The organism is Staphylococcus parequorum (assembly GCF_039237145.1).
GTDB classification, from domain to species: Bacteria; Bacillota; Bacilli; order Staphylococcales; family Staphylococcaceae; genus Staphylococcus; species Staphylococcus equorum_A.
Window position 1 is genome coordinate 1,844,727 of sequence record NZ_CP150682.1, and the last position, 57,671, is coordinate 1,902,397.

Here is a 57,671-nt window from a genome sequence, read left to right on the forward strand (position 1 = left end):
AAGCTTTATCACCATAATTATCAATGAAATTATAGAAATATTCATCTGTTTTAGATACAAAGCCAGCACGTTTTTCAGTTTCTCGATAAAGATCTAAGAAAAGACCGAATTCATCCCTATTTAACAATCTAACTTTAATACCAAAATTAATTGCTTTATTGATATTACGTTTTCTTTGGCTATCAAATTGTTTTTTTAAAGATGCTGGTGTTTGGCCATCTAAGTTCAATACACCCATCCATCTTACTTGGCTAGATGTATCATATTCAGTCGTAAAGCCGTGATGTGTATACCCATGAGATTTAAATAAGTTGACTAATGCGTCATTCTTATCTGGTTCTGGCAATGGATTGATATCTTTATCATATATTTTATAAATCCAGTACGGGTCCATTTTGACATATAAACAATTATGGTGTTGAAGATAATGATCTAATTCACGTAAATAGAAATCTACTAAACCTAAATCATTGTAATCCATAACTGGACCACGATTAGAATAATAAACATAGCTCCCCATTGTAGGAATTTTAGAGAAAAGACTAGCAGCAATAACCTGATTGTCGTCATCTTTTAAGCCTAATAGTACAACTTGAAATCCATCTTCTTCTCTTGTCGCAATATTTTCTTTTACTTGAAAGTAATGACTCTCTAATGCTGGGTTTTGTACAAAATTGTCATACTCTTTGACGGTTAACTCTGTAAATTTCATTCTAGCTTAGTTCCCTTCTATAATTTATATCTACTTCTTAATATCTTTTATTTTTTTTAATGTCGTATAAATTTTGTACATTGGTTTATTAATAGGTTTTACAAAATCCCCAACGTATTCAACTACTTCGGCATTAAATCCTTTTTTAAATTTCACTACGCCTGCATCTTCCGCATCTTCTGTGAAATTACCACTGATACCGTAGAAGTTATATCTATCTATATTATGGTCAATAGCGTAATTAATCATCTTCCACTGAATCGCATAACTACCAGCAAAGTGTCTAAATTCATTTGAAGTGCCACCTGCATAGTAAACTACTTCAAAGGGGTTAATAATAAAGTATGCTGCAGAAATTGGTAATTCATTACCGTGTTCAGCCTGTAACGATTGCGCTTCTTCAATTTTTTGTTGATTTGCAATAAGCTGTTGTTCTAAATTATCTCGCTTATTATACGCTTTTTTATTTTCTGGTCGTTTTTCTATATCTTTAATCGCCTTGTTAATATCTTTACTTAAGACATCACGCTCTGCTTTTAATTCTTCGATATATTCATCAAAGTCCATATAAGCTAACGGGACCAAGATACGATTCTTATAATATCTCAATCTATTATAATAAAAGCTATCTTCCCTATCATCAAATTCTTTTGATTCAGATGTATCTTCCATAAACGAACGGAAGATTGGTAACTCATCTTCTTCTAAGAATCTTACTTTAACACCATTCTTTTGAACTTTTTTTGTATTACGTTTACGTAGGCTATCCATGCCGTTAAGTACATCTTTAGCTGTTTTACCTGCTAAATCTAATACTGAGTGATATCTAATTTGAAGAATTGGATCAAAACCAGTTAAAAATCCTTGGTGTTTGTATCCTAATTGTTTCATTTTGTCGAAAAACCAGTCATGACCAGCATTTCCTAACACTTCTCCATCATGATTACGATATTGATAAGCTAAATAAGGGTCAACTCTTAAATGTAAACCTTTATGTTTTTTAACATATTTAGTTAATTCATTAAAGAAGTAATGAACAAGTTCTTTATTTTCAAAATCTATAACAGGTCCTCTGTTTGTATAAAAATATTTATAAAACTTCATTACTGGTACTGCAGTCAGTAAACATGCTGCAATGACTTCATTTTCATTGTTTTTAATACCAACTAAGTGTGTTTCTGTACTTTCTGCAATTTTCAATTCGTAGTTTCCTACCATTTGTGTAAAATGACTATTTGGCATATTATCTGTAAATGTACTGAACTCTTTAGCAGTTAAATTCGTAAATTTCATTTTGTATACTCCTATTTGTTTATAGTTCTTTTTTTATTTGAGTTTAAACTTCAATCTTGATTATTATACAATAACCATTTATAAAACTAAATCAATAGCATATATAAATTCATTATACATGAACTTTATGTATGTCTTATTATATCATTACTTATATTTTAACAAAGAATAAGCAATTAAACACATTTGCCATTGTTATAACAATAAAAACTGGAAAACTTATTAAGTTTTCCAGTTTTCTTTATAGTTGGGAGTAGAACATTTATATCTGTTCCACGCCTTATGATACTATGTTCTAATTTAAAGCGTCTCGTAATGTTTCACCTATTGCTACGCTTGATTGTGGGTTTTGACCAGTAATAAATTGATTATCTGTTTCCACATGTTCAGTGAAGTTGTCCTGAGTTACAAATTTGACGCCTTGATTTTCTAATTCTGTCTGAGTTAAGAAAGGTACTTTTTCCTCAAAGCCCATTGCACGTTCTTCTTCATCTGTAAATGCAGTTAACGTCACGCCCTTCACTAGGAAGTTGCCTTTCTTATCTTTAGCACCGACAAAAGCACTTGGACCGTGACATACAGATGCAATGATTTTATCATCTGCTTTAAAGTCAGCAAGTACAGAAGCTAACTTCTGATTATGTGCAAAATCAAATACTGTGCCATGACCGCCTGGTAAATATACAGCGTCGTATTGACTCACGTCTATATCTTCTATACTTGACGCTGATTTCGTTTGCTCAACAAATGCTTTATATTTATTAAGTTCACCATTCTGTGTAGAATTGGGATCTAATGGGACTTCCCCACCATTTATTGTAGCGATATCTACATTAATATTTGCTTCCGTTAATATATCATAAGGTTCACTTGCTTCTTCTAACCATAATCCTGTTGGTGTACCATCTTCAAATTGATTAACACTTGTTATAATAAACAAGACTTTTTTACTCAAATTATGTCACCTCTTTTTAAAAATAAGAGAATAGCTATATTTAATTCATTGAAATTGCATGCTATGCACCTCAAAAATATATTCTCTCTTAATAGCGTACCCATAATTCTAACCTCTTACACACACAATGCTTTATTCACTTTTTCTATCGAGTGCATTTCTAATTGAATTAAAATAACTCACTGTGTCTGCTTTTGGATCTTTCTCTAATCGTTTAACAATTTCACTACCTATAACGACACCATCTGAAGCTTCTATGATATCTGACACATGTTCTGGTGTACGAATACCAAAACCTGCAACGACAGGCACATTAGAAATTGATTTTATATGCTTAATTCTATCTTTAAGTTCAGGATGGAACTTACCATTTTCCCCTGTTGTCGCATTCATTGTTACTGTATAAATAAATCCTTCCGCATCTTGAGCGATTTGATTACTACGTTCTTCAGACGTCGTCATAGCGATGAGTGAAATAATATTCACTTTTCTGTCAGGATGGCGTTCTTTTAATTGTTGCACTAGTTCATGTGGCAAATCAGGAATGATTAAACCGTAGACACCTGCTTTTTCACAAGCTTTAAAAAATGCATCTTCTCCGTAAAAATTAATAATATTATAATAAGTCATTAATACATATTTACTTGATATTGAATCACGATGTTCAGTTAGTTGATCTAAAATATACTGAATATTGACGCCCTCTTTTATGGCTTTGCTACCAGCGTCCATAATGACTGGTCCATCAGCCACTGGGTCTGAAAATGGTACACCTACTTCAACAATATCAGCACCTGCATCACTGACGGTCTTAAGATTTTCAATAAAAGATTTATTACCCATAATATATGGAATGAATAGTTTACGCATTAGAATCACCGTCTTCTTTCATATAATTTCTAATTGTTTCCATATCTTTATCGCCACGTCCTGAAACTGTAACAACAAGAATTTCATCTTTGCCCATCGTTGGTGCTAACGTTTCTACATAGCTTAATGCGTGTGCACTTTCAATAGCTGGAATAATACCTTCAGCTTTTGTAAATCTAACTAAAGCATCCATCGCTTGTTTATCACTTGCAGTGGCGAACTTCACTCTACCTATATCGTGATAATACGAATGTTCTGGTCCAACACCAGGATAATCTAAACCTGCAGATATAGAATGTGCTTGTTGAATTTGACCATTTTCATCTTGAATAAGATACATTTTAGTACCGTGCAATACGCCTTCTTTACCTTTGTTAATAGCTAGTGCATGTCTATCCGTATCATAACCTTCACCTGCAGCTTCTACGCCATATAATTTCACGTCATCTTGAACGAATGGGTAGAATGTACCAATGGCATTAGACCCACCACCAACACAAGCTACAACTGCATCTGGTAAACGCCCTTCTTTTTCTTGAATTTGCGCTTTAATTTCTGTACCGATGATTTTTTGTAAATCTCTTACAATAGTTGGAAATGGATCTGGTCCTAAAGCTGAACCTAATAAATAATGCGTATCATCTACATGACTTACCCAGTATTGTAATGCTTTATTAACCGCGTCTGATAACGTTCCTTGGCCTTCAGTTACAGATTCAACTTTCGCACCTAACAATTCCATTCTAAATACGTTTAAAGATTGTCTTTTAATGTCTTCTTCACCCATAAATACTACGAGTTCCATATCAAATAATGCAGCAACCGTCGCACTCGCAACACCATGTTGACCCGCGCCTGTTTCAGCAACAAGTTTATTTTTACCCATTCTTTTGGCTAATAGTGCTTGGCCTAATGCATTGTTTATTTTATGCGCACCAGTGTGATTTAAATCTTCACGTTTTAAATAAATTTTGGCGCCACCAAGGGCTTCTGTATATGAATCAGCATATGTCAATGGTGTTTCACGACCAACATAGTCTTTAAGGTAACCATCTAATTCTTCTTGAAATTTAGGGTCTGCTTTGGCTTCTTGATAAGCTTGTTTCAATTCTTGAATTGCTGGCATTAACGTTTCTGGTACGTATTGACCACCATAAGCACCGAAGAAACCAAATTCATCTGCTTCTGTTTGTATGTTTTTATTCATAATTCATTTGCTCCTTTTACGAGTTTAATAATTGCTGCCATTTTTTCCGTATCTTTTTCATTATTTGTTTCTATACCACTAGCGATATCATAGCCTTGATGTGCTAAATCTAAAGATGCTACAGCTCGTATATTGTCGTAGTTCATACCGCCTGCGATTAAATAGTTAACATCGTTGATTGTTTTTAACATTTCCCAATCATATACTTTACCTGTACCACCATAAGACTTCGATGGTGTATCAATAATAAACATATCTACATTATCTTTATAATAATCAATAGCTGTCGTTAATGTTTGTTGGTCTGTTGCGGGTAAGGCTTTGATAACTTTAATGTTCGGATTACTTTTCTTAATAAAATGTACAGTTTCTAACGGTTCATTTCCATGGAGTTGAATTGTTGAAATCTGCGTTTGCGTTATCAAATTGGTAATCGTGTCATAACCTGGATTAACAACGATGACTACTTTTTCTTTATCATCAGGTATAACTTCAGTCAATTGTTTAATGGTTGGAATATCTACATATCTTTTACTCTTTGGAAAATGAATAAACCCCATCGCATCAATATTTAAGTCTTTTGCTTTGTTTACATCGGCTAATGTGCGAAAGCCACAAAACTTTAACTTCATCGTTGCACCTTGTCTAATTTTAGACCTGGTAAGAATTGACTTAAGTCATCACATTTCATTAATGATTCACCAATTAATAAACCATCTATACCCGAATCAACGATATTTTGAACATCTTGCTCATCTTTGATACCACTTTCTGAAATATAGTAATAATCCGGTTTTTTATCTTCTAAAATCTCATTTGTATGCAAGACATTTGTAATGAAACGCTTCAAGTCTCTATTATTCACACCAATAATTTTTGGGTCTAGTTTATAGGCACGTGCTAATTCTTCTTTATCATGAACTTCTACGAGCACTTCTAAATTTTGCGATGTAGCGTATTTATATAATTCTCTTAATTCTGGATCGGTCAAAACGTTAACGATAAGTAATATTATCGAAGCGCCTGCTTTTTTAGCAACATCAATTTGAATCGGATCTACTACAAAATCTTTACACAATACTGGTAATGATGTTTCTGTTGTTAATGCTTGTAAACGTTCGTAGCTACCACCAAAATAGTGCTCATCCGTTAATATAGAAACTGCATTCGCACCATGAGCTTCGTAATCTTTCACTTGTTGCGCTAAGTCTCTTGCTGGTAATCCATCAAGCGTTGGACTTTTAGATTTAATTTCAGCAATCACTCCAAGTTGATTTGAATCATCTAAATGTGATTGGAATGTTTTTTTATGTGAAATATCCACTGCTTCTAGTGTTGATAATTTATCTTCATAATAGCCCTGCTCTAGTAAACCTCTTTTATATGTTACAATCTCATCCAATATAGTCATACGTTTTGCCTCCCATTTTATTATATTGCGTTAAAGCTTTGCCACTTTCTATTAATGCTTGTGCTGCTTTCACACCAGCTTCTATTGTTTCAGCTTTTTCTGCTACATAGAGTGCGATGCCTGCGTTCAAGATAACAACATCTCTCTTAGCACTACGATCTGTTCCATTTAATATATGTTTCGTGATTTCTAAGTTGTCTTGTGGTGTACCTCCAACAAGTGCTTCGTTTGGCGCATAATCTAAGCCTACATCTGTTGCATTCAGCGTATAGTGTTTAATTTCTTCATTTGCTGTTACTTCATAAATAATATTGTCGCCAGATAATGTAGCTTCATCCATACCATTTGCACCGTATACAACGATTGCTTTTTTACGTCCTAAATCTGCTAAGGTTTGTGCAATTTTTTCTAATTTTGATGTTTCGTAAACACCCATGACTTGATAATCCAATTTAAAAGGGTTAATGATTGGACCAGTAATATTAAATATTGTTGGATTGCTGATACCTTTTCTGATAGGTTGAATATTTTTCATTATCGGATATGTTTCAGTAGCATTTAAAAAGACCAATCCATTATCGTCTAATTGTTTTGGTGTATCTTCAACAGTGCTTGATTTGATAGCCATTGCATTTAACAAATCCGTGCTTCCAGATGATGAAGTGACACTCTTATTACCATGCTTAATTACGGGTACACTTGCACTAGCGATAACAAAAGATACGGTTGTAGAGATATTAAAACTATTTGATTTATCTCCACCCGTGCCACAAACACACATAGCATTAGGATAGTACGGTTGTTCACGATACATAGAATGAATTAAACTATTTGATATATAAGTTAACTCCTCTTGCGTAGTTTCTTTTTCAGAAAACGTTTCGAGTAACTCAATTTTTACGCTGTCTTCTAAATTTTTAGAAATAAGTAATTCTATAAATTCATTCATTTGTGCTTGATTAAGTGGTTTATATTGTTTTAACTGTGTTTGTAGCTCCATCTTCTGTTACCTCCTTCATTATGTTTAAAAAGTTATTAATGATTTGTTTACCATGTGCCGTAGCAAATGACTCGGGATGATATTGAATCCCATAATGTAACAATTGTGTGTGTTCAAATGACTGTATGCAATCTTCTGTTTGTGCCGTTATTGTTAATGTTTCAGGTAATGTTTGAGGATTACTCATCAATGAATGGTATCGCATAATTTCTGAATATTCTGGAATATCAGTGTATAACAAAGTTTCTTTTGTGATACGCATTTGGTCTTTTTTACCATGTTTTATATAATCACATTGGATGACATCGCCGCCATGATAACAAGTCAATGCTTGCGACCCTAAGCAAACGCCTAAAATCGGTTTATTTTTATAATGATCAATGATTTGCATCAAATCATCTGTATCTAATGGATGACCTGGACCAGGTGAAATAATAACACCGTCAATATCCATATTATATATAGATGGGTCATCCGGATATTTAACTATCACTGCTTCTTTCTGTGCAATCATATCTACTAAGTTATAAGTAAATGAATCATAATTATCAACTATAAGTATCATGGTGACACCTCCAATAAGCTTTTAGCTTTTAATTTTGTCTCTTCAAGTTCTTTTTCTGGAATTGAATCATACACAACACCACAACCTGCTTCTACGTTAATGTGCGTGTCATCAATCATCATTGTACGAATCGCTAATGCGAAATCTAAGTCGTGGTTACAATTGATATAACCAATACCGCCACTGTATACGCCACGTTTTTGTGGTTGCACTTCATAGATACGTTGAATCGCTCTTAGCTTAGGTGCGCCTGATACAGTACCTGTAGGTAATAAACTCGCAATCACTGTCATTGGTGAATAATTGTCTTTAAGCTTTCCAGTAACTTCACTGACAATATGCATCACATGTTCGTAACGTTCAATTGTCATTAATTTACCAATTACCGAAGTCCCTGTTTCACTTACACGATGGATATCATTTCTACCCAAATCAACAAGCATACTGTGTTCGCTTAATTCTTTTTCATCGTTTTTTAAACTGGCTTCGTTTACTTGGTCTTCTTCTTCAGTAGCGCCTCTTTTTATCGTTCCAGCAATTGGATTAGTCACTACGGTTTGCCCTTTTACTTTTACAAAACTTTCCGGTGAACTCCCTACGACAATCGGCTGATCCATATTCAAGTAATACATATATGGACTTGGATTTTGACGTTTTAAATTTTGGTAAAGTTGATAAGACATAGCTTGTAATTGTTGACCAAAGTGATGTTCGTAACTATAAACGATAGATGGTACAACTTGAAACATATCACCTTGTTGAATGAGTGACTTCATTTTACTAATTGTATTAATAAATTGTTCTGGTGCAATATTTGATTTAATCTCTTTTTCTGTAGCTGTATGTTCAAGCTCAGATGGATAAATCGTAATTTGTTTTAATTCTTCTACACGTTTAGCTACGCGCGCTTTTAATTGTTCATCATTTTCTTTTGAAAACAAGTTCGTTGCAATAACGTATAAATGCTCTTTGTAATGATCAAATATATATGCATCTTCAACCATATGAAACTTAGCATCATGTTGCGGATGATCTTCAAGATTGATTTGTTTTAGTACTGGGAATTCATGTCTTACTAAATCAAAACTACATGATCCTACAAAACCAGAAATAAAAGGTAATAACGCTAATGCTTCGTCTTCAATTTCTGCTTTATATTGATCAATTAAATCTTTCATTTTTTTATAAGGTTGCTCATGTTCTACTCTGTTTTCTTCTGGTGTACATACTGTCATTGTTTCATTATCCAACGTGATTGAACCGTAAGTATCGAAAATCACTATAGAATAACGCCCTTTTAGTTTCGATTGTTCTGAACTCTCTAATACGATTTTATTTTCTTTCAATCTTGCTAACGCTTCTGGTGTTACCTCTGCATTTAATCTTTGATATTGCACTTTCATTTTATTTTCCTCCTCATAAAAAAAATCAGCATCCTTAAACATTGTTAAGGACGCTGACGCGCGGTACCACCTAAATTAGTAGATATACTTGCTTTAATCTACTCTCTCATTGATTTATTCATTTGTTATCCAACAAAACCCAATTTCAGTATATGTAGGTGTTAGTTTCCATCAACCACTAACTTTCTGCTTGCTACCTTTACATCACTTACTTCATTTTGCTTTCTTATTTTTTGGTATATAAAAAACACCACACTAACGCATATCTGTAAGGACGCGTTACCGTGGTGCCACCTTAGTTAACAAATTATTTGTTCACTTTAAATATTATAATTTTTAATTACATCTAAAAGCCCAATTCACATTATATGCAGTGCTAATTTCCATCACCCATTAGCTTTCTTCTTACTACATGTCATATATGCTACGTCATCTTTCAAATGGCAACCTAAGTTGCGAAAAGTAATTACCTAGTATGCTACAAGGATATTTTCAATTTGTCAACATTTGAATTTATATTAATTACTATTTTACTTTAAACGATGATTATTGTTGAAATCATTTTGGTTATACTTGTTGAAGTTGGTTTTGAATACATAGCCGCCAATGACTAGCATTAAAACAGGGACGATAATAATGACATATATCGTCAGACTACCAAAAAAGTTAGTGAAAAATGCTAAAGCAAAAATGATGAATAATATTAAAAACAAAAGGTTTAAGCCTAGTGTTTTTTTCATTAGATATCCCCCTTACTTAGAAAATAAAGATAATATTCACGCTTATTTTTATCATAACTTATCATCTTTGTACATGTAATCTGCTAAATTTCCATTACTATTTTGTGATATTTTATATGAAAATCAATGGTTTATTATCTATGAATCCGATGCTTAATCAACAAAAATAGAATAGAATATAATTATAGTGTCGTCTATCTCTCAGGCGTCAATATGACGTAGAGAGCAGGTGCATATTAATGATCGAGGCTCTTGTTCATACCACTGTCACAGTAATTAGTGGTTGCATCGTTACCTTATTTGCGTATTGGTTACGTAATCGTAATGACAAGTAAAAGGCGACATTAACCACACCAAAAAACCCCCTCGCTATTAGTGGTAGCGAGGGGGTTTTTTGGTTCATTCAATGCACGAAACTCTTGTTAAATATATTATAACATCGTATATAGTAAAATTGCAAAATTAAATTGAAGTTGCTAAACAAGCGAAATTATTTATTTTAGTAGTTATGCACATATCATCTAATTTTCAATGCATTATAATATATTGACATAAATTTTACGTTTTAAATATAATATAATTATAGTGTTCGATACATCACTTTATAATTTCGAAGTATTAGATACATATACAAAAACTAGAAAGTAATAGTTACGAAGTCACTAACGAAGCACCTAAATCTTTGTCCTTAGAATAAGTATAGAAGACAGAGAAGTCATAAATTATTAAATGTACTAAGAAAGAATATCAAGGACGCTTTGAAGAAGCCTAGCTTTCTAATATTAAATCTAAATTCTCTTTTAATCTTAATAATGATGATATTTACAGGTAGACGTACGATAGCGTTATAGTTTTACACCATAATTAGGTTTCATTGTTCAATAAAACATTGATATTTGATTAATATTTAGTACGTCCTAGTGGTATAAGAAAAGCTTATGTAATAAAAAAGTCGTCAATATAATGAAAAATAACGATTAATAATGCTGAATTATTATAAAAAATGTTTAGTAATAAAAAGAAAAATGCTACATACATAAAGGAGTTGTATAATTTCTAATGAGCTCATTTTATATAATCTCACTTTTACGGGGAATTATTATAGGATTTTATGCTCCTATTTGGATACTATTCCTATTTAACTGTGGTTATAATTTGTTTTTTATTGGGATTATAGGAACAATTTTTGAAATCATGAAATTTCTTTTTGAAATACCTTCAGGTGCAATTGCAGATAAATTTGGTGTGAGATTCAATTTAATTATTTCATGCACTTGTCTTTCATTAACTTGGTTATTTTTTCCGTTTTCGTCAAATATATTAATTCTAATAATTATACTATTGACTTGGACTCTATCTGAAACTATGTTTTCTGGAACTTTCGAATCATGGCTCAGCTATTCTGTGGGAGAAATTAACTTTTCTAAATATATGTTTAATAGCACAAAAATTTTTATCTTGTCTATAATAGTGATATCTCCATTATCAGGCTTTTTCTATAAAATTAATAATTACTTACCTTTTATCTTAGCTGGAACTATCTCTATAATATTGGTACTTTATTTAATTATCTGTATTAAAAATGACAAACTTCCTACTAAAAAGCATAAACAACAGCAATACCCTATACTATCAATTATAAAAGATGCAACAATCGTTATGATTAACAATAGAAGAGCCTTTAATATCATTATAGCCAGTTTTTTCTTTGCCTTTGTGATAGATACAATTGATAGATATTGGCAACCGTATTTTCAATATATAGGGATAAATGAAATGCTTTTTGGTTTAATAACTACTTTTGGTGGAATAATTTTATTATTAGTTTTACAGTTATTTTCAAAATTTGATTCTCATTTTAATAAATCACCTGAAACTTACAATGCTTTAATCATATTTGTAACTATGATATTTATAGCATTACTCATATTAGGAAGAAAGTTAGTTTCTATAATAAGTATTTCATTAGTTACTATCGTTGATGATCTTATGAATACCTTAATCAGCAATATCTTGAATCAAGAAATGGCAAACAAAACAACAAGTATGGCTACGATATTTTCATTGAATGGTGCCTCTGGTGCAATTGGAGAAATTTTATCAGGTATTATATTTGGTTATATAATAGCCAAAACAGGATATAATATTACTTTTATCATTTGTGTTTTAGTTCTCCTCATACCATTCACTCTATATTTGATAAATCTAGTTGCAAACATTAAACGAAGACCTAATATAAACCCATAGTCTATTTTTAGCGTAATTGAATGCACCATCTCTTATTTATAGCATTACAAAATTAAATAGATAATCTAGGTTTCAATATATTTATGATTGAATCGGTGCTAAACAATAAGCATGTAACAATGCTTGTGTCGCTTTTAATGAATCAATATGCGTACGTTCTAATGCATGTGATGATTCGATACCTGCACCGAATAAGCCATGTTTTATATCTGCGCCTGCTTTTAATGCTGCTGAAGCATCAGAACTATAATATGGATAAATATCAACTTTGTATGAGATTTTATTTGTTTTACATAAATTGACAAGTTGTTCACGTAATGCCTTATGATATGGACCTGAGGCGTCTTTAGCACAGATAGAAACTGTATACTCATCTGAAGCTTGACCATCCCCTAAAGCACCCATATCGAATGCAATAAACTCAACAATATTTGATGAAATTGAAGCATTGGCACCATAGCCTATTTCTTCATTATTAGAAATGTAAAATTGGATCGTATGCGGTAATTTGAGATTTTCTTTTTTAACTGTTTTTAAAAACTCTATAATCATGGCAACACTTGCTTTGTCATCTAAATGACGTGATTTTATAAAACCCGAAGATGTGATTTGTGTTCTAGGATCAAAACTTATAAAATCTCCTACCTCGATACCTAATTGTTCTGTATCTGCTTTTGTATTCACCTTTTCATCTAATCTTACTTCCATATGGTCTATGTTTCTAGGCTCATTATCATTATTACGATATACATGTACGCTTGTTTCATGTAGACATATTGTGCCTGTGTAAGTTTGTCCTGCAGATGTTTCAATTTCGCAATATTCCCCTTCTATTGCGTTATAACTAAAGCCACCAATTAAATCTAATGCTAAACGGCCATCTTCTTTAATTTCTTTTACCATTGCACCTAATGTATCCACATGGGCTGTAATACATTTATGGTCTTGATCATTCTCACCTTCTACAGTAATAATCAACGCACCTTTGTTAGTAATATGAGTCGTATAACCTAACTTTCCAACTTCATCTTTAACGTATTTAACTGCCATTTCTGCATGCCCTGAAGGACTATTAATATTCGTTAATGCTTGAATTGTCGTAAAAATGGATTCTGTCATACTATCCCCTCCTTATATGTATATCTTTAGTTTAACTGTTATTTTCTAAAATTGGTAAGATTCCGAATAGAAATTCCTATTTGATAACAGTGATGCTAAACGCAAAAACCCTTATATTTTTATTACAGTTTAATAACCTCTACTGAAGTCTACTTGATTTGATAATGTTTTATCTCTCTCTAAATACTCTAATGTATTACAGAAGCATGAAATAGCATCATCTAAATCTGTTAAAGCTGAAATATGTGGTGTTATCGTAACATCTTCCCTGTGCCATAACTCTGATGATTTTGGTAATGGTTCTGACTCAAAGACATCTAATACTGCATGTCTCACTTTTCCAGTATCTAGTGCCTTTATAAGTTGATTTGTATCAACACCCTGTCCTCTACCAACATTTATAAAATAAGTATTATTTAAATAACTAAAGATTTGTTCATTAAATAGTTTTTCAGTTTGTTGTGTTAACGGTAAGGTACTAATAATATAATCCGATTGTTCAATCAATGGTTTGGATGTTTCTAACGTATTTACTTGTTTAAAGTACCTTTTGTTTTCGCCACTACTTGAAACACCGTATACAGTTGTGCCAAATGACGATAAAACTTTTGCTATTACTTTTCCAGTTTCACCAGTGCCGAATATCGTTATCGTTTGATCTTTCAAGGCAGCGGGTGTTTCGCATGACCAGAGCTTATCTTTTTGTTGTGATTGAAATAATTTATGATGTTGCAAGTCTTTTAATATATAACTCAAACAATATTCACTCATTTTTTCTCCAAAGTCACTCACAGTTCGAGTTAATACCGTATTTGATTTCTTCCAACCATCTATTGCTAAAAAATTATTTACGCCTGCATTAAATGCATGGACCCAATTTACCTTAGAAGGATGAAATGCTTTACTAGGAGCAAAACCTACATAAGCATCCGCCCATTCCATATCACCTTCTGAAATCATATCAATCGATTGAAAACGCAAATGATACTTTTCTAAATACAACAAATATTGCTGAAAAGCAGATTCATATTGACCAGCAATCAAAATATTTTGTATATTCAATTTCACCACTCCTGTATAATTTAAATGATTTTTATTTCGGTTTTATTCTTTCATATATAAATCTTTATTGAATTATCTCATACCATTTCATCATACAAAGTATATCTCAATTCATAAAATTATAACTTGCTTAGTAAGTTAAATCTTCATTTTCAGAGTTTAGGCATATTGCGAAATAACATTTGCTGCTTTACAATGTTACTATTCTGAAAATTTTGATAGAGGTGATTCGCACAATGAAACAAATACTTTTCGTTGGCTTAGGTCTTATTGGCGGAAGTCTAGCGAGTAATTTAAGATATTATCATGATGATATAGAAATCACAGCTTATGATGCAGATACCTCTCAATTAGATAAGGCTTTATCTATAGGTATTATTGATTTTCAATCGACAGATTATAAATCGAGCGTTGAAAGTGCAGATATCATCATTTACGCAACACCGGTACAACAAACGATAAAATACTTACAAGAGTTACCAAACTATCATATGAAAAAGAATGTGATTATTACAGATACTGGCAGTACAAAGTCAACCATCCAACAATATGAACAACTTCTTTTATCTCACGATATCCATCTGGTTGGTGGTCACCCTATGGTTGGTAGTCATAAGTCAGGTGTATTAAATGCTAAAAAACATTTATTTGAAAATGCATTTTATATACTCGTTCATGATGAATCAGCTAATGACGCGGCTTTTGAAGAAATTCAAAGTTTGCTCAAAACTACAGATGCGAAGTTTATTTCTATAACTCCAAAAGAACATGATTTCGTGACGGGTGTTGTAAGTCATGTCCCCCACATCATTGCTTCGAGCTTGGTACACTTAAACGCCAAACATGCTGATGAATCTACGCTTATAAAAACACTTGCAGCTGGTGGCTTTAGAGATATCACAAGAATTGCGAGTGGTAGCCCTGTTATGTGGCGAGACATTACGATTGAAAATAAAAACACAATCTTAACTATTTTAAATGACTGGAAAACTCAAATGGAAGACGTTATTGCTCTCATTGAGCGTGATAGCTCTGATGACTTATATGATTTTTATAACGATGCTAAAATATATCGTGATGAACTACCCGTTAAATCACAAGGCGCGCTATCTATTGAGTATGATCTATATGTGGATATTCCGGATAAACCGGGTATGATAAGCAAAGTTACAAATATCTTGAGTTTACATAATATTTCTATAAGCAACCTAAGAATTTTAGAAGTACGCGAAGATATTTATGGTGCATTACGTATTAGTTTTAAAAACCCAGAAGATCGCAAGAAAGGTGCTGAAGCACTAAGCGATTTCGATACTTATATAGCCTAATTTTATTAACAAGCCAAACACTAATAAAGACGTTTGGCTTGTTTTTATATTTAACATTATTAATTCCTAACTCATGTTAAATAATGACAGTGATTTGAGCCGACTCTTGCGTAAAAGCACGAGCCGAAGATTACAGGCTGTGACTGAGAAAAGCGTGTACAAATCAATCGTCTACGTCGACTAATTTTATCAACAGTTTTAAACACTTCATTATCTAATATGCTAAGCACTTTTTTACATCTTATGACCTGCCATGAGTCCTAAGCGGCCGTGTTTTGTACCCGCATCAGTATAAGATGCAGCTTTAGATACGATGCCTCGACCAAATTTTTGATGTAAGGCATCAATGGTTTTTGCTAATTTTTCATTTCTTTTTCTTTCATATTCATCTATAAACAAGTTTAACTGTCTGTCTTTTTCATCTATAAATTTCGTTAATGAAACACTTACAGTTCTAAATAACATAGTATGATCACATAATTTATCTGCGAAATGTTCAACGATTTTATAAATTTGCTCTTCCAAATTCGTCGGATCCTGTAAGGTGTATTGTTTATTAATGCTACCTTCATCACTATAACCAAATGAAAAATGAATCGTTTTTGCTAATTGGTTTCTTGCCCTAACACGACTAGCAACATCTTCAATCAACTCACGCATGACAACCTTAGCTTCTTCATAATGATAATCGCGCATCAGTATTTGACTCTTACAAATCGATGGATTCATTACTTCATATTTATCTCTTACTCTACTTTGATCTATGCCATTCGCATGTAAATGCAAATCTACCCCCACTATACCTAAATCTCTCTTTAAATATTGATACGGATAATTGGCTAAATCACCTATAGTAAAAATACCTCGTTTATTCAATTTTGCTTCTGTTTTCCTACTAATTCCCCAAAATTCACTTAACGGCTGAATAGGCCAAAGTTTATTCGGCACATCTTGGTAACGCCACTCTGCAATTAAACTAGAAGAATGTTTCGCTTCTACGTCCATTGCAATTTTACTTAAAAGCATATTTGAGCCAACACCAATAGAACAGTTAATTCCTGTTTCTTCTTCAATCTCACATTGCAGCTTTTCACAAAATGAATGAATCGTAGTGCTAAAACGGTGATAGCTATCCGTAACATCCATAAAAAACTCATCGATACTATATTGATGTAGATCTTCCGGCGCTACATAACGTAAAGCAATTTTTGATATTGCTACAGACACTTCCAAATATTTTCTCATACTCGGATTAATAATATATATGTCGCTTCTATGTGGTATTTCGAATAGTCTCGACCCGGTTTTAATACCTAGCGCTTTTAAAGGCCCTGTGGCAGCTAAAACAACTGATCCTTGTCTCTTCGTATCGGCAACAACGGCTAATTTCTCCTTCAATGGGTCTAATCCTTTTTGAATACAAGACACACTTGCAAAAAAGCTCTTTTGGTCTATACACAATACATCTCTTTCTTCCACCAGATTATAATCATACATATCAAATACCTCCCTCAATTAATTCTATTATATACGAACATGTGTTCTCATTCAATACTTATAAGAACAAACGTTCTATTTTGATTGTTTTTAGAATTTTGAGAATTTTCATGATATAATAAGCTCAAATTGTTATAGGAGGAAATACATATGCCAATCGTTAATGTGAAATTATTAGAAGGTCGTTCAGATGATCAACTTAAAGATTTAGTCTCTGAGGTAACACAAGCTGTAGAAAAAACTACAGGTGCTAATAAAGAAGCAATACAAGTTGTTATTGAAGAAATGAAAGCATCACACTATGGTGTTGCCGGCGTTAGAAAATCCGACCAATAATACCATGCTATATTTATACGTATAGAGAACGTAAACAGACCAAACGTTAATACATAGCGTTTGGTCTGTTTTGTGGTTAACACCAACTTTTTAGTAATGTTCGTTTTCTATGCGCTTTGTTACAACCAAGGCAGTAACTTGTGCTGACTCCTGCGGGAAAAGCATGCACAAGAAACTATCAATAAAGATTTTACTCATAAAACAAAAGGTAGACAATCATAAAAATGATTGTCTACCTTTTTTGAGATTGGCAGTGGCTAACTGTATTAAAAATGCGTTTATATCAAGCTCTTGTATTCCATTTATAGTCAGCTTTGCCGAGCCAGGTTCATGCGACGAAATCTTGTTAAAAAATAGATTTCTGTCCCACTCTTTCATATTATTCGTTTAAAAACTTCTGAACTTCTTCTTTATTTTTCGCTTTATCGATTTCTAACGCACTACCATCACCAAACGTTTGAATATCTTGGTAACTTCCTTCGACAGGTAACGTTAGAGAATCAACATTTTTATCGCCTCGAATACCAAAGTTTAAGCCTGCTTGCATAATTGCAGAGTCTGGCATGTTCGTATTCAAGTAACCTCTTAAAATACCAGCGACACGTGGCAATTTAGGAAGTGTATCGATACTTGCAAGTTCACCTTTAAGTGCTTGCATCACTTGTTGTTGTCTACGGACACGACCAAAGTCACCTTCAGCATCATGTCTAAATCTAGCATAACCTAAAAGCTCTTTACCATTTAATCGATGGTGACCTTCTTTCAGTGATACACCTATATTTTTCGACATATCTTTTTCAACATCTATAGGTACACCGTTAGGTTCTAGTTCATCAATCATTTTTTCAAAACCAGTAAAGTCTAAAATAGCGTAATACTCAGGATCTACACCTAAGTTTTTCTTCAGCGTTTTTCTCATTAATTCTGGACCGCCTATAGAATATGCAGAGTTAATTTTATGCTGTCCATTTCCAGGAATATCAGCATAGATATCACGCATGACAGACATCATTTTCAGCTTTTTATGCACAAAATCATATTGAGCAATCATAATAGAGTCTGTTCTAGAAATACCACCTTGCTCCTTATCTGCACCTAACACCATGACTGTAATCTTACCGTCATTTTTTTGAGCACCATTAAATTTATGCTCTTTCAGTGTCTTACCATGGTCTTTAGCATAATCAATACCTGAATTATAACCATGAATCGCATAACCAATCACTATCGCCAATAGGATAATGATAATTAAAATAATGAAAGGAAGCTTTCTAATCCGCTTCTTTTTCACCCTTCGTAAAGGGGCCTGTGTTGTTTCTTCGTTCTCATCTGATGTACTTCTTTTTTTGTCCTTATTCATTAGTATCAACCTTATATCTTCAAAATTGCACTTCTATGTACTATAATTAACATATATTAAAGTTATATAAAAAGAGTATAAAAATCAAGTAATATCTTAATATATGGTACTAAGGTCTAATACAGAAAGGATGTTAAGCATGAATATAAACAAAGCATACTTCGCCGGAGGTTGCTTTTGGTGTATGGTCAAGCCTTTTGACACGTATGAAGGTATTGAACAAGTAACCTCTGGTTATATGGGAGGTACAGTTGATAATCCATCATATGAACAAGTCAAGACTGGCAACACTGGGCATTATGAAACCGTCGAAATCGAATATGATGTCGCACTGTTTTCATATAATAAGTTATTAGAAATTTTCTTTTCTGTAATAGATCCAACTGATGACGGCGGACAATTTCAAGATAGAGGTTCGCAGTATAAGACAGCTATTTTTTATTCTAATGACAATCAAAAGGAAGTAGCTGAAACGTATATCGAAAAATTAAAACACACGATTGATAGAGACAAGGCAATTGCAACTCAAATCTTGCCCGCTTCTAAGTTTTATAAAGCTGAAGCAGAACACCAAGAATTTTATAAAAAAAATCCAGAACGTTATGCTGAAGAACAAAATGAACGTCAAAATTATAAGCAATAACAAATCAATCATAAAAGCCGGAGCATATCTTCTATGCATCCGGCCTTTTGATATTATATGATCGAACTCACTTATTAGTCTCCCTATAGCACTATAAGCTATTTTTTACTACTACTCTTGTTTTTTCATTTCTAATGGTATCTTATTCTTCTTCTCTACTTCCTTACCTTTGTGTAAATCTATTACTGTTTTCAAACTTTCTTCACCCATCAAATCAGGTTGTTGCGCGACCGTGGCATATAACTTACCTTTGTCTACTGATTTAATTGCATCTTCATTACCATCAAAACCAATAACTTTAATATCTTTGCTGCCTACCGCTTCTATTGCGCCTAATGCCATTTCATCATTTTGTGCAAAGATTGCTTTAATATCTGGATGTGCTTGAATAATATTTTGAGTTACATCCAATCCTTCTGTTCTATTAAATTTCGCACTTTGTTTGGATACCACGTCAAGTGAGTCATCTGCTACGTTATGGAACCCTTTACCACGTTCTCTTGTAGCACTTGCCCCAGGTATACCTTCTAACTCTGCAACTTTAGTACCTTCCCCAAATTTATCAACGATGAGGTTTGCAGCCATTTCCCCACCTTTAACGTTATCTGAAGCAATAAATGAAGCGACTTCCCCTTTAGCAACTTCCCTATCTAAGGTTACTACTGGTATGTTCTGATCATTAGCTATTTGTATACTACCAGAAATTGCATCTGAGTCTGTAGGATTCACAATAAGATAATCTACATTTTGTTGTATTAAATCATCAATATCGTTTGCTTGTTTTGCTGCATCATCTTGCGCATCTGCAAACTTCACTTTAACACCTTGTTTTTTTGCCTCATCTTCAATACCATCTTTAATTTTCACAAAGAATGGATTGTTTAACGTTGAGATACTTACACCAATGACAATATCAGATTTTTTCTTATCTGACTTACCGTCATCATTATTTTCCAAAGGAGACTCAAGTGAACATCCTGTTAAAAATAATAAAATCGCAATTGCACTGATTAATATTTTTTTCATCTTGCTAACCTCCCACACTATTTATTCTTTCTATCAATTAATACAGCTATGATAATCACTACACCTTTAACAACCTGTTGATAGAATGATGAAACGCCTAATAAGTTCAAACCATTGTTTAACACACCAATAATAAGTACACCAATTAATGTACCGAGTATGCGTCCCTTACCACCCGTAAGTGATGTACCACCCAGTACAACGGCTGCAATCGCATCTAGCTCATATGACATACCTGCTGTTGGTTGTGCAGAGTTTAAGCGTGATGTTAATATTGCACCTGCCATTGCCGACATTAAGCCAGCTAAACTATAAATCATGATTTTTAATTTATTTACTTTAATACCAGAAATAAATGCTGCCTTCTCATTACCGCCCATAGCATAAGTTTGTCTACCAAATACTGTTTTATGTAGCAAAATATATAAAATGATAAACGTAACAAACATTGTAACTGCCGGAACAGGTATGCCTAAAAAGTAACCACGACCAAATAATTGGAATGCATAGCTCCCATTTAAGTTTGTAATCGGGTTACCATCCGTAATCACTAGTGTTAAGCCCCTAAAGACGGTCATAGTAGCCAATGTTGCGATAAATGGTGCCATCTTACCTAAAGTAATTAACAAACCGTTAATGGCCCCTAGAACTGCACCAAAGATACAACCGAGTAATAACGCAATCATTGAATCTACACCTGATACCATTAAAATTGCTACCATCGCACTTGATAACGCCAATGTAGAACCGACGGACAAATCAATACCGCCCGTTAAAATAACAAATGTCATACCAAATGCAATGAGTCCATTAATCGATACTTGTCTCAGTAAATTAAATAAGTTGGATGGTTCTAAAAATGCGCTGTTTAATGCACTAATGATAATAACTAATAAGATTAACCCAATAAACGGAATTATTTTTTCTAAATATGAAAATGATAGTTTAGAATGTGTCATGTACTTCCCCTCCAGTAGCTAATGTCATAATACGTTCTTCTGTTAATGATGCTTTCTCTAGCACGCCTGCAATATTTCCTTCATGCACAACGGCCACTCTGTCACTCATGCCTATAATTTCAGGTAATTCTGATGAAATCATAATGATAGACATGCCTCGTTCGGTCAATTCATTCATCAATTGATAAATCTCTCTTTTCGCACCTACATCAATACCACGTGTAGGCTCGTCTAAGATTAGGACATGTGGCGCAGTTGCTATCCATTTTGCAATAACAACTTTTTGTTGATTACCACCTGATAAATCAACACATGCATCATTTTTCTTACCTTTAATATTCAAACGTTGAATCATTTGTTCTGCATATTGCTCCATAGAAGCTCGTGTTAAAAAGCCGGATTTCGAAAAACTTTTCAACGCTGGTAACGAGATATTCTCTAATATTGAATCTTGCAAGACCAAGCCTTCTTCTTTTCTATTCTCTGTGATAAATGCTAAGCCTTGTTTGATAGAGTGATTAGGATTATTTATCTGTAGTTGTTTATCATTGAGAGTTACTTGCATATGCCCCTTATCTAAACCAAACAATACACGCATAATTTCAGAACGTCCTGCACCCATCAATCCACTAAAACCTAAAATTTCACCTTTATGTAGATTAAAGTGAATATCATTCAATTTATGTTCAGTAGAACTGAGGTTTTTTACAGAAAGAACAACTTCCTCATCTTGCGTGTAATGTCTGTCTGGGTATTGATTATCTAGGTCTCTACCAATCATTGCCTTAACAATTTTCTCATTTGTTGTATCTGCTGTTGCAGAAGTTAAGATGGAACGTCCGTCTCGCATTACCGTAATACGATCTGAAATACTGAAAATTTCTTCCATTCTATGAGAGATATAGACAAATGACACACCTTCACTTTTCAGTTTTCGAATTTGTTCAAATAAAATATCAATTTCGTTATTTGTTAATGCTGCAGTAGGCTCATCCATAATAATGACTTTTGAATCTTGCATTAAAGCTTTACTAATTTCTAACATCTGTTGCATACCTACAGATAAAGCACCCGCTTCTTTATTTAAGTCGATATTAATATTTAACTTTTTGAAAATAGCATTTGCCTGTTTTTTCATCGCTTTATTATCCACAATACCTAAGCACTTTGTTTCCTCTTTACCAAGAAATAAATTTTCTAACACTGTTAAATTAGGCCATATATTTAACTCTTGTTGTATGAACGACACACCATTAAGTTCCGCGTCTTTGGTATTTTTAAATTGAATCGCTTCACCGTTTTCTTCAACAGACCCACTATCCGACTTATATACACCGGTGAGTATTTTCATCAATGTACTTTTCCCAGCACCATTTTCTCCCATTAAGGCATGTATCTCACCATCACCGATTTCAAAATCCACGCCTCTTAATACGTCATTTTGCCCAAACGATTTATATATTTGTTCCATCTTTATCATTTTATTCACCCCTTAAAATAAAACACCGCTTGTTAGTACAACATTAGCAAACGGTTTAGCTTCACCTGTGCGAATGATGGCTTTAACTGTTTTACTTTGTACTTTGAATTGCTCATGTGACGTTGTTTGAATTTCAATATTTTCAGCTGATAATGTCTGATATAATGCCGTGTTTTGCGTTATCATTTCTTCAGCTAATGTCATTTGCTCGATTTCCATATGCTTTTTTATAAGGTTAAATACTTCAATAAAAGAAGGCTTTCCAAATTCCAATGCCAGATCAATCTTTTTCACGCCTTCTGGAACTGGAAGTCCACAATCTGCAATGATAATTTGATCAGTATGCCCTAAATCACTTAACAACTTTGAAATTTCGCTATTTAATATACCTGTCTTATACATTCAATCACTCCTAAAATTTTATGTAACCCGTTACATGTTATGCATCAAAATCTCGTACTTTCCCTCCGCTTCACTGTAATTGCTACTTGATCAACGTGGTCCGCGTCTCCCTCCTCATACAAATTGAGGAGTTTCGATACAGCAAGTTCACCTATACGATATGCCGATTGATCTATTGTTGTAATTTGAGGAAATGTCATTTTTGAAAATGGTATGTCATCATAGCCAACAAGTTGTATATCTTTCGGCACTTTAAATCCATGTTGTTGAATCACACCCAATATTTTAATCGCAATCAAATCATTACTACATATAATGCTATCGATATGATTTTGACGTATTTGTTTAATAAATTGTGTTTCGTCATCTATTTGTTCTTCTTCACAACGACAATATGACACATTATGTTGGTTGAGTACTGTTTCTACGCCATTCACACGTAATTGGAATGCAGCTACATTTAAATCAGAATGCACGATTAATACGTGCTGTGCCTGTCCTTCGATGATTAATTGAGATTGGAGTTGACCACCTTCAAAATGATTTGTAGAAATCCCTTCATTGCCATCATTGATACGATCAACAAATACAAATGGAATACCATATGAATGAAGTGTATTTTCAATTACATTTTCATTTAGCGCTGTGGAAATCATACCCGTACAATTATGCGCTACAAATGTAGAAAGATAATTTTTTGCTTTATCAATATCATTATCGCTATTACCTATCAATACTTGGTAACCGTGTGCCAAAGCTACATCTTCTACTCCGCGAGCAATAAGTGTGAAAAACGGATTACTAATATCTGGAAGTAATAGTCCTATCATTTTAGATTTTCGCTTATATAACGTACGTGCCGCTTCATTCGGTTGATAATTCAGTTGGTTAATCGCACTTTCAATTTGTGCTCTTGTTTGTGCTTTTACGTATCCATTATTATTGATTGCTCTAGAGACAGTTGCTACTGAGCATCCTGCCAATTGAGCTACTTCTTTTATTGTTGCCAATGAAATCACCTCAATTTATGTAACCGCTTTCATATTACCACAACTTTTTATAATTTAATAGAACAATCGTATGTTTTAATTATTAGATTAATTTTCTGTAGAGCTATTTGCAGTTTTTAAAAATAAAAAACGGTATTCTTTTAACTTTAGAATACCGCTCTAACATATCAATGCCTTTATCAAATCATATGTAATGTCGTTCAATACTATAACTATTTATCTGGATATATTAAATAACTATAATTGCCACTTTGTACTTTTTAATGATTGTCCGTTACTTGATCTATACTTTCTATCCCCTTAATTTCACCATTTTGACCTACATAAACTTTTACCGAGAATTTATTATTAGGATTATCATCATAAATCATTGTATTTTCTTCGTAGTTTATTGTTCTTGTACCATGTACTTGTCTAAATTGTTGGACATTCACGTCTTCCGGTATGATAAAGAAGCGGCTCACTTTATGATTGGTATAGCGAACCCCAATGTCACCGTATTTAACAACTTTCACACCGGCAATATTCATTGTTTTTTCGCTTTTACCAAATTCAGCTTCTATTTTATCTTTGTGTATTCCCTTCGATACTTTATGATAACCATGTCTTGTATCACGATTCATGAAATCTGTGCTAAATTGCTGTGCTAATACATCTATTTTCGGCGGATGACCGTTACTTTTTTCTTTATTGTGCTCATTACTCTGAGAAACTTGATTTGTCCCTTTATAATTAGAATTAAGGGATTGGTATAAAAACGTGCCTGCAACGATTAATGCAATAACTAATAAGGCTAAGATAATGCCAATTATGATCTTCTTCATTTTAATACGCCCCAATATTTTTAATTTATTTTATATCTTACTACAAATGATGAACTGATTGAATCTATTTTTAATATTAAATAATTATCATACAATTCTATTTTTAGCGATCGTTCCACTCCTAGCAAATAGTAATAATACAATTAAATTTTAAAAAGAAATTATGTAGATAAAATGTCATTTTTTATTTGAATAATCTTACTTCCCACCATTGAAAGCGTTTTCTAATGATGATATATTATGATTATACCTTAACAAAGGGGTAACGAGAAATTCATATATAGTTAGAGTCAAATGATATTTAGAACAGTTCTACCAGTTAGTTTATTTAAAGTAGTTAATAACTTCTCCAGATATTAACTACAGAAACCATTAAACACTTTTAAACTCCTTAAAAAAAGCAACCAACACATAAAATGTGTGTTGGTTGCTTTTATATTTATTCCTTCTTATTTATACTTTCTAATTACACGCATCACTTTTAACATACTAAGCCATAATGAATGATGTTTTCTATAAACTAAAAATCTTGGTTCCCAAAGAGGATTAAATTTCTCTTTGTATCTTCTGAGACCTTGAAATCTATATAGACCATTAAAATGTTCAAAAACTCTACCTGCGATTCTCTCTCCATAAAATGAAAACGGCACTTGCCCCACATTAGATAATGTAGCCATACCCATATTAAAATGCTCATAATTATGCGCCTTTGCCCATAACAACATATTCAAATATAAGCCATCCATTAAAGGTAAATGACTATCTGCCTTCCAACGAATTAAATCTACAGAAAGTGTTGCTTTGTAATACGTGGGCATAAAGGTACAAAATGCGATGATAGATTCATCTTTATTTTTAATGATCGCTATAGGTGCTTGCGATACATAGTATTCATTAAAGCTACCTACAGAAAAATGCATTTCATTTCTTTCTGCTAACCAATCGTGACTAATGTTTTTCAAATCCGCAAGTAATTTGGATGAAAACGGCGGGTCCAACACTTCAAAAGTTAGATTAAGATCATCAAACTTATTTAATGTTGCACGTAAGCCACGTTTCTTTTTACCTGATGTAGTAAATGTAGTTAAATCTATAACCGCTTCTTCACCTAATTTGAAAAATTGATTACCAAAATCATGATAAAGTGACATATATTTATCAGTTACTTGATAAAATATCACATCATAACCTAAGTATTGTGCTTCACGGTAAAACGTTTCTAATAATTCATGAAATGATTCTGGATTGCCTACTGGATCACCTAATACAATATAGGCACTGTATTTATAACGATACATAAGAAAGGCATCTTCTTTTTCATTAATAAAACAATGCTTATCTCCACTATACATTAAATGGCTTAAATAATTACCGCCATTTTGCGCTATGATTGCTTCACACATTTCTATATTGTTACTTCTATTCTTTACTCTATAACGATACTCAAACCACCAGACGATTGCACCGACAATAATAGCAACGAGTAGAATCGTAAACCAGAAATAATACCTTAATATTGAACTGTCCATTTCCAAATGATAAATATCTAATGTATAGAATGTCCCATCTATAACAATATGATTAATATACAAAATGAGTGCACCGACAGCGACACTTAACCATAACTTTGTATATCTGAATGGTCTTTTAATTGTATTTGAGCGTCTATAAAATACCAATAGTAGGACAAACATAACTGCTAGCCAACTCAGTAGTATAAAAGAAGCATAAGTATAAGCTGTAACAATAAATATTAAACTAATCGAAATCATTGAAAATAAAATAGCTCGTTTAGAGAGATGATATACACCAATTATATTTAATAATAAAAGTAAACATGCCGATGTATGTACTGATACGATAATGTAATAAATATAATGATTCGGATCATATAAACCATCATATATAATCGTCATATTATTTAAAAAACATATGAGGCTTGTATACATCAACAATAGTGCAATTGAAAACGATGGCACTCTTACAATTATATCTTTTTGATACGATGCTACGAGTGATGTCATATCTTTCACTGGTAACATAAGCTTTGAATCTTCCCAATAGCGTTTTGCAGTACTTCTGAATTCAAATGTAGAAAGAATCAACGCGATTAACACTGGGAATAAATAATAAGCAAAACGATAGAGCAATAATGCTAAAACAATTTCTTCTTCCGGTACATTCAGACTTTTCAAACCTAATAAGACGACTAAATCAAATGTTCCAAACCCACCAGGAATAAAACTAATTAAACCTGATAGTGACGCTATAATAAATATGCCCATAAAAGCAGTAAATGGTATGTGGATGCCTACAATGACTAAAGCCATATATAATACAAATGACGCTATCATCCATTCAACACCAGAAACAACTGTGCAATAAATACCAAGTAATTTATGTGATTGTTTAACTGGTTTTACATAAGTAACTATAATAAATATTGGTAAAAATAGTGCCACAATATACAATAACCATCTAATCCATGGAAAAGGGCTAAATATGTGCGTCACGTCAAATACGTGAATCACTACAAGGATAGACAGTAAACTAAGTCCTGTTAACATTGATATTAAAACAATAGAGATTGTATGTACTAACGCCTTTTTATCGTCAGTTGCGTTCTTGTATAATAGAAAACGTACACTTGCACCAATAAAACCTCCAAAGCCTACGACAGCATTAAGTGCATTTACAATATAACCAATACGAATCGTTTTCAATAAAGAGAGTTTCAACTTTAACGTTTTTACTAAGAGGACGTCATAAAGCGATAATACAATAATAGATAACCCACCACTTAAAAATAAAGCAACTAACCATACTCTATTAATTTCCCCAAATGATTTTACTGTTTCTTTAAGATTAATATGTGAGAGTTCTTTATATAATGTGAAAACAACAAAAATAAATAACGTAACTGCAAATACTATTTTTAATATAGAAAATACTTTACTTCTTAATTCCTTAGACATATCTTCACTTCTCTTTTCAGTGATTCTATTGTGTCATAAAAAATATAGCACAACACTAAAATATAATAAATAAATTTTTAATGACATCTATATAACATAATTGTTAGGTGGCTTTCATTTAAATCATTTATACGATGCACAGTGAAGTCATTATGAAACGCAAAGTATATAAAAAACGACGAATTTCAGCCTTTGTCATTTTTGTGCGTGCTTTCTGCGGTCACAGCCTTTATTGTTATATTGGCAGTAGATTTCTGTCCACTCCCATGCTCAGGCAAGCATGTACTTTCAAAATCAAAAATTTTCTAATAAAAAAGGAGCGGTGATAGGAAATCAGATTTTGATTTCCTATCACCGCTCTATAAGACTGACTCGAAAAAGTAATACAGGAACTGAAAAAACTTCATTTAGATATCAGACAGCTACTGTGCAATCTAATCGAAGGATGCGTTGATATTAACGAATTTCTTCTTCTGATGAAGTTTGATACTCGCCTGCATCTTGACCATAATATTTATTATATCTACGTTTATACATAGAATATAAGTGTGAAATAAGCACTTTTAAGATAGCGTATGCTGGTATACCTAAAATAACCCCAACTACACCGAGTAAGTTACCCGCACTTAACAAGATAAAAATAATTGTTAGTGGATGTATTTTCAGTGTTTTACCCATTACATTCGGTGAAATAAAGTGCCCTTCAATAAATTGTACAGCAGTCCACACGATAATTAATTTCAACAACATGATTGGTGAAGTAATTAATGCAATAATAATTGCAGGTGAAATTGCAATCGTAGGACCAATGTATGGTACTACACTCGTTACAGCTGCAATAGATGCTAAGATTAAACTATAATCTAATCCGATAATGCTATAACCAATAAATAATAGAATTCCAATACAGAACGAAACAACAATTTGTCCTTGGATATAAGAACCTACTTGAACACTCATTTTGTCTAATAAATCATGAAAATCTTTTCTGAATTTTGGTGGCATCAATTTTGTAGAAAAATCTTTGAAACGATAGCCATCTTTTAACATAAAGAATAATACAAATGGTGTTGTTGCAATTACTACACCAACATTGACTAATGCTTCGGCAAAATTCTTGATTTTAGATCCAAAACCATTAAAATAATCAGAAACCATACCTGGTAATTTTTTTGCTAATGTATCAAGTTGATCTTGAATCTGCGTATAGAAATTAGATATCACAGAAAATTTAGTAAGACTATCAATAAATTGGTTCACTTTATCGACATAGTATGGGAAATTATTACCAAAACTTTTGAATTGTGACCCAATCACTGGAATAAGTAGATTAATTGCCAATGATATTACACCAACGATGAGTAGGAATAGAATGATAACGCCCCAAACTCTTGGAATATTATATCGTTCCATTAAATTAACTACCGGGTTAAATAAATAATAGAGAATAATTGATACAATGATAGGTGCTGCAAGCGTATTAAATACGATAATAAATGGTTTGAAAATGTAAGAAACTTGATCAAATATAAAAATTGAAAAACCTACTAATATTAAAATCAACAAACCAAAAAGTAAATCTTTACCGCCTAAAAACTTCATGAAGCGGGTTTCTGGAAAACTCAGTCTCAATTTATCTTTTCCACTCTTTTTTTCTTGCTTTATATTTTCTTCATTCGACATATACTCACCATACCTTAATTTGATTCTAAAATTATAATTTAACATTAAATGATACAAATCGTAGTACAAAACTACGAACATAAAATGCATTGTCGATTTATTTGCTAATATTAATATTAACACATTCGTCATCTTCCAAACATATATTTTACCACATTATATATCGTAAGAATCTTTTTGAGAAATTATACACATAATAAAAGTACAACAATACTTTCATTATTTTTGTACTACTACAGCTTTTAATAAAAAAAGACAAACCAAACGTGAAAATTTGCTTGGTTTGCCTAGAAGTTAGTATATTCCACAATAATACGAGAGCTCTAAATTGTTAATTTAAAGTGGGTTCATTTTCACGAACTGGTTCTTCGGTAATATCTTTATTTTTATTCGTCTTCTTTTTAGGAATCGGAACGATATAATTGCCATAAGGTAATTTACCAATTAAGTATACTAATAATGCAGATAGTGCAACTGCTGCAATAAAGACACTCACAAATTTACTTTGTGGTGCTATATTCTCTACAATTGGTAATCTTTTCACAAATTGTATGGCAACATAGTGAACTAAGTATATCCCCATTGAATAGTTACCAATTACCGTTAACGTATTTAATACAATCTTATTTTTCTTAACATGCTCGTACATGTAATTAAGAAAAACGATAAAGAATGGAATATAAATAATGTTCGATATTGTGATTGAACTATTGAGATTTTCTAAATCAATACTTATGAGTAAATCTATAAATAATATTGCAATAATTATAGTAAGCGGCGTTTTATACTTAAATATCAATTCTTTTATTTCATTATAAAATTTAGCATATACAATGCCTAGCATAAAGAATGAAATCCAATTCAAAATAAACAGTTTATCATTAACAAAGCGTTCGACGCCTCCGCCACCTAATGAAATTGGCTGAATGACGATCCAAACAATGTTGACAATGGTCGCTAAAATGAAAACCGATATGATTGGCCAACCTTTTTTAAATTTATGCACAAATGGAAAAAGAAAATAAAATTGAATGACAGTCAAAATAAAGTATAAATGAAAATTAGCTTTACCATAAACAAAATAGTTAATTAACTTACCGTCATCCTCAAGGTTATGTAAAAAATATTCTCTATATAACAAATAAAAAATCGTCCAAATTATGTAAGGGATAAAGATTTTACTAAATCTAGATTTCATAAAGTAATTCAAACTAAATCCTCTATTAATAACTGATATCGTCAATAAAAAAGCACTAATAACAGCAAATATAGGCGTGCCTAATCTTGCCATTTGATTGATATATCCTAAAGCGTCAGAAGTAAAATCGCCTGTTGAAGCTGAATAACCAATACTATTGACTGTATGAATTGCTACAACTAACATAGCCGCTACTGCTCTTATAATAGGCACTTCATCATAATACTTCACGCAACTGTAGCCCCCCTACTCATAATTAACCTGAAGACTAAGTCTATAATGTTCAACATAAGCTGTAAACCTTGTTGGCGGTGAAAAGTTGAATCTTAATACATTATTATATGTTATTTAATATTTTCTAAACACTCTTTACATTTCAACCTTTTTAAAAAGTAAAATTACTTTTTATTTAAATTAAAATATCAAAGTTTTTTAATTTAGTTTGTGGTTTTAAAAATAGCACCTAGTCATTTGAAATGACTAAGTGCTATTAGCAGTGTTAACTGGGGCATATAATAATTTTTATACATAAGTTTATATCATTGTCCGATTTTGCAATGAATTAAATTATGTTTGATCTGACGGCTTAGCAGCCATAAAATGATAAACATGTAATGTTAAATAAATGACCTCTGCCTCATATATAGTAACATTCAGTTCTTGTTGCAACATTTTCATTATTTTCAAGGCGATATTAAAACACAAAGGGTACTGCGTTTTTAATAATTCTTCAAACGCACTTGTTTTTTGCAATACTTCCCCTTTATTTAATCTTCTTATTAAAAATTGAATATGTCTAATAAACCGTTGATATTGTACCGTTTCTTTATCTATTGTATGTTTCAAATCGTGCTCTAAAATAAAGATACTTTTATTAATCAACACATTTATCGTTTCCATCTCACGTATGGACACTGTTTCAGTATTAGAAGCGATATGTAATGCGATAAAACCAATCTCATCCTCAGGAAAATTCACTTCTAAAACATCGTTTAATCGTTCAATTACTTTTTCTGCTATTTCATATGCCTCACTATATAATTGCTTTGTTTCCATGACGAATGGATTATTAATTAATTGATTTTGTTTCATACGCTTATAAGCAAAAATAATGTGATCTGTTAACGATACAACCAATTTTTGATTGTCTATTTTCATTACCGAATTGGTAATAATATTTACTGCATCAATCACGGCTTGTATCAAGTTATCATCAGCTAATTCAACCAATGTTTTATAATGATCTTGTTGTGATTTTTGATCTAATATATATACTTTTTCAATGGATTGGTTTTCATGTAATGTCATTCCAATCTTTTTATTAAAACCAATGCCTTTTGCAATTAATACATATTCTTGCATTTCATTAGTACAAATAATTACATTGTTATTTAAAACCTTTGTAATAAGGTAAGAACTCATGTCACTCATCCTTCTTATTATGTCAATAAGCATTATATAGTGAAATTTATAAAATTGAAAGTAGTAAAACGCTTTTCTATTAATTTCATAGTATTATTACATAAAAAAACTATGCATTTTCATTTTATAGAAAATACATAGTTACAATCACTTTATATAATTATTTCTTTTTCATGCCCCAGCTTTCAATGCCAAATAAATTAATTTCTAATTCTTCTGGTTTAAAGACAGGCTTTTTACCTGCTTTACGTTGACGTTGGTAATCATTCATAACTGCAAATGCAATATTAGATAATCCTATAATTGCGACTAAGTTGACGATTGCCATTAAGCCCATAAATACATCGGCTGTGCCCCAAACAGTTTCTGTTTTAATTACTGCACCTACAAATACAAGTACAACAACTAAACATCTAAAAACAAATAATAATGTTTTGTTTTTAGATAAAAATTCAATATTTGATTGTCCATAGTAATAATTTCCTACTACAGATGAAAAAGCAAATAATGATATTGCTACTGTTAAGAAAATACCACCAGCACTACCTAAATGTTCATTAAGTGCAGATTGTGTTACTGCAACACCTTGTGCCGCATTTTCACCAAATTCTAATCCTGTATATAATAAAATCATAATCGCAGTTGCTGTACAAACAAGCATAGTATCAAAGAATACACCTAGCGATTGAATTAAACCTTGTTTTACAGGGTGAGGAACGGCTGCTGTTGCCGCAGCATTAGGTGCAGAACCCATACCAGCTTCGTTGGAGAATAAACCACGTTTAACTCCTTGTAAAATCGCTGCACCAACAGCACCACCAGTCGCCTGTTCAAACCCAAAGGCGCTCTTAACAATTGTAGTAATCATTGGAATTATTTGATCATAATTGATAAACAAAATAACAGCTACAAGACCGATATATATGATTGCCATAAATGGTACGATGACTGATGATATTTTGGCAATACTACGGACACCACCAAAAATAATAACACCTGTTAGTACTGCTAAAATGACACCTGTTACAACAGGGCTTACGTTATATTGTGTTTTTAATGATTCAGCGATCGTATTAGATTGCACAGTGTTAAACACAAATGCAAATGTCACTGTAATTAATATGGCAAATAAAACACCTAGCCATTTTTGATTTAAACCTTTAGTTATGTAATAAGCTGGTCCACCACGGAAACCACCATCTTCATCAGGTACTTTATATACCTGTGCTAAAGTTGCTTCTATAAAAGCACTCGCTGCACCAATCAATGCGATAACCCACATCCAGAACACAGCGCCTGGTCCACCTAAAACAATTGCAGTAGCCACACCTGCGATATTACCTGTACCGACACGAGATCCCGCACTTATTGCAAAAGCTTGGAATGGCGAGATACCTTTCTTACCACTATCTAGTGTTTCGGGTTTTTCGCCAATGGCACGAAACATTTCTGGAATCCATCTTAATTGAACAAATTTAGAACTAATAGTAAAGTATAAACCTGCTGTTATTAGTAGTCCAATTAGGTATTGCGACCAGATTAAATCATTCCCGACTTGAACAAAAGTTTTGAACCAATCTGGAATTAAACTATCAAAATTACTCAATTTAATCCCTCTCATCTATATAATTTAAATTTTATAGCAAAATCAAGAGATTTATAGTTATTTCATGTACATATTAATAATCAAAATGCATATGTGCACATGAAAGTGAGCGAAGGTTTAAAAGTGTTTAGCTAAAGGCTTTGCACTATCATATCTTGCTCCACTATAAATCTCTTGGTTTTATTTTTTATTGCACCTAAAAGGTATTTTATCATTATATAGTTGTATTTACTAACAGTTTTTTCAATTTATATTATTTAACAACTAAATTTTCCACTTCTCCAAAGTCATTAATATCTACTATGAAACTACCATTTGTGTATTGTTCTGATAAATGAATATCTTTAATCTCGCCTGTTTCTTGTTGTTTATTTGAATAGATTGTATATTGCTTTTGTCCTGGTTGGACAACTTCGGCAGCTACAATACGATGAGGTGCTTTCTTAAGTTCTTTCAACAATGTAAGACCACGTTGCGCACGTTTTGCTGTTTGCAATACTTTAAATCCTACACGTTTTAATGAACCTCTTTGTGTCGCCATTAGAATTGAATCTTTTTCAGATATCAATTGTGTAAGCACTGCATAATCTTCGTCTTTTAAGTTAATAGATTTAACACCAGCTGCTCTTAAACCAGTATCAGAAAGTTCATCACTACTATATGTTAAGGACATACCTTTATGTGTAAGCACTGTAATCAGTTGTAGTTCTTCTATGCGCATGACATTAATGATTTCATCATCCGTTTTTAACTTCATTGATACTAATGGTTTATTAAAGCGTGAAGTTTTGAACATAGAAACATTACTTTTCTTAATCATACCATCACGTGTAGCAAGAATATAAAATGCTTCAGGTTTAAAGTCACGTTCACAAAAGACATCTACGACATGTTCACCTTCATCAATCGGTACGATTTGTGATACGTGTTGACCCAAATCTTTCCATTTGATCTCTGATAATTTATGCACTGGAATATACAAGTAACGTCCTTTATTAGTAAAGACAAGTGCAGTATCTAAAGTATTAACTTCTTGATATTTAAGCAACTCATCGCCTTCTTTGACACCAACTTCTTCGGCGCCACTTGCATTAAAACTACGTAAAGAAGTACGTTTAATATAACCATGTTTTGTAACGCTCATGATTACAGTTTCACTTGGTATCATAACTTCTTTATCAATTTTGATTTCCGTAATTTCCGCTTCAATTGAAGACAAACGTTTTTGTTTATAGCGATTTCTTATTTCAGTTAATTCTTCTTTAATAACATTTAATAAGGCATCATGATTATCTAGGATGTTTCTTAAAGCTTCGATCGTTTTTTTCAATTCATCATGTTCATTTTGTAATTCAACAATATCTGTATTTGTAAGACGATACAATTGTAACGTCACAATCGCTTCAGCTTGAGCATCACTAAAATCATATTCAGCTACTAAGTTATTTTTAGCATCTTTTTTATTTTTAGAACTTCTAATGAGTTTTATGACCTCATCCAAAATAGAAAGTGCCTTCATTAAACCTTCTACAATATGCATTCTACTTTCAGCATGGTTTAATTCATAGCGCGTACGTTTTGTCACAACATCAATTTGGTGATTGATATAGCTATCAATAAATTGGCGAATGCCCATAAGTATAGGACGTCCATCACTAATCGCAACCATATTAAAGTTATATGCAACTTGTAAATCAGTGTTTTTATATAAGAAGTTCGCCACCGCTTCACTATTTACGTCTTTCTTCAATTCAATTGCTATACGTAAACCAGTTCGGTCTGTTTCATCACGTACTTCAACGATACCATCTACTTTTTTATCTGCGCGTAACTCATCCATTTTTTTAACTAGTGAACTTTTATTCACTTCATAAGGTACTTCAGTAACGATAAGCTCTTTTCTACCATTTCGTAGTTCCTCTAATTCTACTTTAGAACGGACAATGATTTTACCTTTACCGGTTTCATAAGCTTTCTTGATACCGTCAATACCCTGGATAATACCACCAGTAGGAAAATCTGGCCCTTTAATATATTTCATCAATTGACTCACTGTAATATCAGGGTTATCAATATATTTAAGCGTTGCTTGAATTACTTCTGCCAAGTTATGCGGTGGTATATCTGTTGCATAACCTGCAGATATACCGGTACTACCATTAATCAATAAATGAGGTAACCTTGCTGGTAAGACCATAGGCTCCATTGTTGTGTCATCATAGTTCGGCATAAATGGCACTGTTTCTTTATTAATATCTCTTAATAATTCTTCTGAGATACGGCTTAATTTAGCTTCCGTATAACGCATAGCTGCCGCTGGATCATTATCAATACTACCATTGTTCCCTTGCATTTCGATTAGTACATGGCGTAATTTCCATCCTTGACTCAGTCGAACCATTGCGTCATACACAGAGGAATCACCATGTGGATGATATTGTCCAATGACATCACCGACAGTTTTAGCACTTTTACGGAAATTTCTATCATATGTGTTTCCACTTGAATACATTGCATATAAAATACGTCTTTGAACAGGTTTGAGCCCATCACGAACGTCTGGCAATGCACGCTCTTGAATGATGTATTTACTGTACCTACCGAATCGATCGCCAATAACATCTTCTAGCGATAAATCTTGAATTATTTCACTCAATTTATTTCCTCCTCATCGGGGTTTTCCTGTTCTAAAATTTGAATTTCATTATTATCCAAAATACTTTGTTCTTGTTGTAAGCCAAATTCAACATTTTTTTCAATCCATTCACGTCGTGGCGCTACTTTATCACCCATTAATGTTGTCACACGTTTAGAAGAACGCAATTCATCTTCAATTTGTACTCTAATTAACGTTCGAGTTTCAGGATTCATTGTTGTTTCCCACAATTGATCGGCGTTCATTTCACCAAGACCTTTATAACGTTGTAGTGTAAAGCCTTTACCTAATTTATTTTGTAATTGCTCTAATTCTTCGTCAGTCCAAGCATACTCAATTTTTCTCGAAGCACCTTTACCTTTTTCTAATTTGTATAAAGGAGGTAGTGCAATAAATACTCTGCCAGCTTCTACTAAAGGTTTCATATACTTAAAGAAGAATGTTAATAACAACACTTGGATATGTGCGCCATCGGTATCAGCATCTGTCATGATGATGATTCTATTATAATTGCTATCTTCAATCTTAAATTCGTTACCGACACCCGCACCAATTGTATGGATGATTGTGTTAATTTCTTCATTTTTGAATATATCATCCAGTTTAGCTTTTTCTGTATTTATTACTTTACCTCTTAGCGGTAATATAGCTTGATACTTACGATCTCTTCCTAATTTAGCAGAACCACCTGCTGAGTCACCCTCTACTAAGTATATTTCTTTTTTCTCAGTATTTTTACTTTGTGCAGGTGTTAATTTCCCAGAAAGTAATGTGTCTTTACGTTTATTTTTCTTGCCTGAACGTGCATCTTCTCTTGCTTTACGTGCTGCTTCTCTCGCTTGTTGGGCTTTCAGAGCTTTTTTTACTAGAGATTTAGATAATTGCCCTTTTTCTTCTAAATAATACGGCAATTTGTCAGACACAACGGAATCAACTGCACTTCTAGCTTCTGGTGTACCTAACTTAGACTTGGTTTGTCCTTCGAATTGCAGTAATTCTTCCGGCACACGTAACGATATAATTGCTGTAAGCCCTTCTCTTATATCATTACCATCTAGATTCTTATCTTTCTCTTTTAATTCATTAATACGTCGCGCATAATCATTAAACACACGTGTCATAGCTGATTTAAAACCAACTTCATGCGTGCCTCCATCTTTAGTACGAACGTTATTAACAAAACTCAAGATACCTTCTGAGTATTGATCGTTGTATTGAAATGCTACTTCTACTTCAATTTTATTCGCTTCACCTGCAAAATTAGCGACTTCGTGTAATACTTCTTTGCCTTCATTAACATAACTCACAAATTCTTTAATGCCATCTTCATAGTGGTAAACATCTTCACGTTCTTTACCAGCTCTTAAATCTCTAAGCGTGATTTTTAGGCTTTTCAGTAAAAAAGCCGACTCTTGCAATCGTTCACTTAACATATCGTAATTAAATGAAGTTGCTGCTTTGAAAATTTCAGGATCTGGTTTAAACGTTACTTTTGTACCTGTTCTTTTTGTTTTACCATGTTTTTCAAGTCCTGATGATGGTTTACCACCATTTTTAAAACTTTGGGTATATATCGTACCATCTCTACAGATTTCAACTTCCAACCATTCACTCAGCGCATTGACAACTGATGCGCCCACACCGTGTAATCCACCTGAAGTCTTATATCCGCCTTGCCCAAACTTACCGCCTGCATGAAGTACCGTGAAAATGACCTGAACAGTAGGTTTCCCTGACGTGTGGATACCTGTTGGCATGCCACGTCCGTTATCTTCTATTGTAATACTTTCATCTTTATTGATAGTTACTATGATTTCACTACCAAAACCGTTTAATACTTCATCGACGGAATTATCGACAACTTCATACACTAGATGATGTAATCCACGTTTATCGGTAGAACCAACATACATACCAGGTCTTTTTCTTACGGCCTCTAACCCCTCAAGAACCTGAATGGAATCATCCGAATAGTTATTTTGTTTATTCATTGCCAATCGTTTCGCCCTCCTACAAACATACGTTCGTTTTTAAAACTATACATTAGTTATTCTTATATAAATCTGGATAAATTGCAAGCACCAAATCAATTTTCAAAAAATAATTCATTCCTCTATGAAAATTTTTATTCGTCTTATTATGGTCTTGTATGGTAAAATAATTTTAATGTCATTAAAGGATGTGGATTATATATGATGATGATTATAATCATGTTGATACTAAGTTACCTCATTGGTGCATTTCCAAGTGGCTATGTAATAGGAAAATTATTTTATAAAAAAGATATCAGAGAATTTGGTAGTGGCAACACTGGCGCGACAAATAGCTTTAGAGTATTAGGTAAACCAGCAGGCTTCCTAGTTACTTTTTTAGACATATTTAAAGGTTTCATTGTTGTCTTTTTCCCACTATGGTTACCTGTCAGTGCAGAAGGTCCTATTAGTTCATTTTTCACAAATGGATTAATCGTTGGTGCTTTCGCAATTTTAGGTCATGTATATCCAGTTTACCTTGGATTCAAAGGTGGTAAAGCCGTTGCTACAAGTGCTGGCGTTATACTTGGTATGAATCCTGTCTTATTAATTATACTAGCAGCTATTTTCTTTATAATATTGAAATTAACAAAATATGTTTCACTTTCAAGTATTATTGCGTCAATCTGTTGTCTTATTGGTGCTGTACTCATTCGAGACGTCATCTTAGTTATCGTTAGCATCGGTGTAGTTGTATTGCTGATTATTAGACACCGTTCTAATATTGTAAGAATTTTCAAAGGTGAAGAACCCAAAATAAAATGGATGTAACTATTACACAAGTCACTATGTAAACAATCAAGTAATTAAAATAAAAAGCTAGAGGACTTCATTGCCTCCAGCTTTTTATTTTTAGCTTAAGACCCCTAACATCCACGTACGAAGAATTAATTTCTTCGATCACTTTAAAACATCATTACTTCTATTATACTACTAATGTAGTGCTTTAACATAGATTTTCGCTATTTCACATATGTCTAAATTGATTTCAAATAATTTTTTGATAATTTATGCTATAATATCTTTAGTATTACTCAAAACGGGTAATGTATATAATACTAATTTTTAGATTAGTCACTAACTATCATAAGTTAAGCACTTGTGAACCGAAAGGAGACTTTTATTATGGAAATAGAACTTTCAAATAATGCAGTGTCTTGGTTTAAAGAAGAACTTGAATTACCCGAAGGTGATAAAGTCTTACAATTTTTCGTTCGTTATGGTGGAGAATTTCAGTTAAAACAAGGATTTAGCCCTGCCTTTAGCGTAGACAGAAAAGATGAAGTTGAAATTGGTTACGAAAATAATTACGAAGGTTTAGACGTAGTCATCGCTGAAAAAGATTTATGGTATTTTAAAGATGATAATTTATTCATCGATATAAATGATAGTGTTGATGAAATTTCGTATACTACTAAATAATATATAGTTAAATTATTTTGAACTTAAGTTAATGTACAATCAGTGTTGATTATTATCTTTCTTCTATATAATATTGCTTAAACAGTTGTATTTAAACTTTTAGATTCAAATGATTTATCATTAGTATAATTAAAGAAGCTTTCGAGATAAAAGAATTAAAGTTAAACAAGAAAAAGGATGATTTCTATTAAATAATATAGAAATCATCCTTTTTTATTTGTTTTACCATGTATCTTTTAATTAACATTTAACGAAAAGTAGTATTGAGTTAAATACCTTTTACAAGCTCTAACGTTTCGCCCGCTTTATTTTTTTGATCAATATCAAGATAAGCTGCATGCCACTCTGGGAAATACTTATCTAGTCTAATTGGTTTAAAGTCTTCCTTTTTAATACAAGTTAAAGTAGTAGATCCTGTAGTCGCTAACTCGTCTGCTTCATTAAAAATCTCATAACGATAAACATATCTCAATCTAGAGTATTTATCTACCCAAGTCTTAATTGTTACCTTTTCTGGATACGTGATGGATTTAATATATTTAATATCTATATCTGTTACTGGTGAGATAATACCCGCATCTTCCATGTCTTTATAACTGAAGCCCAATTTAGAAATATAGTCTGTACGTGCGACTTCGAACCATGTAGGGTAATTACCATGATAGATTACGCCCATTTGATCTGTCTCTTGATAACGTGATTCTATTTTTGTCATACTGTAAATCATTTTACGTCCTCTTTTCAAATACACATAGTCATTATTACACATTAAATATTAACATAAAAAAGGGAGCAGGACAGAAATCAACGTTTGATTTCATTTTCCCACCCCCCACAAGACTGATTAGATAAAGAAATACAAGTGCTTAAGCTCTTGCATAAGAACTTAAAACAAGTGAATTTATATATCAGACAGCTAATGTGTAATCATTAAGTTATTAATTACTAGCTAATTTTTTTCTTAATACAAGTTGTAAGATACCACCATGGCGGTAATAATCCATTTCTACATTTGAATCAAAACGTGCAACTGCTTCAAATTCAATGACTTTACCATTTTCTTTTTTAGCTTGTACTTTAACTAAATCATGAGGTTTAACATTTTCATCAATATCAACTGAAATAACTTCAGTTCCATCGATACCTAAACTTTCTGAAGACTCTCCGTCTTTAAATTGTAAAGGTAAAACACCCATCATAACTAAGTTTGAACGGTGAATACGTTCGTAACTTTGAGCAATAACTGTTTTAACACCTAAAAGGTTTGTACCTTTAGCTGCCCAGTCACGTGAAGATCCCATACCGTAGTCATTACCAGCTAATACTACTAAACCAGTGCCATCTTCTTTATATTTCATTGCTGCATCGTATATTGGCATTTGTTCACCTGTTGGCCAATACGTTGTGAATCCGCCTTCTGTACCTGGAGCCAATTCGTTTTTAATACGAATATTAGCGAAAGTACCACGGACCATAACTTCATGGTTACCACGACGTGAGCCATATGAGTTAAATTGACGAATTGGAACATCATGATCCAATAAGTATTTACCTGCTGGTGTGTCTTTGCCAATAGCACCTGCTGGCGAAATATGGTCAGTTGTTACTGAATCTCCAAATTTACCCATAACACGTAAATTTTTAAGTGATTCAATTGTTCCTGGCTCTTTAGATAAGTCTTGGAAGAATGAAGGGTTTTGAATATAAGTAGATTCAGAATCGAAGTCATATAACGGTTTATCTGTAACATCGATTTCGTTCCACATTTCATTATTATTGTATACCGTTGCATACTCTTCTTTGAACAATTCAGGTGTAACAACATTATCTACAGTATCTGAAACTTCTTTAATTGTAGGCCAAATGTCTTTTAGATATACATCTTCGCCATCTTTGCCTTTACCTAGTGGTTCATTTTGTAAATCGATATTTACTGTACCTGCTAAAGCATAAGCAACAACTAATTGTGGTGAAGCTAAGTAGTTACCTTTAACTAAAGGATGGATACGTCCTTCAAAGTTACGGTTACCTGATAATACAGATGTAACTAATAAATCTTCTTCTGCTATAGCTTTTTCAATTTCTTCACGTAATGGACCTGAGTTACCAATACAAGTTGTACAACCATAACCTACAAGGTTGAATCCAAGTTTATCAAGATAATTGTTTAAACCTGAATCATTTAAATAGCCTGTAACAACTTTTGAACCTGGTGCTAATGAAGTCTTAACGTATTCTGGCACTTCTAATCCTTTTTCTACTGCTTTCTTAGCAACTAGTCCAGCACCTAACATTACATATGGGTTAGATGTATTTGTACATGATGTAATTGCAGCAATAGCTAGGTCGCCCGTTTTCATTGTTGTACTTGAACCGTCTTTAAATTCAATATCAACAGTTTTATCAAACTCGCTCTCATCAAATCCGTGACCTTGGTTACCTGCTGGTGCAGTAACTGATTTTTGGAATTCAGTTTTCATATCACTTAAGAAAATTAAATCTTGAGGACGTTTTGGTCCTGCTAATGAAGCTTCAACAGTTGATAAATCTAATTCAACAACTTTAGTATATTCTGGTTCATCATCTTCTACTGTGAAGAACATGCTGTTTTCTTGTAAATATTTTTTCACAAGTTGGATTTGATCCTCAGAACGACCTGTTAAGCGCATATATTTTAATGCTTCTTCATCTACTGGGAAGAAACCACAAGTCGCACCATATTCTGGAGCCATGTTTGCAATAGTTGCACGGTCTGCCAATGGTAAATGTTGTACACCTGGACCAAAGAATTCAACAAACTTGCCAACCACGCCTTGTTTACGTAACTCTTGAGTCACACGTAAAGCTAAATCTGTAGCTGTTGCACCTTGTGGTAATGCGTTAGATAATCTAACACCAATCACTTCAGGGATTGGGAAGTATGAAGGTTGACCAAGCATTCCTGCTTCGGCTTCGATACCACCTACGCCCCAACCTAATACACCAAGACCATTAATCATTGTCGTATGTGAGTCAGTACCAACTAATGTGTCAGGAAACGCTACAGTTTCACCATCTACTTCACGAGCATGAACAACATTTGCTAAATACTCTAAGTTAACTTGGTGAACGATACCAGTTGCTGGTGGCACTGCACTATAATTGTTAAATGCTTTAGTAGCCCAATTTAAAAATTGATAACGTTCGTAGTTTCTTTCAAATTCTAATTTCATATTACGTTCTAATGCATCTGGATTTGCATAGCTATCAACTTGAACTGAGTGGTCAATAACTAAATCTACTGGTACTTCTGGGTTGATTTTATCCAAATCTCCGCCAACATCATTCATTGCTTTACGTAATGATGCTAAGTCTACAACTGCAGGAACACCTGTGAAATCTTGTAGAATAACACGAGATGGTTTAAATGGTACTTCGCCTTCTGCGCCTTTGTTAAAGTCAGATAATGCTTTGATGTGTTCATCAGTGATTACAAAACCATCTTCTTGTCTTAAAACAGACTCTAGTAATACTCTAATTGAGTATGGTAATTTTGATACTTTCGTTAAACCTTGTTCTTCTAACGTATTTAAATCATAAAATGTATATGATTTTCCGTTAAGCTCAAACGATTTTTTCGCTTGTTGTTTGATATTAGAAGCCATAAAAATCCCCCTTGAAATTTATATTGATTATATGCCGTTATCTGAATTGTATAATTAAATGCAACTTAAAACAACTACATAATACTAGAAACCTATATAATTTAGATTTGATTTTTCAATCAGTATGTATAAGTATAACTTATCACGCTATGATTGTGTAATAAGTTAATGTTATCAATTGAGAATCATTATCACCTATATTTAATTATATATACAATTCTTTTTACTGTTTTGCTTATATTTTTTATTTATATTAAACGCTTTAACAAAAACCGCTCCTGCTTAATATTTAATCTTTTTGCGCACAAAAAAACTGGAGGCCCATTAGGATCCCCCAGTTAATTCACATTATTTTTCGTTTTTTTCATCGTCTCTTAATGGTTTACGTCTTTCAATAATGTCATCTTCATAATCATCTTCTTGATGTTGCACATAATCTTGCAATCTATGTTTGTTAGGCGTCAATGTTAAGCCTAAGAACTTACGCTCTTTATTGGCATCTTTGTAGAATGAAACCATCATCATTATAACTACAAAGGAGAACGGCAAGGCACTTATAATGGCGGCACTCTGAATCGCGTTCAGTGCTTGTGCACCATCACCCCCACCTGCAAATAATAATACGAAAGCAATTAATGATTGTGCAATACCCCAAGTTACTTTAATGTAATTCGAAGGATTTAACGAACCATATGTCGTTTGCATACCTAATACGAATGTAGCTGAGTCTGCTGAAGTAATAAAGAATGATGCAATTAATATTAATGCAACGATTGATAATATAATACCCATAGGTATTTCGTTAAACACAGCAAAGAGTTGTGTTTCTACGGTCATATCGAATATTTCAGGATTTTTCTTACCAGTTTCAATACCTAGTACTCCAAATACACTGAACCAAACGAAACTTACTAATGCAGGCACTAAAAGTACACCAGAAATAAATTCACGGATAGAACGTCCTTTAGATACACGTGCAATAAATATACCTACGAATGGACTCCAGCTTAACCACCAGCCCCAATAGTAAAGTGTCCAACTAGACATCCATTCACTCTTTTGAGGGTTTAAAGCTGCTGTATCAAATGAGTTAAATAGGAACGAGTTCAATAGACTACCTGTTGAACTTGTCATCATATTTAAAATTAATACAGTTGGGCCAATAATAAGTACAGCTATCATCAATATTAAACCTAAACTAATATTTAGATTACTTAAATATTGGATACCTTTACTTAATCCAGACCAAGCACTCATGATAAATAATATAGTTACAATCACAATAATAATTGCTTGTACCCATATATTATTTGGAATTCCGAATAAGTAATTCAAACCACCATTGATTTGTAATGCGCCCATACCAAGTGATACGGCAACACCAACAACAGTAGCAAATACTGCTAATACATCGATTATTGTTCCAATAGGACCTTCTACTTTATCGCCTAAGATAGGTCGTAAAGTTCTAGAAATAAGTCCTGGTTCGCCTTTTCTAAATTGAGCATACGCTAGCGCTAATGCTACTACGCCATAAATTGCCCATGCGTGGAAGCCCCAATGGAAGAATGTTGCGCGTAAACCTTCAGTATACGCTTCAGTTGTTTTTGGATCTGCAGTTGGTGGCGCAGCAAAGTTAGCCATTGGTTCAGCCGCTCCATAGAATACAAGTCCAATTCCCATACCAGCACTAAATAACATCGCAAACCATGAAATTGTATTAAATTCAGGTTTATCATTCGGTTTACCAAGTTTCAGTTTACCGATTGGGCTAAATATTAGGAAAACACAGAAGAAAACAATGAACGTTGTAAGTATTAAGTAATACCATCCAAGTTTTTCTGTTATCCATAGTTTGATTGTATTTGTTACAGTGTCAAACTGTTCAGGCAAGAATGCACCTATAAGTACTACAATCGCTACGAGTATCGCACTATAGATAAAAACTGGAGATATTTTCTTACCACTAAGTCTATCGTTAGAAGAATTCATTAATAATAACTCCCTTTCTCATCTTATTTAATTTTTTAAAATCCTAAATAGAAAAAACACTATAAATTCTATTTTTATCTTTCGCCACGTATTAGAATAACAAACCCTAGTGTTAATATCAAATTTAGTTAAAAAAACTATTCTCTTTATTTAAAACTTATTGTATAATAAAATTTATATTTAATTAAGAGGTGTTATAAAATGTTGAAGGAATTTAAAGAATTTGCATTAAAAGGTAATGTCTTAGATTTAGCGGTAGCTGTAGTAATGGGTGCAGCTTTCAACAAAATTGTTACAGCACTAGTTGCATACATCATCATGCCTTTAATTGGCTTGATTTTCGGAACTGTTGACTTTGCAAAAAGTTGGACATTCATGGGCATCGAATATGGTATGTTTGTACAATCAATTATAGATTTCATTATCATTGCTTTTGCATTATTCATCTTTGTTAAAATTGCAAACACCTTAATGAAACCTGAAGAAGAAGAAGTAGAAGAAAATACTGTATTACTAACAGAAATTCGTGATTTACTACGTGAAAAAAATTAATAAAAAGCAATAAGCATTTGATATCCATTGCTTCTTACTACCAACTAAGTCTAACGATTTTGTTGGTATTTTTTATGCATGTTTACCGCAGACAAAGCCTCAGCCTGACGTAGTCTTTGACTAGCGTATTTCCTGCATGGGTCAACCCAAAGCACCATCATTTTCTAATAATTCAACAACCAAAAAACATTGATGTATAACCAGTTTTTGGTTTCTTGAATGCTATTTTGAGTTTCAAATGAATGTCACTTCGTGGGTTACCTAAAGTTAAACGAGAAGTAGAATTAGTATTAATGGCAATAAATATAAGAAAAATAGCAACTCATTGAGCTACTAAAATGGATAAGCGATTAAAAATGGTGGTTTCTACTTTATTTCACGTAGAAACCACCATTTTTTAGTTTACTATGAAGCCTATGTCTCAGACTCCTCTATAAGCATATTGGCAGTAGCTGACTGAATTGAAAATATGCTTATATCATGCTTTTGTATTCAACTTTATAGTCAACTTTGCCGGGCTGGGCTCATGCGATGAAATCTTTTTAGAAAAACTAGATTTCTGTACCAATCCCTTATTCAATTATTGCCTTTTAAATTGTGTAGTACTTTGATATTGCTCTGTACTAACTTCAAGTATTAACGGAATTCTTTGCTTAAGTTCACTTACGTGAGAAATAATACCTACCATTCTCCCTGTAGATTTCAAACTCAGTAATGTATCTAACGCTGTTTCTAATGTTTCTTGATCTAATGTTCCGAAACCTTCATCTACAAACATAGAATCTAAAGCAATTCCTCCAGACTCTTGTTGAACTACTTCACTAAGTCCTAATGCTAAGGCTAATGATGCTTGGAAAGTTTCTCCACCAGATAATGATGAAATATGTCGAGATTGATTCGAATGCGAGTCAAAGACGTCTATTTCAAGTCCACTGTAACCTTGTGATATTTGTTCTCTTCTTGTTAATTGGTAGCGTTGCCCTGTCATCAATGCTAAACGTTGATTGGCTTGAGCAAGAATTCGTTCCAAGTAGTAAATTAATACATAGTTTTCTAACGTTAACTTTTGATCATTTTTACCTGACAATATTTCGGCTAATTGAAACACTTCTTGCTGTGCTTTCAATTCCTTTTCTAATGTTTCTATAATTGAATTAATCTCATTGATTTTCTTCTGATTAAAATCAATCTTATATTCATGTTGGCTTAATTCCGTAGCTATCTTGTCTAATACTTGTTGCTTTTGTTGATAGATTTCTTTTAAATGTTGGCTATCTTCAAGTTTTTTATTTTTTGTTTCTTCACTAAGCTGTGTAATAACTAATTCTAATGACTGTTTCTCTTTATTGTAAGTATTGACCTCTGCTTCAATTTTGTCTTTATCTGCTACTTTAACTATTGTTGCTTCCACCTGCTCAAATTGAGTGAAGCCAATTCTATCCATTTCTTCATCTATCTTCAGATTCATATTTTCCAATTCATTTTTTAATTCTTTTAAACTTGATTCTAAATATGCTTTACTATTTTCTTCAATAGACAGTTGTTGGTTACTATTTAGAATATTTTGTTCTAATTTATTAAAAACATTGTCATATTCTTTTATCTTTTCTAAATTACTTTCATAAGCTTTCACAAACTTAGCAACATTATCAAGTTCGGTGTTATGTTCGAAATCATTTATAGTAATATCATTTTCTCTTAGAGTATGTTGCTTATTTTTCATATCTAATTCAAGCGTATGATAAGTTTGTTCGTTTTTTTGTAATTGTTCTTTTAATTGATTAATCTCTTCATTTTCTTTTTCTAAATTCTCTTTTTCATCATATTTATAATCAATACGCTTTTCAAGTTCACGATAATTCGTATTATTAAGCTCTTCTTGAGAAAATTTTTCTATTTGTTCATTTAAATAGTTTAATTCACTTTCACATTTTATCTTTTTCTCTTTTATATCTTTATGTTGTTCTTCTATTGCAGTTAACGCTTGATGTCTTTCAGTTAGTTCATCAAAGTCTAGATGTTGCTCAATTGAATGTACTTCATTTCCACAAATCGGGCATGTATCACCTGAATTTAATGCTGATTGAACTTTTGCAATAATATCCTTTTTATTGTTTAAATCTATATTCGTTTTGTCTATATTAGAGTATTTGTCATCTAATTGTTGAAGCTGCATATGAAATTTTTCTATATCTGTTAACTTTTGTTTTTTTCTGTTTTGTAAGCTTTCAAATTCAATTTTTTTGAGTTCATTCTGTTTTAACTCTTTGATTTCATTATTTAAATTATAAATTTGTGCATTAAGCAATTCAACTTTTTTATAATCACTGTTACGATGGTTTAACTTCTTAGCGAGATCATCCAGTAGTTGCTTTTGTGTTTTAACCTTTTCTTCAAGTGTTTTATAAGCTTTATTTATTGTTTCACGTTGATGATATGCCTCTCGATATTTACTTGCTTTATCATAAAACAACTTACATTTTTCTACATACTTTCTAAAACCTTCTAATATATCTGAAGACTGTAAATGTTTTTCGAGTTGTTTTTTATTTTCATGTGACTTATCTTTGAGTGAATTAATCGATTTTTCTTTTTCTTCGATATCTTTTATTGATTTTTCTTTTTTTAAAGTTAACGTTTCTTTAGACTCTAACAAATTAGCTAACGGTCTTACTTCATAAATTTCATTTAATAGTTGGATTTTCTTTTTGATTTCGTCATCAACTAAAAGTAACTGTTCATATTGCAGTTGTTTCTCTTTAAGCTGCGTTAATGCTTCTTCAAGTTTTAAATTATAATTTAAATTATTTTCTGCCGTGGTCACTTCATCTTTATATTTACTCTTTTTTTCTTTTATTTCTTGTTGTATTTTTCGTGCTTTTTCTTTAAATTCTGGTAATACTTTCATAATTCGATTTGTTTGTCTAGCATTGATTGTTTTATATTCAGTTAATAGTTCATCGTTAAATGTTTCAATATCATGCCAATTATTTTCTAACATATTGAATCTTTTTTCAATTTGTTCTCTAACTTCTTTTACGTCGTTACTCAAGTGTTTCTGTATTTCTTCAAAACGCTGACTATTAAAAAGTGTCCTTAAAATTTCTTGCTTCTCTGAGCTTTTAGATAGTAAAAATCTCTTGAATTCTCCCTGAGGTAATATAAAAAGTTGTCTGAATTGCTCAGCGTTTACGCCTAATAAATCTCTGATAAATTGATTACCCGTATTTATTTTACTCTCTCTGAGATTATATTCATTGTCTTCGTATTGGTATATTGCTAACTGGCCTAGCGTTTTATTTTTATTACCTTCTTTAATAAATGCACCTTGTCGCACAATCTTAAAAATATGGTCTCTTAGTTTAAATTCAAATTCTACAATCATAGGTGTCTTGCTATCTGCAAAATGACTTCTTAAATCACTCTCTTTTCTATCTTTAGTAGACGCTTCACCAAAAAGTGCATAGACAATTGCGTCAAAAACCATTGTCTTACCTGATCCAGTTTTACCACTGATTAAAAAAAGTTGATTATCTTTTACGTTATTAAAATCTATCATTTCTTTTAAGAAAGGTCCGAAATTATTTAAATTTAATGTTAAAGGTCTCATTTATTCAGATTCTCCTTCGAGCAAATCATTTAACACCTTAGCTACTGTTTTACTTTGAGTTTGTGTTAGTTCTTCATCAGTAATATTTTTATAGAATTTATCAATTATCGTTTCATCATCTAATTTTTGAATTTCATAGTTATCTTGATGAATGTGTGCACTAAAATCAAAAGTCTGGTTTGTAAGTGCCAATGTATTAGGATAAATTTGTTTTAAATGTACCATTGGATCACTGACATGAGACATATGTTTTAATTTGAAGTGTAAATAATTATCTTTATCTTTTACCTTTAATTTTTCTTGTATCGCGTCTTCGTAATCGCCTTCTACAACTTCTAATTGTCTTAAAGGCGCAATCGGTATGAATTTCTCTTTAATCGTATCTTCATTAATTTCAATGGTTCTATACCCTTTAGGTTGATCCACTTCTGAAAAAGAATATTGGAGTATAGACCCACTATAGCTTATAAAATCAGAATCTATGCTAAACGGATGGTGTAGATGACCCAGCATAACTCTATCAAACTGTTGAAACGAATCAGCTTCTACAGATTCGACTGTCCCTATAGATAAAGGTCTCTCTGATTCTGAACGCACACCACCTTGTACAGTTAAGTGACCAATAAGAATATTGGTATTATTCTTATTTATATTATTACTCATATATTCAATAGATTTACTTAAAGCTTGTTGATAAGTTTCTATCGTATTATCTTTTAAAAAATGTTGAGTTTCATTAATTGTTGCAAACGGTAACGTATAAAAATCTATAGCCCCAATTGAAATAGGTACATTCATATCTTCAAGTTTTGTACGTATATATAAATTTGATTTTTCAAACCACTTGGAACCATAGTTCAATCGTTCTTTACTATCATGGTTACCGCTTATCATAATGAGCGGAATGCCCATCTCTAGATTCAAAGTATCAATTGTACTTTCTAATAATTGAATCGCATCTTTATTCGGATAACTCGTATCATATAAATCACCCGCAATGACTATGACATCCGGTTGTTCATTTTCCATTGCTTCTATAAAACGATTTAAAATATATGCTTGGTCTTCTAATAATGATTTACCATTTAAAATTCTGCCTAAATGCCAATCGGCAGTATGTATTACTTTCATTTTAACACCTCTAATAGAACGTTTGTTCGTATTTATATATTATAATATTTTTACTACTAAGACAAGTATAACCATAATGGCGATGAGACAAAAAGCTAATTTTTCTAATAAAATTTTGTCATATGACTCCAGAACACAAAGATGACTATAAAAAAAGACAATAGCTTCAGCGCTTATATAAGAACTACTTATCTTCATAAATGAAGAACTAATGCTTTAAAAGTTACATATAAAGGAATTTCCACTTCTTTCAACTACTGCCAATATAACAATTGAGGCTGAGACATGTATTTATGCCCCAGCCTCTACAAACTATTGAATTAACGTGCTTTTAAGCTTTTTATATTTATATAACATTGCTAAACGCCAAGGAACAATCATAGAAAAACCAAGTAAGAAAAACATGCCACCAATTTCTCCTGGGTCTATTTTATTGCTAATAAATATTTTAAGTAATGTACGTATTAACAGTAGTGAAATAAGAATGATAGGGAAAGCTTTAGAGCGTTTCATATATATTTCACTGCCCTGAGTTTCAAATTTAGATGTCCATATTAAAATTGTAGAAAACGCTATACCTAAAATAATACATTCTACAATTTCAAGACCAGTTAATCTAAAATATGGAACAACGTACATTAAAGCACCTGTTGCCATAAAAAATGGTGGTAATATAATTTTCTTTTCATTAACTGGAAAATTTTGCGCTTTCATTCGCACAAAGATAGCACCTAGTCCCATTATAAAAGCGAAAATTATAGAAATTACTAAATATAACACACTTACACCTTCTTTAAATTTCTATAAGATGATATTTACTTTCGATAGTATATCACTTAACAAAATATTAATCAGTATTTTTAATTCGTTTTCCACTATTTTCTCGTTTCTAACATTACATAGTATATATTAGCATTTTTAAATTAAGTAAATAACAACTATCAATATCTTTTCCCTCTATAAATAATAAATTTCTTATACTAAATATGCTTAACATCTATGCGAATAATATAATTTTTTCTATTGTTTTATTCTTGGGAAAGTGAAGTGCTATGACTAAAGCTTTGTGAGACTAAAAAATCTAAAACATACACCATAAAAAATGCCAACAAAGTCTTTAAGACTTTGTCGACAATGTGAATGAACCTTGGTAAAGGTTTATTCTATCATTTTTGCTCTATTGCACATGTGAATTAACACATGCTGATAATGCATCATTTAGTGTATATCTAAGATAATTCATATCATGAATTTGCATTGCGTTATGATATTTCTTAAAAGCTTCATCGTTCGGAAAGTTAATGTGCATATTAGCTAGTCGATCTAATACTTCTCTGTCTTCCATGTCATAAGCATCCTTCACTTATCGATACCTCCCTTATATATACACAATTATAACAAAAATCATATCACAATCAAATGTTTTCTGAATATTTGAAATATAAAGTTCACATTTTAATTATTGAATACTTTAGGGTTCGCGACATAAACATCTTGATAAAACTATCATTCACTTTGAAAATATTTAATATGGCTAAGGATTTAATGATTTAATCTTATTGTTAAAAAATAAAGGTTCAAACCAATTCACTTATTGGCTCGAACCCTTTATAGAACATTATTTTGTTTTTTTCATTTGATCTTGTTGATTTTTGTTCATCATTGTCATCATTTGATACGAACAGTCAAAAATAGCGTAACAATGGCGTTTTTGTTTATATTTGTTAAAGTCTATAAACCCCGTCATGACGGCAAAGTAAAATATACTTTAACCTTTTGGTTGCCAATCTGTTGCCACTGAATATTAAATATCACGCTTTTATATGTTCGTATAAATATTTTTAAAACAGAACGTATATTCTTGTTTTTACGAAAAATAACGTAAACCGTTATGAATAATCAGTAGATAACGATAAAAAGAAAACAATTATAAAAGTTGCTGTCGGTAATCCAAAAAATATAATGCCGGCTATAACTTGCATAATATTGTTTTCTATCGCCATTAATGGCGTAACTGCATACATAACGACAAACAACATTATCAAAGTAACTATAATTGCCATAACTAAACTAATACCAATTTGCGACAATATACCACCTATCACAAACATCACTTACACCCCTTTTAAAGTCATTCCTTCTTTTTACCATATAATGGAAGGAACACGAAATTATTAACGTATTTGATATGTATAAATGCAATACACTCAATATATCAAAAATTAATAATTCATGCGCTACCTACTAAGTGATTTACCGAAATTATTTTAATTCCGGGTACTTGTTGGCGTAATTGTATAAAACAACGATTTTACCAAATCTCAAATTATTTATTTTCGCTTTGTCGTTTCTTAATCTACTTATTATGCCTCTATCTACGCCGGTATCAACTTGAATTTTATTTGCCGTTATATCAGAATCTAACAATCGTTGCACTTTATCATACATCTGTTGCGGTACATCGTTTGCGTTGTTTGTCATGCTGTTTCCTCCTTTGCATATCGTCCTATTCGTTTATGTTTTCTTTTGCTAATCTGATAAGTGAATTTTTGCTTTTTCAGTTCCAAACATTCCGGAAGATACTTCCATTTTCAACTTATCTGATTGAGCTGTTTTTTGTGATACATCGAACACGACTTTGCCTGTTTTTTCATTGCTAGGGTTGAGCTGTTCTAAAAAGAAACCTATATCGCTTGGGTTGGCATCTGTTGATGCTGTAGCGTCTGCTGTGTTTGTTGCGCCCTCATTTAGTAACTTAAACAAGTTAGTATCAATCGTGATTGATTCATCGCCGTTATTCTTGACTGTCACATCTGCTACAATATACTTGCCGTCTGCCGTACTTGATACATATTGATTGCCTACTGTGTCTGCATTTTCAACACTGTTGACCGTATATTCTAGGTCGCCGACTTTGACTTTCTCGCCAATTGCAAACTCTTGTTCTGCATCTTTGCTTGAATCTGATTTACCACCCGACTCGCTACCCGACTCGCTACCACCTATAGTCGCGAAAATAGCCACAATAACAATAATTCCTACAAATACAAAACCTAAACAACCTAAACTTCCAAAAATTACTTTTTTCATGATAATTCCTCTTTTCTATAATTTTTATTTGTTTCTGAAAATGCGTACTATTCGTTTATGTTTTCTTTTAAGTATTCGGCATCAAGATTTAACTTTTTAGCCAATTTCTTAATAACAATACGTTCTTCGTTCGTCTGCTTTTTAGTAACACCACCGCTAAAATTCGTTGATTTAGTCATGTCACTGCTAACCTTTGCTAATCTGATAAGTAAATTTTCAATTTCTCTGTTATCCAACTTCAATACCTCCTGTATTTCTGTCTAGGAAAGCGACAACACTATCAATATCAAAGTTGAAATCAGTGTAACGCTCTGAAGTGTCTAGTCCCGATAGGCTCGCATTGCCCTCAAAGCCTTTGTATTCGATAAAGTCCACCCAACCATAGCGAACGGTTTCAAGTTGTACAGTGCCTCTCATATCGTCGCTGTAGTCGTCTGTGTGCCATTCGTCCATTCTCAAGTTACGCCCTTTATAAGTAAATTCTGTCATGTTATTTCGCCTCCAACTTTTCTGTTACTTCTTTTAGATACTTAACTACTTCCGTTTGCTTTGCTAATCTTACACGTTTTATGTCTGATGTTTCAGTGTATACCGAGTAATATTTCTTGTAGTCTTTTACTTCGACTACATTACCTCTAATATTAATCTGAATGAGCTTTTGTTCTGATGTCGTTATTTTAACTTTATACTCATACCCGTTTTGTTCTGCAAATTTGATTAAAGTGTTCATGTTATTTCCTCCTAGAAATTTAAAAATGGTAAATCATGGATCAATTTTTTAGATTAGGGGGCTTACACCCCCTGTTTTATTTAGTTAAACACTTTTTTATCTGTTCTTCTTTTACTTCGATTTCTTTTCTCAATTTCTCAATTTCTTTTTGGTCTGTCGTTTCCGTTATTTTTCTTTCAAGTTTCTTGATAGCCGACCTTTTAAGTCTAACAAGTCCACTACCTTCCGAACGATTATCTTTTCTTTGTTCAAGTAGTCCGTTGTCTTTCAAGTTGTTAATCATTGTTTTACGTTTATCAATTTTTAAACCATGTGCTGATTTTTTCATAGCTTAATTCCTCCTTTAGTTTTTAGATTAGAGGGCTTACGCCCCCTGTATGCTTTACTGAAATTGTTCTAGTCTGTTGTGTACTTCTACTAAATCTACACTTTCTAAATCGTAATCTTGACTGTTCATCGTATCTTCATCGTAAAGCATTTCAAATACTTGTTCGTCGATGTTTAACATCTGTTTTAAAATCTCTTTGTAACTTCCGAATACTGGTAAACCTTCCAATCTTTCTTGTACGTTGTTTTCTGCTTTCTTAAACATATCTTGTAAATTATTCATTTGGTTTTCCTCCTAGTTTATATGTAGAGGGCTTTCGCCCTCTGTGTTTTACAATACTGTGTGTTTTCTGTAACGTTGACCGGCTATGTCTTTGTCATTTGTCATAGCTTGTAACAAACCTTTTTTCGTTTTGTAAGTTTTAACTAATTTTTCATTTTCAATTTGTTCTTGTTCCATTTCTTCCAAAGTTGTTTCTTCTTCGATAAAGATATATGATTCGTAAATCTCAAAGTATGTAGTACCTTCTTCTTCTTGCTCTTGGTAATTAACTAAGGTAATGTTTGTGTGTTCTTCGCCTTCTAGTTGCAAATATGCTTTAGCCTGTGTAAGTATATCTTGATTTTCTTGCTTAGTGTAATTTGATAAGTTTTTTAGTTTCATAATTTGTTCCCTCCCTGTTTTCTAGTACAATACTAATATATCATAAGTGTTGTTAAAGAACAACACTTATTTTAAAATTTTTTACATAAAATCAATTTTTGCTGTATCTTCCAGTTGTTTCAAAGGCATTATCCAGTATTCAAAACTTTTTACGTCCATTTGATTTAATACGATGTCTTTGTATTCGTCTGATTTAACGCTAATCGCTTTTAATATTGCATTGTCGCTAATATCTAGGTTTGACGGATTGCGGTCGTGAAACGTGATTGTTTCGTTATTTTCGATTTGTTTAATCATTGGCGCCCATTTGTCTATTGCGTCGATTGATACAATTTCATCAAAAATATGTTCGCCTAACGCTAATTCCATTACTTCTTTTAATCCTTCTTCATATTGGTTCATTTTTTCTTTTACTAACATGTTTGTTACCTCCAAAATTTATTTGCTGTCTGTTGACTACATAAATAACTATATCACTTCTGTTGTTCTTTGACAACAGTTAAATTAAAATTTTTTAATTTTTTTCCTTCAACTGTTCCAACAAATCTTTTTTCTTTTGTTTACTAGATTCTAATTTATCTATTTCCAATTTTTTATCGTTCATAGATTCGCCGTTCGTAAATAATTCTATACATTCATCATAAAGTTTTGAAATTTCTCTACTATCTTGTTTAATACCTCTTACTAATTCGTGCATTAATTTTGCAACTTCTTGTTTAGTCATTTTTATTTCCACCTTTTTTATCTTTTGTCTGCTACAGTTATAATACTATCACTTTTGTTGTCCTTTGACAACACTTAAATTAAAAAAAGTGAGTAGGTTCAAGAAAACCTACCCACAATTCCAGTCTGGAGAACTGCCAAACATCTTAAAAACAGAATATCAACACAAATATTATATTAACACTATTCAATTCATTTTAAAAATCGAATGTAGTAAAAAACGACAATGTAATTAAAATGTTTCTACAACTCGTAAGCGTTCATACCATATCCAACCGTTGTTTGAAGATGAATAAACTCTTGCCCAACCGTCTAATATCTCGAATATATAAAATTGGTCGTAACCGGCACTGTAACTTTCATTTGTAAGGTGCCATTTGTATTTGCCTTTTTTACCTGTACGTTTAGTAATAGTAGCGCCGTAACTATCAATACGACCTCTAAAGTATGCACTATCAGACCAATTTAAGTCATCGGGTGGAATTGAACCAATCGCCAAATCACTTGGCACGTTATCATATGCGTTTACATCATCGTGTAACCCATTACCGCCACCCGGTTTGTAAATTTCGTTCATGCGTAATCTTTCATACCAAACGAAACCGTCGTTATCCGGCGAATAAACTCTTGCCCAACCGTCCCTAATTTCATAAATATATAAATCTTCATAACCGGCGTTGTAAGTTTCGTTAGTAACAACCATTACATTGTTGTGGTTTGGTCTACATATTGAAACGCCTTCGCTGTCTGCTGTTGCTCTAAAG

The 57,671-nt window shown here is 32.4% G+C and carries 55 protein-coding genes (2 of these 55 cut by a window edge); 8 read left to right on the forward strand and 47 right to left on the reverse strand.

The genetic code is table 11. The features are described from left to right. The 11 genes from AAA453_RS08945 to AAA453_RS08995 all read right to left on the reverse strand — a co-directional run. Positions 1-712, reverse strand: the 5' portion of a protein-coding gene (locus AAA453_RS08945; RefSeq protein ID WP_069832128.1) for an aminoacyltransferase. 548 nt of this gene lie to the left of the window's left edge; only the first 712 of its 1,260 coding nucleotides appear in the window; its start codon is at positions 710-712; the stop codon falls past the left edge of the window. A 30-nt stretch (positions 713-742) separates the two neighbouring features. Beyond that, a complete protein-coding gene (locus AAA453_RS08950) occupies positions 743-2,005 on the reverse strand; it encodes an aminoacyltransferase (RefSeq protein ID WP_427704483.1) in 1,263 nt (420 codons plus the stop codon). Positions 2,006-2,300: 295 nt separating this feature from the next. Next, positions 2,301-2,960 (reverse strand): type 1 glutamine amidotransferase domain-containing protein, encoded by a 660-nt coding sequence (locus tag AAA453_RS08955; RefSeq protein WP_069832130.1) that lies wholly within the window; start codon positions 2,958-2,960, stop codon positions 2,301-2,303. Between the two features lie 132 nt (positions 2,961-3,092). Continuing rightward, a complete protein-coding gene (trpA, locus tag AAA453_RS08960; protein ID WP_427704485.1) occupies positions 3,093-3,830 on the reverse strand; it encodes a tryptophan synthase subunit alpha in 738 nt (245 codons plus the stop codon). Continuing rightward, a complete protein-coding gene (gene trpB, locus AAA453_RS08965; RefSeq protein ID WP_427704486.1) occupies positions 3,823-5,037 on the reverse strand; it encodes a tryptophan synthase subunit beta in 1,215 nt (404 codons plus the stop codon). Before trpB ends, trpA begins: the two co-directional genes overlap by 8 nt. Next, positions 5,034-5,669, reverse strand: a complete 636-nt coding sequence (locus AAA453_RS08970; RefSeq protein ID WP_427704488.1) for a phosphoribosylanthranilate isomerase — start codon at positions 5,667-5,669, stop codon at positions 5,034-5,036. The genes trpB and AAA453_RS08970 overlap by 4 nt, the downstream gene beginning before the upstream one ends. Then, positions 5,666-6,448: an indole-3-glycerol phosphate synthase TrpC gene (gene trpC / locus AAA453_RS08975; RefSeq protein WP_427704489.1), complete on the reverse strand. Its 783-nt coding sequence runs from the start codon at positions 6,446-6,448 to the stop codon at positions 5,666-5,668. Before trpC ends, AAA453_RS08970 begins: the two co-directional genes overlap by 4 nt. After that, positions 6,432-7,448 (reverse strand): anthranilate phosphoribosyltransferase, encoded by a 1,017-nt coding sequence (gene trpD, locus AAA453_RS08980; RefSeq protein ID WP_427704491.1) that lies wholly within the window; start codon positions 7,446-7,448, stop codon positions 6,432-6,434. The genes trpC and trpD overlap by 17 nt, the downstream gene beginning before the upstream one ends. Further along, positions 7,417-8,013: an anthranilate synthase component II gene (locus AAA453_RS08985; protein ID WP_427704492.1), complete on the reverse strand. Its 597-nt coding sequence runs from the start codon at positions 8,011-8,013 to the stop codon at positions 7,417-7,419. The genes trpD and AAA453_RS08985 overlap by 32 nt, the downstream gene beginning before the upstream one ends. Further along, entirely contained in the window at positions 8,010-9,416 is a 1,407-nt protein-coding gene (locus AAA453_RS08990; protein WP_427704493.1) for an anthranilate synthase component I, read from the reverse strand. The genes AAA453_RS08985 and AAA453_RS08990 overlap by 4 nt, the downstream gene beginning before the upstream one ends. A 530-nt stretch (positions 9,417-9,946) precedes the next feature. Continuing rightward, positions 9,947-10,156, reverse strand: a complete 210-nt coding sequence (locus AAA453_RS08995; protein ID WP_427704495.1) for a hypothetical protein — start codon at positions 10,154-10,156, stop codon at positions 9,947-9,949. A gap of 239 nt (positions 10,157-10,395) precedes the next feature. On the opposite strand from AAA453_RS08995, the gene AAA453_RS09000 reads away from it, so the two are divergent. Further along, positions 10,396-10,491, forward strand: a complete 96-nt coding sequence (locus AAA453_RS09000) for a type I toxin-antitoxin system Fst family toxin (RefSeq protein WP_002512389.1) — start codon at positions 10,396-10,398, stop codon at positions 10,489-10,491. Positions 10,492-11,215: 724 nt separating this feature from the next. Further along, the gene (locus AAA453_RS09005; RefSeq protein WP_427704496.1) at positions 11,216-12,403 is read left to right on the forward strand and encodes an MFS transporter; all 1,188 of its coding nucleotides are present in this window, start codon (positions 11,216-11,218) and stop codon (positions 12,401-12,403) included. Between the two features lie 81 nt (positions 12,404-12,484). Here the strand turns inward: AAA453_RS09005 and AAA453_RS09010 are convergent, their stop codons facing one another. After that, positions 12,485-13,522, reverse strand: a complete 1,038-nt coding sequence (locus AAA453_RS09010) for a M42 family metallopeptidase (RefSeq protein WP_427704497.1) — start codon at positions 13,520-13,522, stop codon at positions 12,485-12,487. A gap of 129 nt (positions 13,523-13,651) precedes the next feature. Further along, positions 13,652-14,584 (reverse strand): D-2-hydroxyacid dehydrogenase, encoded by a 933-nt coding sequence (locus AAA453_RS09015; protein ID WP_427704499.1) that lies wholly within the window; start codon positions 14,582-14,584, stop codon positions 13,652-13,654. 236 nt (positions 14,585-14,820) lie between these two features. Here AAA453_RS09015 and AAA453_RS09020 point away from each other — a divergent pair, with 236 nt between their 5' ends. Beyond that, positions 14,821-15,912 (forward strand): prephenate dehydrogenase, encoded by a 1,092-nt coding sequence (locus AAA453_RS09020; protein WP_069815710.1) that lies wholly within the window; start codon positions 14,821-14,823, stop codon positions 15,910-15,912. Positions 15,913-16,146: 234 nt separating this feature from the next. Here AAA453_RS09020 and AAA453_RS09025 read toward each other — a convergent pair whose 3' ends face one another. Then, positions 16,147-17,409: a Y-family DNA polymerase gene (locus AAA453_RS09025; protein ID WP_427704501.1), complete on the reverse strand. Its 1,263-nt coding sequence runs from the start codon at positions 17,407-17,409 to the stop codon at positions 16,147-16,149. A 150-nt stretch (positions 17,410-17,559) separates the two neighbouring features. Here AAA453_RS09025 and AAA453_RS09030 point away from each other — a divergent pair, with 150 nt between their 5' ends. Then, entirely contained in the window at positions 17,560-17,745 is a 186-nt protein-coding gene (locus tag AAA453_RS09030; protein ID WP_002507674.1) for a 2-hydroxymuconate tautomerase, read from the forward strand. Positions 17,746-18,124: 379 nt separating this feature from the next. Here the strand turns inward: AAA453_RS09030 and AAA453_RS09035 are convergent, their stop codons facing one another. Beyond that, the gene (locus tag AAA453_RS09035; RefSeq protein ID WP_277579774.1) at positions 18,125-19,105 is read right to left on the reverse strand and encodes an LCP family protein; all 981 of its coding nucleotides are present in this window, start codon (positions 19,103-19,105) and stop codon (positions 18,125-18,127) included. Between the two features lie 139 nt (positions 19,106-19,244). On the opposite strand from AAA453_RS09035, the gene msrA reads away from it, so the two are divergent. Continuing rightward, positions 19,245-19,748 (forward strand): peptide-methionine (S)-S-oxide reductase MsrA, encoded by a 504-nt coding sequence (gene msrA, locus AAA453_RS09040; RefSeq protein ID WP_069815726.1) that lies wholly within the window; start codon positions 19,245-19,247, stop codon positions 19,746-19,748. A gap of 111 nt (positions 19,749-19,859) precedes the next feature. Here msrA and AAA453_RS09045 read toward each other — a convergent pair whose 3' ends face one another. The 13 genes from AAA453_RS09045 to parE form a co-directional block, all read right to left on the reverse strand. Beyond that, positions 19,860-20,774, reverse strand: coding sequence for a D-ribose ABC transporter substrate-binding protein (locus AAA453_RS09045; protein WP_069815730.1), 915 nt, complete (start codon positions 20,772-20,774; stop codon positions 19,860-19,862). Between the two features lie 17 nt (positions 20,775-20,791). Beyond that, complete coding sequence (locus tag AAA453_RS09050; RefSeq protein ID WP_427704503.1) at positions 20,792-21,733, reverse strand: ABC transporter permease; 942 nt, start codon at positions 21,731-21,733, stop codon at positions 20,792-20,794. After that, a complete protein-coding gene (locus AAA453_RS09055) occupies positions 21,720-23,213 on the reverse strand; it encodes a sugar ABC transporter ATP-binding protein (protein ID WP_427704505.1) in 1,494 nt (497 codons plus the stop codon). The genes AAA453_RS09050 and AAA453_RS09055 overlap by 14 nt, the downstream gene beginning before the upstream one ends. Before the next feature lie 12 nt (positions 23,214-23,225). Next, a complete protein-coding gene (rbsD, locus tag AAA453_RS09060; protein WP_285323875.1) occupies positions 23,226-23,615 on the reverse strand; it encodes a D-ribose pyranase in 390 nt (129 codons plus the stop codon). 44 nt (positions 23,616-23,659) lie between these two features. Next, entirely contained in the window at positions 23,660-24,634 is a 975-nt protein-coding gene (locus AAA453_RS09065; protein WP_427704506.1) for a LacI family DNA-binding transcriptional regulator, read from the reverse strand. Positions 24,635-24,885: 251 nt separating this feature from the next. After that, positions 24,886-25,449 carry a hypothetical protein gene (locus AAA453_RS09070; RefSeq protein ID WP_427704508.1) on the reverse strand — a complete coding sequence of 188 codons (564 nt, stop codon included), beginning with the start codon at positions 25,447-25,449 and terminating at the stop codon, positions 24,886-24,888. Between the two features lie 449 nt (positions 25,450-25,898). After that, complete coding sequence (gene mprF, locus AAA453_RS09075; protein WP_427704509.1) at positions 25,899-28,424, reverse strand: bifunctional lysylphosphatidylglycerol flippase/synthetase MprF; 2,526 nt, start codon at positions 28,422-28,424, stop codon at positions 25,899-25,901. A 456-nt stretch (positions 28,425-28,880) separates the two neighbouring features. Beyond that, on the reverse strand, positions 28,881-30,107 hold the full coding sequence (locus AAA453_RS09080) for an AI-2E family transporter (RefSeq protein ID WP_069815749.1): 1,227 nt from the start codon (positions 30,105-30,107) through the stop codon (positions 28,881-28,883). Between the two features lie 331 nt (positions 30,108-30,438). Next, positions 30,439-31,536, reverse strand: coding sequence for an acyltransferase family protein (locus tag AAA453_RS09085; protein ID WP_427704511.1), 1,098 nt, complete (start codon positions 31,534-31,536; stop codon positions 30,439-30,441). Positions 31,537-31,872: 336 nt separating this feature from the next. Beyond that, a complete protein-coding gene (gene glcT, locus AAA453_RS09090; protein ID WP_069815753.1) occupies positions 31,873-32,727 on the reverse strand; it encodes a glucose PTS transporter transcription antiterminator GlcT in 855 nt (284 codons plus the stop codon). A 160-nt stretch (positions 32,728-32,887) separates the two neighbouring features. Then, positions 32,888-34,333 carry an alanine/glycine:cation symporter family protein gene (locus AAA453_RS09095; RefSeq protein ID WP_285323867.1) on the reverse strand — a complete coding sequence of 482 codons (1,446 nt, stop codon included), beginning with the start codon at positions 34,331-34,333 and terminating at the stop codon, positions 32,888-32,890. Positions 34,334-34,586: 253 nt separating this feature from the next. Continuing rightward, a complete protein-coding gene (parC, locus tag AAA453_RS09100) occupies positions 34,587-36,989 on the reverse strand; it encodes a DNA topoisomerase IV subunit A (protein ID WP_427704513.1) in 2,403 nt (800 codons plus the stop codon). Continuing rightward, on the reverse strand, positions 36,986-38,980 hold the full coding sequence (gene parE, locus AAA453_RS09105; protein WP_427707054.1) for a DNA topoisomerase IV subunit B: 1,995 nt from the start codon (positions 38,978-38,980) through the stop codon (positions 36,986-36,988). Before parE ends, parC begins: the two co-directional genes overlap by 4 nt. A gap of 204 nt (positions 38,981-39,184) precedes the next feature. Here parE and plsY point away from each other — a divergent pair, with 204 nt between their 5' ends. Both plsY and AAA453_RS09115 read left to right on the forward strand, forming a co-directional pair. Next, positions 39,185-39,793 (forward strand): glycerol-3-phosphate 1-O-acyltransferase PlsY, encoded by a 609-nt coding sequence (plsY, locus tag AAA453_RS09110; protein WP_427707056.1) that lies wholly within the window; start codon positions 39,185-39,187, stop codon positions 39,791-39,793. Positions 39,794-40,147: 354 nt separating this feature from the next. Then, complete coding sequence (locus AAA453_RS09115) at positions 40,148-40,444, forward strand: HesB/YadR/YfhF family protein (RefSeq protein WP_069815759.1); 297 nt, start codon at positions 40,148-40,150, stop codon at positions 40,442-40,444. 268 nt (positions 40,445-40,712) lie between these two features. On the opposite strand, the gene menI is transcribed toward AAA453_RS09115, so the two are convergent. From menI to AAA453_RS09130, 3 genes are all read right to left on the reverse strand, one after another. Beyond that, on the reverse strand, positions 40,713-41,171 hold the full coding sequence (gene menI, locus AAA453_RS09120; protein WP_427704514.1) for a 1,4-dihydroxy-2-naphthoyl-CoA hydrolase MenI: 459 nt from the start codon (positions 41,169-41,171) through the stop codon (positions 40,713-40,715). 211 nt (positions 41,172-41,382) lie between these two features. Continuing rightward, positions 41,383-44,088, reverse strand: coding sequence for an aconitate hydratase AcnA (gene acnA / locus AAA453_RS09125; protein WP_427704516.1), 2,706 nt, complete (start codon positions 44,086-44,088; stop codon positions 41,383-41,385). A gap of 348 nt (positions 44,089-44,436) precedes the next feature. After that, the gene (locus AAA453_RS09130; protein WP_427704518.1) at positions 44,437-46,080 is read right to left on the reverse strand and encodes a glycine betaine uptake BCCT transporter; all 1,644 of its coding nucleotides are present in this window, start codon (positions 46,078-46,080) and stop codon (positions 44,437-44,439) included. 201 nt (positions 46,081-46,281) lie between these two features. Between AAA453_RS09130 and mscL the strand changes: the two genes are divergently transcribed. Beyond that, positions 46,282-46,632, forward strand: coding sequence for a large conductance mechanosensitive channel protein MscL (gene mscL, locus AAA453_RS09135; RefSeq protein WP_069832151.1), 351 nt, complete (start codon positions 46,282-46,284; stop codon positions 46,630-46,632). A gap of 580 nt (positions 46,633-47,212) precedes the next feature. Here the strand turns inward: mscL and sbcC are convergent. The 16 genes from sbcC to AAA453_RS09215 all read right to left on the reverse strand — a co-directional run. Continuing rightward, the gene (gene sbcC / locus AAA453_RS09140) at positions 47,213-50,242 is read right to left on the reverse strand and encodes an exonuclease subunit SbcC (RefSeq protein WP_427704519.1); all 3,030 of its coding nucleotides are present in this window, start codon (positions 50,240-50,242) and stop codon (positions 47,213-47,215) included. Next, a complete protein-coding gene (gene sbcD / locus AAA453_RS09145; RefSeq protein ID WP_427704521.1) occupies positions 50,243-51,373 on the reverse strand; it encodes an exonuclease subunit SbcD in 1,131 nt (376 codons plus the stop codon). 312 nt (positions 51,374-51,685) lie between these two features. Beyond that, positions 51,686-52,153, reverse strand: coding sequence for a CcdC family protein (locus AAA453_RS09150; RefSeq protein ID WP_002507699.1), 468 nt, complete (start codon positions 52,151-52,153; stop codon positions 51,686-51,688). 397 nt (positions 52,154-52,550) lie between these two features. After that, complete coding sequence (locus AAA453_RS09155) at positions 52,551-52,736, reverse strand: hypothetical protein (RefSeq protein WP_057512104.1); 186 nt, start codon at positions 52,734-52,736, stop codon at positions 52,551-52,553. 526 nt (positions 52,737-53,262) lie between these two features. Next, positions 53,263-53,484 carry a hypothetical protein gene (locus AAA453_RS09160; protein WP_423164729.1) on the reverse strand — a complete coding sequence of 74 codons (222 nt, stop codon included), beginning with the start codon at positions 53,482-53,484 and terminating at the stop codon, positions 53,263-53,265. Positions 53,485-53,635: 151 nt separating this feature from the next. Continuing rightward, a complete protein-coding gene (locus AAA453_RS09165; protein ID WP_427704523.1) occupies positions 53,636-53,854 on the reverse strand; it encodes a hypothetical protein in 219 nt (72 codons plus the stop codon). Between the two features lie 48 nt (positions 53,855-53,902). Then, positions 53,903-54,463, reverse strand: coding sequence for a DUF4352 domain-containing protein (locus tag AAA453_RS09170; RefSeq protein ID WP_427704524.1), 561 nt, complete (start codon positions 54,461-54,463; stop codon positions 53,903-53,905). Positions 54,464-54,510: 47 nt separating this feature from the next. Continuing rightward, on the reverse strand, positions 54,511-54,699 hold the full coding sequence (locus AAA453_RS09175; protein WP_427704526.1) for a hypothetical protein: 189 nt from the start codon (positions 54,697-54,699) through the stop codon (positions 54,511-54,513). Continuing rightward, positions 54,692-54,952 (reverse strand): hypothetical protein, encoded by a 261-nt coding sequence (locus AAA453_RS09180; protein ID WP_427704527.1) that lies wholly within the window; start codon positions 54,950-54,952, stop codon positions 54,692-54,694. Before AAA453_RS09180 ends, AAA453_RS09175 begins: the two co-directional genes overlap by 8 nt. Position 54,953: 1 nt before the next feature. Beyond that, positions 54,954-55,193: a hypothetical protein gene (locus AAA453_RS09185; RefSeq protein WP_427704529.1), complete on the reverse strand. Its 240-nt coding sequence runs from the start codon at positions 55,191-55,193 to the stop codon at positions 54,954-54,956. Positions 55,194-55,269: 76 nt separating this feature from the next. Further along, positions 55,270-55,521, reverse strand: a complete 252-nt coding sequence (locus AAA453_RS09190; RefSeq protein ID WP_427704530.1) for a hypothetical protein — start codon at positions 55,519-55,521, stop codon at positions 55,270-55,272. A gap of 54 nt (positions 55,522-55,575) precedes the next feature. Further along, positions 55,576-55,803: a hypothetical protein gene (locus AAA453_RS09195; RefSeq protein WP_423164727.1), complete on the reverse strand. Its 228-nt coding sequence runs from the start codon at positions 55,801-55,803 to the stop codon at positions 55,576-55,578. Between the two features lie 48 nt (positions 55,804-55,851). Continuing rightward, positions 55,852-56,184, reverse strand: coding sequence for a hypothetical protein (locus AAA453_RS09200; RefSeq protein ID WP_427704531.1), 333 nt, complete (start codon positions 56,182-56,184; stop codon positions 55,852-55,854). 81 nt (positions 56,185-56,265) lie between these two features. Then, positions 56,266-56,604 carry a hypothetical protein gene (locus AAA453_RS09205; RefSeq protein ID WP_427704532.1) on the reverse strand — a complete coding sequence of 113 codons (339 nt, stop codon included), beginning with the start codon at positions 56,602-56,604 and terminating at the stop codon, positions 56,266-56,268. Between the two features lie 94 nt (positions 56,605-56,698). Next, positions 56,699-56,908 (reverse strand): hypothetical protein, encoded by a 210-nt coding sequence (locus tag AAA453_RS09210; RefSeq protein WP_427704533.1) that lies wholly within the window; start codon positions 56,906-56,908, stop codon positions 56,699-56,701. A 231-nt stretch (positions 56,909-57,139) separates the two neighbouring features. Beyond that, positions 57,140-57,671: the 3' end of a peptidoglycan recognition protein family protein gene (locus tag AAA453_RS09215; protein ID WP_427704535.1), read on the reverse strand. Its footprint extends 1,181 nt past the window's final position; the window shows 532 of its 1,713 coding nt (coding positions 1,182-1,713); its start codon lies off the right edge, out of view; its stop codon occupies positions 57,140-57,142.

What these genes read in the sequence shown, in the direction of transcription:
- AAA453_RS08950 (WP_427704483.1), bottom strand. Translation starts at nt 2,005, where the DNA reads ATGAAATTTACGAATTTAACTGCTAAAGAGTTCAGTACATTTACAGAT.
- trpA (WP_427704485.1), bottom strand. Translation starts at nt 3,830, where the DNA reads ATGCGTAAACTATTCATTCCATATATTATGGGTAATAAATCTTTTATT.
- trpB (WP_427704486.1), bottom strand. Translation starts at nt 5,037, where the DNA reads ATGAATAAAAACATACAAACAGAAGCAGATGAATTTGGTTTCTTCGGT.
- AAA453_RS08970 (WP_427704488.1), bottom strand. Translation starts at nt 5,669, where the DNA reads ATGAAGTTAAAGTTTTGTGGCTTTCGCACATTAGCCGATGTAAACAAA.
- trpC (WP_427704489.1), bottom strand. Translation starts at nt 6,448, where the DNA reads ATGACTATATTGGATGAGATTGTAACATATAAAAGAGGTTTACTAGAG.
- trpD (WP_427704491.1), bottom strand. Translation starts at nt 7,448, where the DNA reads ATGGAGCTACAAACACAGTTAAAACAATATAAACCACTTAATCAAGCA.
- AAA453_RS08985 (WP_427704492.1), bottom strand. Translation starts at nt 8,013, where the DNA reads ATGATACTTATAGTTGATAATTATGATTCATTTACTTATAACTTAGTA.
- AAA453_RS08990 (WP_427704493.1), bottom strand. Translation starts at nt 9,416, where the DNA reads ATGAAAGTGCAATATCAAAGATTAAATGCAGAGGTAACACCAGAAGCG.
- AAA453_RS08995 (WP_427704495.1), bottom strand. Translation starts at nt 10,156, where the DNA reads ATGAAAAAAACACTAGGCTTAAACCTTTTGTTTTTAATATTATTCATC.
- AAA453_RS09000 (WP_002512389.1), top strand. Translation starts at nt 10,396, where the DNA reads ATGATCGAGGCTCTTGTTCATACCACTGTCACAGTAATTAGTGGTTGC.
- AAA453_RS09005 (WP_427704496.1), top strand. Translation starts at nt 11,216, where the DNA reads ATGAGCTCATTTTATATAATCTCACTTTTACGGGGAATTATTATAGGA.
- AAA453_RS09010 (WP_427704497.1), bottom strand. Translation starts at nt 13,522, where the DNA reads ATGACAGAATCCATTTTTACGACAATTCAAGCATTAACGAATATTAAT.
- AAA453_RS09020 (WP_069815710.1), top strand. Translation starts at nt 14,821, where the DNA reads ATGAAACAAATACTTTTCGTTGGCTTAGGTCTTATTGGCGGAAGTCTA.
- AAA453_RS09025 (WP_427704501.1), bottom strand. Translation starts at nt 17,409, where the DNA reads ATGTATGATTATAATCTGGTGGAAGAAAGAGATGTATTGTGTATAGAC.
- AAA453_RS09030 (WP_002507674.1), top strand. Translation starts at nt 17,560, where the DNA reads ATGCCAATCGTTAATGTGAAATTATTAGAAGGTCGTTCAGATGATCAA.
- AAA453_RS09035 (WP_277579774.1), bottom strand. Translation starts at nt 19,105, where the DNA reads ATGAATAAGGACAAAAAAAGAAGTACATCAGATGAGAACGAAGAAACA.
- msrA (WP_069815726.1), top strand. Translation starts at nt 19,245, where the DNA reads ATGAATATAAACAAAGCATACTTCGCCGGAGGTTGCTTTTGGTGTATG.
- AAA453_RS09045 (WP_069815730.1), bottom strand. Translation starts at nt 20,774, where the DNA reads ATGAAAAAAATATTAATCAGTGCAATTGCGATTTTATTATTTTTAACA.
- AAA453_RS09050 (WP_427704503.1), bottom strand. Translation starts at nt 21,733, where the DNA reads ATGACACATTCTAAACTATCATTTTCATATTTAGAAAAAATAATTCCG.
- AAA453_RS09055 (WP_427704505.1), bottom strand. Translation starts at nt 23,213, where the DNA reads ATGATAAAGATGGAACAAATATATAAATCGTTTGGGCAAAATGACGTA.
- rbsD (WP_285323875.1), bottom strand. Translation starts at nt 23,615, where the DNA reads ATGTATAAGACAGGTATATTAAATAGCGAAATTTCAAAGTTGTTAAGT.
- AAA453_RS09070 (WP_427704508.1), bottom strand. Translation starts at nt 25,449, where the DNA reads ATGAAGAAGATCATAATTGGCATTATCTTAGCCTTATTAGTTATTGCA.
- mprF (WP_427704509.1), bottom strand. Translation starts at nt 28,424, where the DNA reads ATGTCTAAGGAATTAAGAAGTAAAGTATTTTCTATATTAAAAATAGTA.
- AAA453_RS09080 (WP_069815749.1), bottom strand. Translation starts at nt 30,107, where the DNA reads ATGTCGAATGAAGAAAATATAAAGCAAGAAAAAAAGAGTGGAAAAGAT.
- glcT (WP_069815753.1), bottom strand. Translation starts at nt 32,727, where the DNA reads ATGAGTTCTTACCTTATTACAAAGGTTTTAAATAACAATGTAATTATT.
- parE (WP_427707054.1), bottom strand. Translation starts at nt 38,980, where the DNA reads ATGAATAAACAAAATAACTATTCGGATGATTCCATTCAGGTTCTTGAG.
- plsY (WP_427707056.1), top strand. Translation starts at nt 39,185, where the DNA reads ATGATGATTATAATCATGTTGATACTAAGTTACCTCATTGGTGCATTT.
- AAA453_RS09115 (WP_069815759.1), top strand. Translation starts at nt 40,148, where the DNA reads ATGGAAATAGAACTTTCAAATAATGCAGTGTCTTGGTTTAAAGAAGAA.
- menI (WP_427704514.1), bottom strand. Translation starts at nt 41,171, where the DNA reads ATGATTTACAGTATGACAAAAATAGAATCACGTTATCAAGAGACAGAT.
- acnA (WP_427704516.1), bottom strand. Translation starts at nt 44,088, where the DNA reads ATGGCTTCTAATATCAAACAACAAGCGAAAAAATCGTTTGAGCTTAAC.
- AAA453_RS09130 (WP_427704518.1), bottom strand. Translation starts at nt 46,080, where the DNA reads ATGAATTCTTCTAACGATAGACTTAGTGGTAAGAAAATATCTCCAGTT.
- mscL (WP_069832151.1), top strand. Translation starts at nt 46,282, where the DNA reads ATGTTGAAGGAATTTAAAGAATTTGCATTAAAAGGTAATGTCTTAGAT.
- sbcC (WP_427704519.1), bottom strand. Translation starts at nt 50,242, where the DNA reads ATGAGACCTTTAACATTAAATTTAAATAATTTCGGACCTTTCTTAAAA.
- sbcD (WP_427704521.1), bottom strand. Translation starts at nt 51,373, where the DNA reads ATGAAAGTAATACATACTGCCGATTGGCATTTAGGCAGAATTTTAAAT.
- AAA453_RS09160 (WP_423164729.1), bottom strand. Translation starts at nt 53,484, where the DNA reads ATGTTTGTGATAGGTGGTATATTGTCGCAAATTGGTATTAGTTTAGTT.
- AAA453_RS09165 (WP_427704523.1), bottom strand. Translation starts at nt 53,854, where the DNA reads ATGACAAACAACGCAAACGATGTACCGCAACAGATGTATGATAAAGTG.
- AAA453_RS09170 (WP_427704524.1), bottom strand. Translation starts at nt 54,463, where the DNA reads ATGAAAAAAGTAATTTTTGGAAGTTTAGGTTGTTTAGGTTTTGTATTT.
- AAA453_RS09180 (WP_427704527.1), bottom strand. Translation starts at nt 54,952, where the DNA reads ATGACAGAATTTACTTATAAAGGGCGTAACTTGAGAATGGACGAATGG.
- AAA453_RS09185 (WP_427704529.1), bottom strand. Translation starts at nt 55,193, where the DNA reads ATGAACACTTTAATCAAATTTGCAGAACAAAACGGGTATGAGTATAAA.
- AAA453_RS09190 (WP_427704530.1), bottom strand. Translation starts at nt 55,521, where the DNA reads ATGAAAAAATCAGCACATGGTTTAAAAATTGATAAACGTAAAACAATG.
- AAA453_RS09195 (WP_423164727.1), bottom strand. Translation starts at nt 55,803, where the DNA reads ATGAATAATTTACAAGATATGTTTAAGAAAGCAGAAAACAACGTACAA.
- AAA453_RS09200 (WP_427704531.1), bottom strand. Translation starts at nt 56,184, where the DNA reads ATGAAACTAAAAAACTTATCAAATTACACTAAGCAAGAAAATCAAGAT.
- AAA453_RS09205 (WP_427704532.1), bottom strand. Translation starts at nt 56,604, where the DNA reads ATGTTAGTAAAAGAAAAAATGAACCAATATGAAGAAGGATTAAAAGAA.
- AAA453_RS09210 (WP_427704533.1), bottom strand. Translation starts at nt 56,908, where the DNA reads ATGACTAAACAAGAAGTTGCAAAATTAATGCACGAATTAGTAAGAGGT.